General features: G+C 63.5%; 56 protein-coding genes and 1 tRNA gene (2 of these 57 running past the window's edge). 27 read left to right on the forward strand and 30 right to left on the reverse strand.

The window, feature by feature from the left end:
* Positions 1 to 1,604 carry the beginning of a glutamate synthase large subunit gene (gltB, locus tag I2H38_RS15375; protein ID WP_229426735.1) on the reverse strand. The gene continues 3,106 nt to the left of window position 1, outside the view, so the window shows 1,604 of its 4,710 coding nt (coding positions 1–1,604); its start codon is at positions 1,602 to 1,604; the stop codon falls past the left edge of the window.
* Between the two features lie 499 nt (positions 1,605 to 2,103).
* Between gltB and I2H38_RS15380 the strand changes: the two genes are divergently transcribed.
* On the forward strand, positions 2,104 to 3,180 hold the full coding sequence (locus tag I2H38_RS15380; protein ID WP_196272749.1) for a threonine aldolase family protein: 1,077 nt from the start codon (positions 2,104 to 2,106) through the stop codon (positions 3,178 to 3,180).
* Positions 3,181 to 3,360: 180 nt separating this feature from the next.
* Here I2H38_RS15380 and I2H38_RS15385 read toward each other — a convergent pair whose 3' ends face one another.
* Positions 3,361 to 3,819, reverse strand: a complete 459-nt coding sequence (locus tag I2H38_RS15385; RefSeq protein ID WP_196272750.1) for an Hsp20 family protein — start codon at positions 3,817 to 3,819, stop codon at positions 3,361 to 3,363.
* A gap of 243 nt (positions 3,820 to 4,062) precedes the next feature.
* Between I2H38_RS15385 and I2H38_RS15390 the strand changes: the two genes are divergently transcribed.
* Together I2H38_RS15390 and I2H38_RS15395 are read left to right on the forward strand one after the other, a co-directional pair.
* Positions 4,063 to 5,124, forward strand: a complete 1,062-nt coding sequence (locus tag I2H38_RS15390; RefSeq protein WP_196272751.1) for an aminotransferase class I/II-fold pyridoxal phosphate-dependent enzyme — start codon at positions 4,063 to 4,065, stop codon at positions 5,122 to 5,124.
* Positions 5,125 to 5,242: 118 nt separating this feature from the next.
* The gene (locus I2H38_RS15395; RefSeq protein ID WP_229426741.1) at positions 5,243 to 6,304 is read left to right on the forward strand and encodes an alpha/beta fold hydrolase; all 1,062 of its coding nucleotides are present in this window, start codon (positions 5,243 to 5,245) and stop codon (positions 6,302 to 6,304) included.
* Here I2H38_RS15395 and hisN read toward each other — a convergent pair.
* Positions 6,224 to 7,006, reverse strand: a complete 783-nt coding sequence (gene hisN, locus I2H38_RS15400) for a histidinol-phosphatase (RefSeq protein WP_196272895.1) — start codon at positions 7,004 to 7,006, stop codon at positions 6,224 to 6,226. The genes I2H38_RS15395 and hisN overlap by 81 nt on opposite strands.
* 427 nt (positions 7,007 to 7,433) lie before the next feature.
* Entirely contained in the window at positions 7,434 to 8,324 is an 891-nt protein-coding gene (locus I2H38_RS15405) for an N-formylglutamate amidohydrolase (RefSeq protein WP_196272752.1), read from the reverse strand.
* A gap of 169 nt (positions 8,325 to 8,493) precedes the next feature.
* Between I2H38_RS15405 and cpdR the strand changes: the two genes are divergently transcribed.
* The 4 genes from cpdR to I2H38_RS15425 all read left to right on the forward strand — a co-directional run bounded on the left by cpdR (position 8,494) and on the right by I2H38_RS15425 (position 9,847).
* The gene (gene cpdR / locus I2H38_RS15410) at positions 8,494 to 8,850 is read left to right on the forward strand and encodes a cell cycle two-component system response regulator CpdR (protein WP_196272753.1); all 357 of its coding nucleotides are present in this window, start codon (positions 8,494 to 8,496) and stop codon (positions 8,848 to 8,850) included.
* 89 nt (positions 8,851 to 8,939) lie between these two features.
* A tRNA-Val gene (locus tag I2H38_RS15415) sits at positions 8,940 to 9,014 on the forward strand.
* Positions 9,015 to 9,058: 44 nt separating this feature from the next.
* Positions 9,059 to 9,184 carry a type B 50S ribosomal protein L36 gene (gene ykgO, locus I2H38_RS15420; RefSeq protein WP_196272754.1) on the forward strand — a complete coding sequence of 42 codons (126 nt, stop codon included), beginning with the start codon at positions 9,059 to 9,061 and terminating at the stop codon, positions 9,182 to 9,184.
* A gap of 201 nt (positions 9,185 to 9,385) precedes the next feature.
* Entirely contained in the window at positions 9,386 to 9,847 is a 462-nt protein-coding gene (locus tag I2H38_RS15425) for a tetratricopeptide repeat protein (RefSeq protein ID WP_229426736.1), read from the forward strand.
* Between the two features lie 67 nt (positions 9,848 to 9,914).
* Here I2H38_RS15425 and pyk read toward each other — a convergent pair whose 3' ends face one another.
* The 3 genes from pyk to I2H38_RS15440 form a co-directional block, all read right to left on the reverse strand.
* Positions 9,915 to 11,351 carry a pyruvate kinase gene (gene pyk, locus I2H38_RS15430; protein ID WP_196272756.1) on the reverse strand — a complete coding sequence of 479 codons (1,437 nt, stop codon included), beginning with the start codon at positions 11,349 to 11,351 and terminating at the stop codon, positions 9,915 to 9,917.
* A gap of 3 nt (positions 11,352 to 11,354) precedes the next feature.
* Positions 11,355 to 11,816, reverse strand: a complete 462-nt coding sequence (locus I2H38_RS15435) for a DUF1036 domain-containing protein (RefSeq protein ID WP_196272757.1) — start codon at positions 11,814 to 11,816, stop codon at positions 11,355 to 11,357.
* A gap of 169 nt (positions 11,817 to 11,985) precedes the next feature.
* Positions 11,986 to 12,825, reverse strand: coding sequence for a DMT family transporter (locus I2H38_RS15440; protein ID WP_324617412.1), 840 nt, complete (start codon positions 12,823 to 12,825; stop codon positions 11,986 to 11,988).
* Between I2H38_RS15440 and I2H38_RS15445 the strand changes: the two genes are divergently transcribed.
* From I2H38_RS15445 to I2H38_RS15465, 5 genes are all read left to right on the forward strand, one after another.
* On the forward strand, positions 12,824 to 13,009 hold the full coding sequence (locus I2H38_RS15445; protein ID WP_196272906.1) for a hypothetical protein: 186 nt from the start codon (positions 12,824 to 12,826) through the stop codon (positions 13,007 to 13,009). The two genes, I2H38_RS15440 and I2H38_RS15445, sit on opposite strands and share 2 nt — an antisense overlap.
* Positions 13,010 to 13,105: 96 nt before the next feature.
* Positions 13,106 to 13,939, forward strand: coding sequence for an N-formylglutamate amidohydrolase (locus tag I2H38_RS15450; protein WP_196272759.1), 834 nt, complete (start codon positions 13,106 to 13,108; stop codon positions 13,937 to 13,939).
* A 10-nt stretch (positions 13,940 to 13,949) separates the two neighbouring features.
* On the forward strand, positions 13,950 to 14,255 hold the full coding sequence (locus tag I2H38_RS15455) for a DUF1244 domain-containing protein (RefSeq protein ID WP_196272760.1): 306 nt from the start codon (positions 13,950 to 13,952) through the stop codon (positions 14,253 to 14,255).
* A 59-nt stretch (positions 14,256 to 14,314) separates the two neighbouring features.
* Positions 14,315 to 14,575, forward strand: coding sequence for a DUF2312 domain-containing protein (locus tag I2H38_RS15460; protein ID WP_196272761.1), 261 nt, complete (start codon positions 14,315 to 14,317; stop codon positions 14,573 to 14,575).
* 199 nt (positions 14,576 to 14,774) lie between these two features.
* Positions 14,775 to 15,209: a DUF1810 domain-containing protein gene (locus tag I2H38_RS15465; protein WP_196272896.1), complete on the forward strand. Its 435-nt coding sequence runs from the start codon at positions 14,775 to 14,777 to the stop codon at positions 15,207 to 15,209.
* Between the two features lie 78 nt (positions 15,210 to 15,287).
* On the opposite strand, the gene I2H38_RS15470 is transcribed toward I2H38_RS15465, so the two are convergent.
* On the reverse strand, positions 15,288 to 16,952 hold the full coding sequence (locus I2H38_RS15470; protein WP_324617413.1) for a DUF882 domain-containing protein: 1,665 nt from the start codon (positions 16,950 to 16,952) through the stop codon (positions 15,288 to 15,290).
* 135 nt (positions 16,953 to 17,087) lie between these two features.
* Positions 17,088 to 18,854, reverse strand: a complete 1,767-nt coding sequence (locus I2H38_RS15475) for a L,D-transpeptidase family protein (protein ID WP_196272762.1) — start codon at positions 18,852 to 18,854, stop codon at positions 17,088 to 17,090.
* A 457-nt stretch (positions 18,855 to 19,311) separates the two neighbouring features.
* On the opposite strand from I2H38_RS15475, the gene I2H38_RS15480 reads away from it, so the two are divergent.
* From I2H38_RS15480 to I2H38_RS15520, 9 genes are all read left to right on the forward strand, one after another.
* Complete coding sequence (locus I2H38_RS15480) at positions 19,312 to 21,171, forward strand: M3 family oligoendopeptidase (RefSeq protein WP_196272763.1); 1,860 nt, start codon at positions 19,312 to 19,314, stop codon at positions 21,169 to 21,171.
* A gap of 11 nt (positions 21,172 to 21,182) precedes the next feature.
* Positions 21,183 to 22,535: an ABC1 kinase family protein gene (locus I2H38_RS15485; RefSeq protein WP_196272764.1), complete on the forward strand. Its 1,353-nt coding sequence runs from the start codon at positions 21,183 to 21,185 to the stop codon at positions 22,533 to 22,535.
* Positions 22,536 to 22,598: 63 nt separating this feature from the next.
* Positions 22,599 to 23,816 carry a glycosyltransferase gene (locus tag I2H38_RS15490; protein WP_196272765.1) on the forward strand — a complete coding sequence of 406 codons (1,218 nt, stop codon included), beginning with the start codon at positions 22,599 to 22,601 and terminating at the stop codon, positions 23,814 to 23,816.
* Positions 23,817 to 23,931: 115 nt separating this feature from the next.
* Positions 23,932 to 24,225 carry an aa3-type cytochrome c oxidase subunit IV gene (locus I2H38_RS15495; protein WP_196272766.1) on the forward strand — a complete coding sequence of 98 codons (294 nt, stop codon included), beginning with the start codon at positions 23,932 to 23,934 and terminating at the stop codon, positions 24,223 to 24,225.
* Between the two features lie 178 nt (positions 24,226 to 24,403).
* Entirely contained in the window at positions 24,404 to 25,540 is a 1,137-nt protein-coding gene (locus tag I2H38_RS15500; protein WP_196272767.1) for a Re/Si-specific NAD(P)(+) transhydrogenase subunit alpha, read from the forward strand.
* 14 nt (positions 25,541 to 25,554) lie between these two features.
* On the forward strand, positions 25,555 to 26,004 hold the full coding sequence (locus I2H38_RS15505) for a proton-translocating transhydrogenase family protein (RefSeq protein WP_196272768.1): 450 nt from the start codon (positions 25,555 to 25,557) through the stop codon (positions 26,002 to 26,004).
* A gap of 4 nt (positions 26,005 to 26,008) precedes the next feature.
* Complete coding sequence (locus I2H38_RS15510; RefSeq protein ID WP_196272769.1) at positions 26,009 to 27,409, forward strand: NAD(P)(+) transhydrogenase (Re/Si-specific) subunit beta; 1,401 nt, start codon at positions 26,009 to 26,011, stop codon at positions 27,407 to 27,409.
* Between the two features lie 72 nt (positions 27,410 to 27,481).
* On the forward strand, positions 27,482 to 27,958 hold the full coding sequence (locus I2H38_RS15515; protein ID WP_196272770.1) for a GNAT family N-acetyltransferase: 477 nt from the start codon (positions 27,482 to 27,484) through the stop codon (positions 27,956 to 27,958).
* 120 nt (positions 27,959 to 28,078) lie between these two features.
* Positions 28,079 to 28,636: a hypothetical protein gene (locus I2H38_RS15520; RefSeq protein WP_196272771.1), complete on the forward strand. Its 558-nt coding sequence runs from the start codon at positions 28,079 to 28,081 to the stop codon at positions 28,634 to 28,636.
* Positions 28,637 to 28,703: 67 nt separating this feature from the next.
* Here the strand turns inward: I2H38_RS15520 and I2H38_RS15525 are convergent, their stop codons facing one another.
* The 5 genes from I2H38_RS15525 to I2H38_RS15545 all read right to left on the reverse strand — a co-directional run bounded on the left by I2H38_RS15525 (position 28,704) and on the right by I2H38_RS15545 (position 32,057).
* The gene (locus tag I2H38_RS15525; RefSeq protein WP_196272772.1) at positions 28,704 to 29,534 is read right to left on the reverse strand and encodes a tetratricopeptide repeat protein; all 831 of its coding nucleotides are present in this window, start codon (positions 29,532 to 29,534) and stop codon (positions 28,704 to 28,706) included.
* A 184-nt stretch (positions 29,535 to 29,718) separates the two neighbouring features.
* Entirely contained in the window at positions 29,719 to 29,952 is a 234-nt protein-coding gene (gene rpsU, locus I2H38_RS15530) for a 30S ribosomal protein S21 (protein ID WP_036355008.1), read from the reverse strand.
* Between the two features lie 168 nt (positions 29,953 to 30,120).
* Positions 30,121 to 31,200 carry a 5-(carboxyamino)imidazole ribonucleotide synthase gene (locus I2H38_RS15535; protein WP_196272773.1) on the reverse strand — a complete coding sequence of 360 codons (1,080 nt, stop codon included), beginning with the start codon at positions 31,198 to 31,200 and terminating at the stop codon, positions 30,121 to 30,123.
* 5 nt (positions 31,201 to 31,205) lie between these two features.
* Positions 31,206 to 31,697, reverse strand: coding sequence for a 5-(carboxyamino)imidazole ribonucleotide mutase (gene purE, locus I2H38_RS15540; RefSeq protein WP_196272774.1), 492 nt, complete (start codon positions 31,695 to 31,697; stop codon positions 31,206 to 31,208).
* Between the two features lie 159 nt (positions 31,698 to 31,856).
* Complete coding sequence (locus I2H38_RS15545) at positions 31,857 to 32,057, reverse strand: YdcH family protein (RefSeq protein ID WP_196272775.1); 201 nt, start codon at positions 32,055 to 32,057, stop codon at positions 31,857 to 31,859.
* Positions 32,058 to 32,245: 188 nt separating this feature from the next.
* Here I2H38_RS15545 and I2H38_RS15550 point away from each other — a divergent pair, with 188 nt between their 5' ends.
* A complete protein-coding gene (locus I2H38_RS15550; protein WP_196272776.1) occupies positions 32,246 to 32,428 on the forward strand; it encodes a YdcH family protein in 183 nt (60 codons plus the stop codon).
* A 92-nt stretch (positions 32,429 to 32,520) separates the two neighbouring features.
* Here the strand turns inward: I2H38_RS15550 and I2H38_RS15555 are convergent, their stop codons facing one another.
* Positions 32,521 to 33,279: a sulfite exporter TauE/SafE family protein gene (locus tag I2H38_RS15555; protein ID WP_196272777.1), complete on the reverse strand. Its 759-nt coding sequence runs from the start codon at positions 33,277 to 33,279 to the stop codon at positions 32,521 to 32,523.
* A 100-nt stretch (positions 33,280 to 33,379) separates the two neighbouring features.
* On the opposite strand from I2H38_RS15555, the gene I2H38_RS15560 reads away from it, so the two are divergent.
* Both I2H38_RS15560 and I2H38_RS15565 read left to right on the forward strand, forming a co-directional pair.
* Positions 33,380 to 35,293: a propionyl-CoA synthetase gene (locus tag I2H38_RS15560; protein ID WP_196272778.1), complete on the forward strand. Its 1,914-nt coding sequence runs from the start codon at positions 33,380 to 33,382 to the stop codon at positions 35,291 to 35,293.
* A 357-nt stretch (positions 35,294 to 35,650) separates the two neighbouring features.
* Positions 35,651 to 36,436, forward strand: a complete 786-nt coding sequence (locus I2H38_RS15565; protein WP_196272779.1) for a bestrophin-like domain — start codon at positions 35,651 to 35,653, stop codon at positions 36,434 to 36,436.
* Positions 36,437 to 36,814: 378 nt separating this feature from the next.
* Here I2H38_RS15565 and I2H38_RS15570 read toward each other — a convergent pair whose 3' ends face one another.
* From I2H38_RS15570 to I2H38_RS15590, 5 genes are all read right to left on the reverse strand, one after another.
* On the reverse strand, positions 36,815 to 37,537 hold the full coding sequence (locus I2H38_RS15570) for a DUF1013 domain-containing protein (protein ID WP_196272780.1): 723 nt from the start codon (positions 37,535 to 37,537) through the stop codon (positions 36,815 to 36,817).
* A gap of 210 nt (positions 37,538 to 37,747) precedes the next feature.
* On the reverse strand, positions 37,748 to 38,248 hold the full coding sequence (locus tag I2H38_RS15575) for a hypothetical protein (protein WP_196272781.1): 501 nt from the start codon (positions 38,246 to 38,248) through the stop codon (positions 37,748 to 37,750).
* 92 nt (positions 38,249 to 38,340) lie between these two features.
* Positions 38,341 to 39,597, reverse strand: coding sequence for a tetratricopeptide repeat protein (locus tag I2H38_RS15580; RefSeq protein WP_196272782.1), 1,257 nt, complete (start codon positions 39,595 to 39,597; stop codon positions 38,341 to 38,343).
* Between the two features lie 11 nt (positions 39,598 to 39,608).
* Positions 39,609 to 40,730, reverse strand: coding sequence for an AAA family ATPase (locus tag I2H38_RS15585; protein WP_196272783.1), 1,122 nt, complete (start codon positions 40,728 to 40,730; stop codon positions 39,609 to 39,611).
* Between the two features lie 143 nt (positions 40,731 to 40,873).
* Entirely contained in the window at positions 40,874 to 41,851 is a 978-nt protein-coding gene (locus tag I2H38_RS15590; protein WP_229426745.1) for an NAD(P)H-quinone oxidoreductase, read from the reverse strand.
* A gap of 227 nt (positions 41,852 to 42,078) precedes the next feature.
* On the opposite strand from I2H38_RS15590, the gene I2H38_RS15595 reads away from it, so the two are divergent.
* Positions 42,079 to 42,285, forward strand: coding sequence for a DUF1192 domain-containing protein (locus tag I2H38_RS15595; RefSeq protein ID WP_196272785.1), 207 nt, complete (start codon positions 42,079 to 42,081; stop codon positions 42,283 to 42,285).
* A 310-nt stretch (positions 42,286 to 42,595) separates the two neighbouring features.
* Positions 42,596 to 43,126, forward strand: a complete 531-nt coding sequence (rcdA, locus tag I2H38_RS15600) for a protease adaptor protein RcdA (RefSeq protein ID WP_196272786.1) — start codon at positions 42,596 to 42,598, stop codon at positions 43,124 to 43,126.
* 106 nt (positions 43,127 to 43,232) lie between these two features.
* Here rcdA and rpmE read toward each other — a convergent pair whose 3' ends face one another.
* On the reverse strand, positions 43,233 to 43,466 hold the full coding sequence (gene rpmE / locus I2H38_RS15605; protein WP_196272787.1) for a 50S ribosomal protein L31: 234 nt from the start codon (positions 43,464 to 43,466) through the stop codon (positions 43,233 to 43,235).
* A gap of 266 nt (positions 43,467 to 43,732) precedes the next feature.
* On the opposite strand from rpmE, the gene I2H38_RS15610 reads away from it, so the two are divergent.
* On the forward strand, positions 43,733 to 45,532 hold the full coding sequence (locus I2H38_RS15610) for an ABC transporter transmembrane domain-containing protein (protein WP_196272788.1): 1,800 nt from the start codon (positions 43,733 to 43,735) through the stop codon (positions 45,530 to 45,532).
* 10 nt (positions 45,533 to 45,542) lie between these two features.
* On the opposite strand, the gene I2H38_RS15615 is transcribed toward I2H38_RS15610, so the two are convergent.
* The 9 genes from I2H38_RS15615 to tkt all read right to left on the reverse strand — a co-directional run.
* Complete coding sequence (locus tag I2H38_RS15615; protein ID WP_196272789.1) at positions 45,543 to 46,571, reverse strand: peptidoglycan -binding protein; 1,029 nt, start codon at positions 46,569 to 46,571, stop codon at positions 45,543 to 45,545.
* Positions 46,571 to 47,533: a flagellar motor protein MotA gene (locus I2H38_RS15620; protein ID WP_196272790.1), complete on the reverse strand. Its 963-nt coding sequence runs from the start codon at positions 47,531 to 47,533 to the stop codon at positions 46,571 to 46,573. Before I2H38_RS15620 ends, I2H38_RS15615 begins: the two co-directional genes overlap by 1 nt.
* A gap of 104 nt (positions 47,534 to 47,637) precedes the next feature.
* Complete coding sequence (locus tag I2H38_RS15625; protein ID WP_196272791.1) at positions 47,638 to 48,432, reverse strand: inositol monophosphatase family protein; 795 nt, start codon at positions 48,430 to 48,432, stop codon at positions 47,638 to 47,640.
* 222 nt (positions 48,433 to 48,654) lie between these two features.
* On the reverse strand, positions 48,655 to 49,551 hold the full coding sequence (locus I2H38_RS15630) for a tetratricopeptide repeat protein (protein ID WP_196272792.1): 897 nt from the start codon (positions 49,549 to 49,551) through the stop codon (positions 48,655 to 48,657).
* On the reverse strand, positions 49,551 to 50,201 hold the full coding sequence (locus I2H38_RS15635; protein WP_196272793.1) for a thiamine phosphate synthase: 651 nt from the start codon (positions 50,199 to 50,201) through the stop codon (positions 49,551 to 49,553). Before I2H38_RS15635 ends, I2H38_RS15630 begins: the two co-directional genes overlap by 1 nt.
* Positions 50,202 to 50,463: 262 nt before the next feature.
* Positions 50,464 to 51,552 (reverse strand): class II fructose-bisphosphate aldolase, encoded by a 1,089-nt coding sequence (fba, locus tag I2H38_RS15640; RefSeq protein WP_196272794.1) that lies wholly within the window; start codon positions 51,550 to 51,552, stop codon positions 50,464 to 50,466.
* Positions 51,553 to 51,600: 48 nt separating this feature from the next.
* The gene (locus I2H38_RS15645) at positions 51,601 to 52,791 is read right to left on the reverse strand and encodes a phosphoglycerate kinase (protein WP_196272795.1); all 1,191 of its coding nucleotides are present in this window, start codon (positions 52,789 to 52,791) and stop codon (positions 51,601 to 51,603) included.
* A gap of 13 nt (positions 52,792 to 52,804) precedes the next feature.
* On the reverse strand, positions 52,805 to 53,812 hold the full coding sequence (gap, locus tag I2H38_RS15650; RefSeq protein ID WP_196272796.1) for a type I glyceraldehyde-3-phosphate dehydrogenase: 1,008 nt from the start codon (positions 53,810 to 53,812) through the stop codon (positions 52,805 to 52,807).
* A 29-nt stretch (positions 53,813 to 53,841) separates the two neighbouring features.
* Positions 53,842 to 54,697: the final stretch of a transketolase gene (gene tkt, locus I2H38_RS15655; RefSeq protein ID WP_196272797.1), read on the reverse strand. It continues 1,145 nt past the right edge of the window; only the last 856 of its 2,001 coding nucleotides appear in the window; its start codon lies beyond the right edge, outside the window — the gene reads right to left on this strand; its stop codon occupies positions 53,842 to 53,844.

Below are 54,697 nucleotides of genomic sequence, written 5' to 3' on the forward strand. Positions count from 1 at the left end.
AGCGCGGAGATCGGCGTGTCCGATCCCATGGAGCCGACCGCTTCCTGCCCCGTCACAGCCATGGGCTGCATGAGCAGCTTCAGGTCTTCCTGGGTGTAGCCGAATGCTTGCTGACGATCGAGCAGCGACACATCGGTGCGGGATTCGCGCGCCTGTACCGGCTTCAGATCTTCGAGCACGATCTGGGTGCGCTTCAGCCAATCCTTATAGGGATGGGCGTCGAAAAGCTGCTGCTTGATCTCGTCATCGGAGACAATGCGGCCCTGCTCCAGATCGATAAGGAGCATCTTGCCCGGCTGAAGACGCCACTTCTCGACGATCTTCTCTTCCGGAATCGGCAGCACGCCCATCTCGGACGCGAGCACCACGAGCCCGTCATCGGTGACGAGAAAGCGCGCGGGCCTGAGGCCGTTGCGGTCGAGCGTCGCGCCGATCTGCTTGCCGTCGGTGAAGCACACGGCGGCGGGGCCGTCCCACGGCTCCATGAGGGCGGCGTGATACTCGTAAAAGGCGCGCCGATCCTCGTCCATGAGCGGGTTGCCGGCCCACGCTTCGGGGATCAGCATCATCATGGCGTGCGAAAGCGAATAGCCGCCGCGCACCAGGAATTCGAGGGCGTTGTCGAAACAGGCGGTGTCGGACTGGCCTTCGTAGGAAATCGGCCAGAGCTTCGAGATGTCGTTGCCGAAGAGGTCGGAATCGACAGAGGCCTGGCGCGCCGCCATCCAGTTCACATTGCCGCGCAGCGTGTTGATCTCGCCGTTATGCGCGACCATGCGGTAGGGGTGAACGAGCTGCCAGGTCGGGAAAGTGTTGGTGGCGAAGCGCTGGTGCACGAGCGCGATGGCGCTCTCGAAACGCGAGTCCTGCAGATCCTTGTAGTAACCGCCGAGCTGGCTCACCAGCACCAGGCCCTTGTAGACGATTGTGCGCGAGGACAGGCAGACCGGGTAGTAACCCTTCGTACGCGGGTCCTTCATGTCGTAGACGGCGTTCGAGATGACTTTGCGGGCGAGGAACAGGCGACGCTCGAACGTCTCCTGGTCGTCCATGCCCTTGCCCTTGCCGATGAAGATCTGCCGGTGCAGGGGCTCAGACGCCTTTACGCTGTCGCCGAGATCGCTGGAATCCACCGGCACGTCGCGCCAGCCTAGGAATTGCAGGCCCTCATCCGAGATGGCCTTCGTCACCAGCTCCTCGACGAGCTTGAAGCCCTCCGGATCGCGCGGCATGAAGAGATGGCCGACGCCGTATGCGCCTGCCTCCGGCAGCCAGATGCCGAGCTTCGCGCATTCGGCGGAAAAGAACTTGTGCGGGATCTGAACCAAAATGCCGCAGCCGTCGCCGGCTTTCGGGTCCGCGCCGACCGCGCCGCGATGATCGAGGTTCAGAAGGATCGCGAGGCCCTGCTCGACGATGGCGTGCGACTTGCGGTTTTTCATGTCGGCGATGAAGCCGACGCCGCAGGAATCCTTCTCATGGGCCGGGTTGTAGAGGCCTTGAGGAGCGGGCAGGCCGGGATCGCGTGTGACCCGCGTCTCCGTTTTGGCGGCCGTGCGGGGCGAGACTACGATTTCCAGGCTCTTCTTCGACACGTCGCTCATTCCAGATCCTCATCCAATCGAACGTCATAAATGTTCTTCGAGGCGGCTTTTTTGAGGGCCGCCGGATGATCAGATCCTCCGGATGCCCGCCGTTTCTTGCGTTCTTGGAGGCTCGGGTCCTGGAGAGAAGCCCGCACCTCGCGGGCATTCTGGGCTGGAGTTCAGCCGAGAGTCGCCCGTCCCGCCCACGTTTTGCAGGCGGCTTTGTTGGTATCTCGTTTCGTTCGCGTCATGCGAAGCATCAAGAAAACCTCAGGGCCAAAGGGCGCAAACGCCCAGATGGGACAGTATCGCTGTCCTAATGCCTGGCAAATTGCCAGAGTTTGGCCGGAGGCACAAGAGGGTTGAAAAATATTTTAGACAAAAATTTCAAGATGAGCCGCCTGGGTGTAATAAAGCCATGATTTTGGGCGGCAAGAACGAAAGTCTGCGCCGATGGGTCAATGTTCTTGACATGTGCGGGCCAGTCGGGAGGCTGCGCGGCTTGAGGAGATGATTCATGAATTTCTTAAGCGACAACATCGTCGGCGCCAGCGCTCCCGTTCTGCAGGCCCTGATGCAGGCCAATGACGGCGCGATGCCCGCCTATGGCGGCGATGACATCACCAAGCGCATCAAGGCCCGCTTCGCCGAGATCTTCGAGCACGAAGTGTCGGTGTACTTGGTCACGACGGGCACGGCGGCGAATGCGCTGGCTCTCTCCTCCATCGTGCCGCCCTGGGGCCTCTGCGTGTGCCACAAGGAAGCGCATGTCATCGACGACGAATGCGGCGCGCCGGAATTCTTCATGCATGGGGCGAAGCTCGCCGGGTTGCCGGGTGTCGGCAGCAAGCTGACGGCAGCCTCCGTCTCCGCCTACCTTGAGGGCTTGCCGAAGGCCGTCAAGCAGATGCCGCCGAAGGCGTTGTCCATCTCGCAGGTCACGGAAAGCGGCATGGTCTACGGGCTCGACGAGATCGCGGCCCTGAGCGCGGTCTGCAAGGCGCATGGCCTGTCTTTTCACATGGACGGCGCGCGTTTCGTCAACGCCCTCGTGACCTTGGGCTGCACGCCCGCCGAGATGACCTGGAAGCAGGGAATCGACATCCTCTCTTTCGGCGCGACGAAGAATGGCTGCCTCATGGCGGAGGCGATCGTGGTGTTCAAGCCGGCTTTGGCGGAGGGGCTCGATTATCGCTGCAAGCGGGCAGGACAGGTCACTTCCAAGGGTCGCCTCATCGCGGCGCAGCTCGAGGGCTATTTCGCGAACGATCACTGGTATGACAATGCCCGCCACGCCAACCGGTTGGCGACGCTTCTCTCGGACGGCTTGTCGCAGTTGCCCGGCGTGCGACTCGCTTGGCCGACCGAGGCCAACGAGGTGTTCCCGATCCTGTCCAAGAGCCTCGACCAGGCCCTGAGGGAGGGCGGGGTACAATATCATCCTTGGACGGATGTGAGCCTGCCTGCCCATGAGAGCGTGGGGGCCGACGAGGCTCTGGTGCGGCTTGTGGTCTCCTTCGCAACCAGGGAAGACGACGTCCGCCGGGTGCTGGAAATCGCGCGCTCTGCTGCGTCCCGGCAGGCGGCCGAGTAAAACTTCTCGTGATCGAGGCTGCCCTATCCACGCCGCATTCTCCCCCGATCACTTTGCCCGAGACCGGTGACCGAAGGGGCATCCTCCAAAGCCCCAGCGGGACCTAAAAGGACCAGGTTTCCAAAAATAAAAGCGCCCCGGGGTAAACCGGGGCGCTCTTTTTTTGCGGTAGAGGGTGCGTTACGCGGCCTTCTTGGCCTCGATAGACGGGGCACCGCTCGTCGCAATCGGAATGAGCTTCGGCTTCTTGGCCTCGGGGATCTCGCGCACGAGGTCTACATGGAGCAGGCCATTTCCAAGGGCCGCGCCGACCACCTGGACGCCGTCGGCTAACTGGAAGCGCCGCTCGAAGGTCCGCGCCGCGATACCCTGATAGAGAACCTCGGCCTTGCGGTCCTCGGAAGGCTGCCTTTCGCCGCGCACCGAAAGGGTGTTTTCCTTCACTTCGATCGCGAGGTCGCTCTCAGTGAAACCGGCGACAGCGACCGAGATGCGGTAGGCATTCTCGCCGGTGCGCTCGATGTTGTAAGGCGGGTAGCTTGGGGCCGCGTCGACGCCGACGAACTGGTCGAGCATCGAGAAAAGACGGTCAAAACCGACCGTATTGCGGTAAAGGGGAGCAAGATCAAACTGTCGCATGGCATATCCTCCTGTGAGCAACATGCGGGCGATCCACCATAAGAGGCTGGATCAGGGTTCGTGCCGCCGTCTGGCCGGCACTCATTTAATTTGGGAATGGGTGTTTTCGCTTTCAAGCGGTGAAAACTCCTCTCGCGCGGTTGCGAGCGGAAGCGGGCTGGCATGTCCTGGCGGCCCCTTTAAGGTAAGGTCGTTTTAATAACTCGACCCCCTGTTTGAGCGTGGGGAATCCTGGAGACTACGATGTCATCTGTCGCGATCCATCTCGGCACCTGTTACCCCCGCGTGGAGAAGCAGGAGGAGATGGTCCGACGACACCTTCGCGCGGCAATCGACGCGGTGGATCGCGACTTCGCCGCGCCTCGTCCGCCTCAGGGCGATCCCGCCGATCTCGAGGCACTTCGATCTTTGCTGGTTCTTGAGGGCACCCCGGCCGAGGTGGCATTGACGGCCAGTGGGCAGAGTGCCCTCTCCGCGGCGCTTCTCGCATTGTGCCCATCGCCCGGCATCCACGTCGCCGTAGAGGAATGGAGCTTTCCACACGCGCTGAAATTGCTGCGCCAGATTGGCGCGACCGTCACGATCCTGCCGATGGACGACCAAGGCCTGCTGCCCGAGGCGCTCGAGGCAGCCGGCCGGGCCGGCGCGCGCGTGCTCTATACGACGCCGACCGTTCACAATCCAACCGGCGTCACGATGCCGATGGCGCGTAGGAAAGAGATCGCTTCTCTGGCGGAACGTTTCGGCATGTTCATCGTGGAGGACGAGGCTTACGCCTTCCTGGAGGCAAGCGGGATTCCTCCGCTCCAAGCGCTCGTGCCGGAGCGTACCATTCGCATGGTCAGCCTTTCCAAGGTGATTTCGCTCTCGCTCCGCCTGGGAGCAGTGGTGTGTCCGCCGTCGCTGTTCGGCACGGTGATAGAGCGCGTCCGTATGATGGGCGGCATGGCGAACCCCGTCATGACGGCGGGCGCGGCGAGCCTTGCCCGGGCCGGAGAGGTCGAAAGCCTCATTGCCGCCAAGCGCCAGGAGGGGAGCAGGCGCCAAGCCCTCGCGCACACCATCTTCCGGGACGGGTACCGGGCTCATCCATCAAGCTGGTATGGCATGGTCGACATCAGATCTGAGGGAAGTGCCTTCGCCGAGCGCGCACGGCGGGCCGGCGTGATCCTGTCGGCGGGAGGCGAGTATCGTGCCGATGAAGCCGATGTGCCGGCTGTGCGAGTCTCTCTTGGGGGAGAAGCGTCCTGGCAGCGCCTCAGCCAGGGGCTCGAGATCGTCGAGCGCATGCGCGAGACGGGTTAGCCCCAAGCGCTTTCCAGGAGCCTCGGCGCTTGAATTCCAAGTCTCACAAGACAATTATTCCGTGGCTTCGTTCGAACTGCCCTATAAAAGGGGTGTTCTTCCCTTGTTCGGGACCTCTCTGGCCGTGCAGTTTTTCGAGACACCCGACAACCCCGTACCGCCACAGCCGACGCTTGTGCATGTCGCGACGCGGGACGGTTTGAACCTGCGCGCCGCCACGTGGATGCCGGAAGGCTCGGAGCCCAAAGGCACCGTCTGCATTCTGCAGGGCAGGGCGGAGTTCATCGAAAAATACTTCGAGGTGATTGGGGAGCTGCGCCAGCGGGGCTTCGCCGTTGTCGCGTTCGACTGGCGCGGGCAGGGGCTCTCGGGCCGCCAGGTGAAGAACCCGCGCAAGGGGCATGTCCGGCGCTTTGCCGACTTCCGCTTCGATCTGGAGGCGGTCAACGACCAGATTCTGAGGCCTCATATGCCTCAGCCCCATTTCGCTCTGGCGCATTCCATGGGCGGTGCGATTGCCTTGAACGCAACCTGCGAGGGGTGGTTTCCCTTCCAAAGGCTCGTGGCCGTCGCGCCGATGATCAGCTTGTCGATCATCAAATATCCCCGGGCGGCGCGTTGGGTGACCTGGGCTCTCAAATACCTCGGCTTTGGCAAATCCTTCGTTCCGGGCGGTGGAGAGACCTCCATCGCCACGATGCCTTTCAGGGGGAACCGCCTGACGAGCGACCCTGTGCGCTACGCGCGCAACGCCAATGCCGCCACCGCCATAAGGGATGGGGCCATCGGTGCCCCGACGGTGTCGTGGCTGGATTCCGCCTTCCGTCTCATGAAGCGCTTCACCGATCCGCGCTATGGGCTGAAGATTCGGCTGCCGACCCTGGTCATCGCGGCGGGCGCGGACCCGGTCTGCTCAACGCCCGCCATCGAGCGGTTTTCCGCGCGCCTGAAGGCAGGCCACGCCATCGTCCTCCCGGGGGCGCGGCATGAGATCCTGATGGAGCGGGATGAGATCCGCGAGCTGTTCTGGGCCGCCTTCGACGCCTTTATTCCAGGCAGCTCCGACACGGTTTCCGTTGCGGCGGTGATCGCCACGGGGTCAGCGGCTGAGCAACTCGACCGCAGCCGCATGGACACGGCGGTCGCCGGCGGCCACGACGCGGCCTCCGTTGGCGGCTGAGCCGCCGTCCCAAGACGTGACGATGCCGCCCGCGCCCTCGATGATCGGGATCAGGGCGACGATGTCGTAGGGCTTGAGGCCGGATTCGACGACGAGATCGATGTGGCCCGCGGCGAGCATGCAATAAGCGTAGCAATCGCAGCCATAGCGAGCGAGGCGGGCGACGCTTTCGACCCGGTCATACGCGCGCAGCTCTTCGCCGGCGAATAGTTTCGGGCTGGTGGTGGAAATAACGGCATCCTTCAGGGATGCGCAGCGCCGCGTCATGAGCTTGCGCTCGCCGCCGGGGCCGCGATAGGTCGCGCTGCCGCCATCGCCGAAGAAACGCTCGCCGGTGAAGGGCTGATGCATCATGCCGAAGACCGGTCGGCCGCGATGGTTCAGGCCGATCAGCGTGCCCCAGGTCGGAAGCCCGGAGATGAAGGCGCGGGTGCCGTCGATGGGGTCGAGCACCCACACATATTCCGCGTCCTCCCGCTCCGCGCCGAATTCCTCGCCGATGATGCCGTGTGTCGGGAACGTGCGCGTGATGAGCTGGCGCATGGTCGCCTCGCTCGCCCGGTCGGCTTCCGTAACGGGATCGAAGGCTCCGCCGCGGGATTTATCTTCCGAGGCGATGGAGGTGCGGAAGAAGGGTAGGATCGCCTGGCCTGACAACGTGGCAAGCTCGTTGACGAAGTGCTTGAAGTCGATGAGCCCCATAGCGCCCGTGATCCTTGTAACTGCCTCGCTGTCGATGCCGCCGCTTTTATCAACCACGCCTTGTACCGCAAGCGATTCCATCACGAGAAACGCGAATCTTCGTCGTTTCGGATGTCGGCGGCATAACGCGGCTGATGTGTCGGAGAGATATTTTCGCGGGCAGGCTGCTGCCGAAGGTCATTTATGCTGAGCCTTGTACCTCTGAATGGAGGCTATCGCCCCACATCCGACCACCCATGCATCAAAGGCATGGATGAACGCAGATTTACTGTTGCAAATGGTGCGGCGCGGTGTAGATTGTGCAGTGCGATAAGGCGATGGCGTCGCCGTATCGTAGCCCTTCTTGGGCGTTTCCTCCCTAAACTTCGGGCCGCTGGCAACAGCGGCCTTTTTTCTTTTCAGGATGCGGTTCCGAAGGGGGAGGGGCTTATTCCGCCGCGATCTGCTGGGGCGTGGCGTCGCCTGCGAGGTCTTCGATGACCTGGGAGAAAGCCTGGGCGAGATCGTCCGCCAGCGTCGCGAAGGCCGGCTTCTTCTCCATATTGCGCTCATCCATGTAGATCGCGCGGTTGATCTCGATCTGCAGCGCGTGCCGCCCAAGCGCCGGTTCCCCGTAATGCTCGGTGATGAACCCGCCCGCATAGGGCTTGTTGCGGATCACCGTATAGCCGCGCCCGCGCATGGCGGCTTCGACGAGATCGATGAGGAACGGGGCGCAGCTCATGCCGTAGCGGTCGCCCAAGACGATATCCGCCTTCGCGCCGTCCTCGCGGCTGACGCTGCTGGAGGGCATGGAGTGGCAATCGATGAGGATGGCGTGGCCGAAGGCCTGGGCGGTGCGGCGGATGAGCTGGCGCAACATCCGGTGGTAGGGCTTATAGAGCCACTCGATCCGGTGCAGCGCCTCCTCGACGGGAATGCGCGCGGCGTAGATCTCCTGTCCATCGGACACGATGCGGGGAATCGTGCCCAAGCCTCCTGCGACCCGCATGGAGCGGGTGTTGGCGAAGGGCGGCAGCCTGCCGTCGAACATGCGGGAATCGAGTTCGTAGGGCTCCCGGTTCAGGTCGAGATAGGCCCTGGGAAACCGTGCGGCCATGAGCGGCGCGCCCAATTCGACGGCGCAAGCGAACAGTTCATCCACGAAGGCGTCTTCCGAGCGTCGCAGGGCCATGGCGTCAAGACGCGATTCGGAGAGGAAAGAGGCCGGATAGACCGCACCGGCGTGAGGCACGTTGAAGACGAACGGAACGGTCTGGCCGAGAGGCTCCGACACGATAAACGGAGGCTGGAATTCGTCGGCGATGATGGGCCGCATCAGGATGACGATGATCTCAGAAAGAACACAGGGTTTGAATAGTGTAAGGCAGCCTTTCCGTCTGTCTACGGCAATATCGTTCGGGGTCTGCGTCGTTCTTTCACGGCTTATTTACCGCGAAGCCTCATGAAGGTCGGATACACTCGCCACAACTCGGGGCTGGCAGCCGATGAAGATCCTTCTTGCCGAAGACGATAACGATATGCGGCGCTTTCTTGTGAAGGCGCTGCAGAACGCAGGTTACGATGTGGCCTCGTTCGATAATGGCCTCTCTGCCTATAACAGGCTTCGCGAGGAGCCCTTCGAGCTTCTCCTGACCGACATCGTGATGCCGGAAATGGACGGAATCGAGCTGGCCCGCCGGGCGACAGAGCTCGATCCTGATCTCAAGGTCATGTTCATCACAGGATTCGCGGCGGTCGCACTGAATCCGGATTCTCAGGCACCGAAGGACGCGAAGGTGCTTTCGAAGCCGTTCCACCTGCGCGATCTCGTCAATGAGGTCGATAAAATGATGGCGGCCTAAAAAAGGTTGGGGCTCCCGCTTGCGTCTCCGGCCGCTTGTGGGTATATCGCCCTCCACGCGAAGCGGGGCCTAAACAGTCACCGCTTCCCGGGCGCGTAGCTCAGCGGGAGAGCACTACGTTGACATCGTAGGGGTCACAGGTTCAATCCCTGTCGCGCCCACCATTTGCTTTTTTTCCGGCCTCCCCGAGGGCCGTAGGAGACCGGATATGAAGATCCGTAACTCGTTGAAGTCGATCCGCGGCCGTCACCGTGACAACCAGCTGGTTCGTCGCAAGGGCCGCATCTACGTCATCAACAAGACGCAGAAGCGCTATAAGGCTCGTCAGGGCTAAGCTTCACTGCGGCGCAAGCCGCACGTATTTATGAATTGACGACGCATGCCGGGATCCTAAAATCCCGGCATGCGCTTTTTTGCGTGCCTGTTGACCGCTTCGTTGAGCCTTGTCGCGTATCCGATTCATGCGCAGGACGCCGCACGTCCCAGGACTCCTCCCACTACGCGAACGCTGCCACGGCCCTCCACGACCGACGACTTGTTCGACCGCCTCGCGAAAGCGCGGAGCGAAGACGAGGCGAAGGGAATCGCGTCGCTGATCGAGCGGCGCTGGGCGCGCTCCGGCTCCGATACGGCGGATCTCCTGTACAGCCGTGCCGCCGAGGCGTTCGAGGAAAAGGACTATCCGCTCTCGGTCGAGCTTCTCGACCGTATCCTGACGCTCCAGCCCGGTTGGGCCGAAGCGTGGTATCGGCGCGCCATCGTGTTCTACCAGCTCGACGATCCGGTTGGCGCCATGGCCGATCTGCATCAGGCATTGACGTTGGAGCCGCGTCATTTCGGCGCGTGGACGGGCCTCGGCCATATCTATCTGGCGTCAGACGACAAGCCGCACGCGCTTGAGGCCTATCGCCGGGCGCTCAAGCTCAATCCGCAGGAATCCACCATCCAGGTGATCGTGTCGCATCTCGACCATGAGGTCGACGGGCTGGATCTCTGACGCGCCAAAGCCCCTGTTGATTCTGAAAAAAGGCCCTGGCGGAATGTTCCGCCAGGGCCTTCGATATTTAAGCCTGTGCGGCGTGTTCCTGGCTGATGAAGGCGATGCGCACCATGTTGGTCGCGCCTGGCGTGCCGAAGGGCACCCCCGCGACGATGATGATTCGGTCGCTGATCTGCGAGAAGCCTTCGCGAACGGCGAACTTGCAGGCGCGGAACGCCATGTCGTCGACGTCGCTCGCGTCCTTCGTGCGGATCGGATGCACGCCCCAGACCAACGCCAGGCGACGGGCCGTGTTGTGGTTGGGGGTCAGCGCAACCACCGTCGAATTCGGCCGCTCGCGCGCAATGCGGAAGGCGGTCGAGCCAGAGGACGTCCAGGCGGTGATCGTCTTCACATGCAACGTGTCGGCGATCTGATGCGCGCCTGCGGCGATGGCGTCCGAACCCGTCGCCTCCGGCGCCGATCCTTGTGTCTTGATGATGGACCAGTAGCTCTGGTCCTGCTCGATCTCTTCCGCGATCCGGTTCATGGTCGCGACCGCTTCCACCGGATACTGGCCAGAGGCGCTTTCCGCCGAGAGCATCACCGCGTCCGCGCCATCGTAGACGGCGGTCGCAACGTCCGAGACTTCGGCGCGGGTCGGGACCGGCGAGGTGATCATCGATTCGAGCATCTGCGTCGCGACGACGACCGGCTTGCCGAGTTTGCGCGCTGTACGGACGATGAGCTTCTGGATGCCGGGGACTTTTTCGAGCGGCATCTCGACGCCCAAATCGCCACGGGCGACCATGACCGCGTCGGAAATTTCGACGATCTCGTCGAGGCGCGCGATGGCCTGCGGCTTCTCGAGCTTCGACATGACGAGCGCGCGGCCGCGCGCCACCTTTTTCACTTCGGCCACGTCTTCCGGGCGCTGCACGAAAGAGAGCGCGATCCAGTCCACGCCGGCATCGAGCGCGGCTTCAAGGTCGGAACGATCCTTCTCCGTCATGGCGGCGACGGGGATCACCGTGTCCGGCAGGCTCACGCCCTTGCGGTTGGAGATCTTGCCGGCCACCTCGACCTCTGTGACGGCGGCGCCGCTCTTCACGCTCTTCACGCGCAGACGCAGCTTGCCGTCGTCTATCAGGACCGTATGGCCCGGCTCCAGGGACGAGAGGATTTCCGGGTGGGGAAGATAAACGCGCTTCTCGTTGCCGGGGGTCTGGTCCGCATCGAGGGTGAAGGACTGGCCCTTCACCAGCATGGCGCTATCGCCCTCGAACGTGCCGACGCGCAGCTTCGGGCCCTGGAGATCGGCCAGAATGGCGATGGGTCGCTTGAACTTGGCCTCGACGGCGCGGATCATCTCGACGCGCTCGGGCAGGCGCTCGCGGGCGAGGTGGCTCATGTTCAGGCGGAACACGTCCGCTCCGGCCTGAAACAGCTTCGCGATCATCTCGGGATTCTCGGAGGCCGGACCCAAGGTTGCGAGAATTTTGGTACGCCGGACGCGTCTCATTTTTTAAGGCCCCCCTGGCCGGTTTGTTTCGGTGAGCTGGATCGTCCAGCTCTTTTGTTGACCTGTGTCGACTTCAAAGAAGCCGTTGCGATCGAAGCCCCGGGCGAGGCAATCTTCCGTGCCGCGGATCGTGAATTCGCGCTCGCGGGTGCACATGAAGGAACGTCCGCTCCATTCGCCGCCGCGATCGTAGTCGATAGCGTAGACATAGTAGAACCGGCCACCGAGCTGCCCCTTCAGAAGGGTTTCGCAGCCGCGCGAACTGAGGTTCCACCAGCCTTCCGTCACCCAACCCTGCGCGTCGCGATAGCCCAGCGCGATTCCGACGCGGCTCGACGTCATGTTGCACAGACGCAAGTCGGCCCGCGCCGGCGACGCGGCCAGGAAAAGGCCTGCCGAAAGGGCAGCCGCCAGCCCGAGGCTGAGCCGCCCGTTAAGAGCTGAGAGGAAAGATGCGGCCTTCATGGATATCGGTTCGGTCGGTTTGGAATGAACGAAATCGCACAATGCTTCGAGAAGTATGTCGAATCGTTGTCGGCCAGAAGCGATGCCGCATCAAGACCCAGCCGCATGAATATTGTAAATTTAGCCTGCTAATAACTTTTTTGGCGGTGGATACGGGCCTCTGACGTCCTCATTTCGAGGCCGGGGCCTGAGGCTTCGGTCGGGCGGCCCAGATGCCGAACAGGATCAACGCGCCGCCGAGGCTCTGGATCAGGGTCAGCGCCTCGCCCAGGATCACCCAGCCGAACAGGGCGGCGGCGATCGCCTCGAGGAAGATCACCAGGGACGAGAAGACCGGCGGCAGCCGCCCCAGCGCCACCGCGAGAAGGCCGATACCGCCGGCCTGGCTGATGAAGGCCAGCGACGTGAGGGCCGCGATGCTTTGCCAAGTGTGCGGCATCACGCGGCTGTCGAACAGAAGCGCGATCACGAGGAGGCAGGCGGATGTGACGATGCCAGCTTCGAAAGTCACCCGCGCCGCGCCAGCCGTCTTGCGCGCTTTTCCGATGGTCAGAAAATAGAGGCCGAAGAAGAACGCCGTGAAGATTCCATAGAGATCGCCGCGGAGGCGGCTCGGGTCTACCTGCAGGCTCTGCCCGATCAGGGCCGCGCCGCCGGCGAGGCAGAGGGCAAGCCCGACAAGGGTGCCGCGCGACACCCGCTGCTTCAGGAACAGCCAGACGATCAGGATGACAAAGAGTGGAGCGGTCGTTGCGAAGAAGGTGGCGTTGGCGACGGTGGTGTTGAGAATCGACAGGTGCCAGAAGAACAGATCGCCCGTGAAGGCGAGGCCGGCCAGGACGGTCGCCTTGGTGAACGAGACCTTCGGCGCGTCAGCCGGGGCCTTGGCCTCTTCGATCCGCATCCAGAGATAGAGCACGGGCAGCGCCAGCGCGACGCGCCAGAAGGCGCTCGCGAAGGGGCCTACTTCTGGTGAAGCGAAACGCACGAAGATCGGGGAAGCGCCCATGGCGACGGCCCCCGCGCAGAGCGCGGCGAAAGCAGAGGCGAAGCCCGCGCCGAAGCGCGCCGTTTTTGATGGAGAGGACATGAATTCAGTTGAAAGTTTTAGAGCATATGACGCAAAAGTGGATGCCGATTCTGCGAATAAAAAAGCGGCAAAACAAAACATTAGGCGCTTTCCGATCCCGTGAGATCGGATGACGATCGAGCGCAGAAGGTCGCGTTGTCATGCTTCCTACGGCAGTTTAAGGCTTCGCTTCAACCCTCAAACGGCCCTCTCGTCCCCCATGTCTTCCTCCGCCGCGATCAAACTCGCCGATCCTGCCCTTGAGCCTTGGCCCGTCGAAACCATCGCCGGGGCAGTCGAATCGGGGCTCCTGATTCTGTGCGATCACGCTTCCAATGCCGTGCCGCCGGATCTCGGCGATCTCGGCCTGCCGCCGAGCGAGTTCGAGCGCCACATCGCCTACGATATCGGCGCCGCGGCCGTGACCCGCTCGCTTGCCCGCCGTTTGGGAGCGCCGGCGATCCTCACCCGGTTTTCGCGCCTGATCATCGATCCCAATCGCGGGCGGGACGACCCAACTCTCGTCATGCGCTTGTCCGACGGGGCGGTTGTGCCGGGCAATGCCGATGTGGATGAGGTGGACATCCAGGCCCGCATCGCGCGCTTCTACGATCCGTTCGATGCCGCCATCACGGCCGGGATCGAGCGCGCCATGGCGTCGGGGCATCCGCCGATCATTGTGACGGTCCATAGCTTCACGCCGGTCTGGCGCGGCTGGTCGCGCCCCTGGCATGTGGGAATTCTGTGGGATGCGGATGAGCGCTGCGCCGTCCCGCTGCTCGACGGCTTGCGGGCGGAAACGGGGCTCGTCGTCGGCGATAACGAGCCCTATGATGGGGCTCTTGCGGGCGATACGGTTCACCGGCACGCCACTGCGCGTGGTCTCGCCAATGCCTTGATCGAGATCCGGCAGGATCTGATCGCGGCGGACGAGGGCGCGCAAGAATGGGCTGAACGGTTCGCCCGGTTGCTTGCGCCCATCGCCGCGCAGGAGGCGTTGCGGGCCCCCAAACTCCACGCCTCCCGCACGCAAGAGCGTCTGCGCCGTCATTGAGGACAACGCCATGAACGAGATCGACGCCGCGACCCGTACCGAATTGGAGGCTGCCGCGTTCCGCAGGCTGCTGGAGCATCTGCGCGAGCGGACGGATGTTCAGAACATTGATCTCATGAATCTCGCGGGCTTCTGCCGCAACTGCCTGTCCAACTGGCTCAAGGAAGCCGCCGACGCGCGCGGCCTGGCGCTCTCGAAGGATGACAGCCGGACCTATGTCTATGGCATGCCTTACGAGGAGTGGAAGGAGCGCTACCAGGGCGAGGCCAGCCCCTCGCAACTGAAGGGCTTTGAGGAATCGAAGCCGAGGCATTAAAGAGCCTCAAGCAAAGAATGTAACACTGATCTCAATGCTACCAATCAAGGGCGAATTTCATGGATGACGCAGCTTTTCAAACCGAATCCGTCGCGGCCGACCAGCTGAAGGCCTTCATCGAGCGTATCGAACGCCTCGAAGAGGAAAAGGCCGGCATCGCGGGCGATATCAAGGACGTCTATTCGGAAGCCAAGGGCAACGGCTTCGACACCAAGGTGATACGCAAGATCATCTCCATGCGTAAGCGCGACTACGCCGAGCGCCAGGAGGAAGAGGCGATTCTCGAACTGTATATGCAGGCGCTTGGGATGGCCGGCTGAGATTTCTTGTCTGCAGAGAAACAAAAGGCGGGGTCGATCCCCGCCTTTCGCTTTTCGGGCCCCACCGGGGCGGCTGATCCCGCCGCGGTTTAACGCGCGCACGAACCGACATCTGCGCATGTCCCCTTGACGGTGCAACGACAAGGCAAGCGCGTGCGTTCTGATACCGATCGCAGCGATGTGGCGGGTAAGGGCAACGATGGCGGCGCAAGAGTTTGATCTTGAGAGATTTATTCGAGCGCAGGCTCCCGTGTACGACCGGGTCATCGCCGAATTGGAGGACGGAAAGAAGCGGACGCATTGGATTTGGTTCATCTTTCCGCAAATCGAAGGCTTGGGCCATTCACCGATGGCCCAGAAATACGCCATCGGCTCTCTCGATGAGGCCCGGGCCTATCTCAACCATCCGATCCTCGGTCCAAGGCTCATCGCATGCACCGATCTGGTGCTGCGGTGCGAGGGCATCCCGCTCCATGCGATCTTCGGATCGCCCGACGACATGAAGTTCCATTCCTCGATGACCCTGTTTGCCCTGGCGTCGGACGCCGGCACGGTCTTTCATTCCGCGTTGGATCGTTACTTCGAGGGTCGGATGGATTCCAAGACGCTGGCGATCCTGGGATTGCGCTCTTGATAGGAGAGGCACGCGTTGGCCGCCTTCGACGAATGAACGACGGAGAAAAAAGGCAGGGTCCGAGCCCTGTCTTTTCCTTTATCGCACGACCTGCAGCGGCTTGACCGCCGGGCCGGTGAACCGATTGGTTGCGAGATCGCCCATGGGTTTGGAGGAGAAGCCCATGTTGAGGCTCGGACCCGTTGTCGTCATGAGCGCGCTCGCGGAGCTTTTCTGAGCTGGAGCGGCTGACGGCGGATGGGCAGGCTCGGCCTTCGCCTTCAGGTCCTTGGACGGATCGCGGAGGGTCGAGCCCGTGATCGGAATATCGACCGGCGCGACGGATGCCAGGGTGATCGGGCGCACGCCCGGACGGGGCGGGGGTAGCGGCGCCGAAGAGGCGCTCGCCATCACACTGGCCGAGCCGCGTAGCTCTCCAAGGCCCGGGATCGGGTTGGTCTCGGCGAGCGAACCCGGCCGGACTGGCGGGATCGGGGCGTAGGCAAGGACGGTGGTGTCGACGACATCATCCAGGCCGGGACGGCGCGGCGGCATCGGCGCGAAGGCCACGCCCTTTGCAATCGCCAGATCGGACCCGTTGGAACCCTGTCCCGTCGGTCCTTGCTGCCAGGAAAGGGACGGCCCGTTAGGCGTCTCGACCGTGCTCGGCGGGCCGGCGATCCTGGTTGGCGGAAGCGGCGGTGGATTCAGGTCCTCACGCAAGGCAGGCGCGATCGAGGCTGGCGCCACGGCCACAGCTTGCGGCGCGGGTTCCGGTTTCTGCTGGGCGACGGCGACCGGGCGCGTGACGGCCGGCTGCGTGTTTGGCTGCAAGGCGGCATAGACCGAGGAGTTGGAATCGCTCGCGTAGTAGCCGTTCTGAGGCGAACTGCTCCGCGACGCGAGAATATTTCGGCCTGGTCGGGACGCAGCGCGGATTTCCTCCGCGTCCTCGTCCTCGTCGCTGCCGCCGAAAAGGGTCGCCCACAGGCTCTTGCGGCGGGTGGGCGAGGCAACCGCGTCCTCGCCATCGGCCACGGCGGTGTAGCCGCCGACCGTGCCACCTTTCGCCAGCACCTCGGCGCGCGCTTCCTCATAGCCGGCGAGCGGCGTGCCGTCGGAGGGAACGTGCACGGTCTTCCCGTCCGGGAAGATGCGGGTGAGCTGATCGCGCGTCATGCGCGGCCAGGCGCGCACGCTGCCGACATCGAGGTGCACGAAAGGCGTATAGGCGTTGGGGTAATAGCCGACGCCGCCGTTCTGCAAGCGCATGCCAATGGCGCGCAAGCGCTCGGTGGAGGCGTCGGGCAGATAGAAATCCATGGCCTTGCCGAGCATGTGCTGGCTGTTCTTCGCGACCGCGCTGGAGCGCCGCCGCAGCATCGAGTTGGTCTGCGGCGAGCGATAGGCCGAATTCACGTGGACCGGCGCGCTTGAGCCGACCTCGCGATACACCTCCCACACGGTATCGAAAAGGCGCGGGTCCATGCGGGTCGGCTCTTCCCGACGCCAGTCGCGCAGGAACCAGTTGAGCTGCTGCAACCCTGCGGAATCATACTGCCCGTTCCGTCGGAACGTGACCGTGATGCTTTCCTTGGTGTTGTTGTGATAGAGCGTCAGCGTTCGCGTATCGCCGTTGGCGATCGCATCCTGCGTGCCTCGCGTGCCGCCCACCATAACCACGATCAGGGCCGCAAGGCCGATTCCGGCACGGCGCACGATGTTCGACGCGACCGTCGAGCGGTCCGAACGCAATACTCTCACTGTGATACTCGTCTTTTGACATGCCGCGAGGGTGGGAGCGGCATCCCTTATAGTGAAGGGATCTTTGTCGAAGACGGTTACTTCCAGGTTAAGTGCGCGCGAAAAAATCCGGCCGCCTTTTCGGGCCGGGAAAGCTTACAACGAAAAGCCCAAGGCAGCGCGCACCTTGCGGTCGATGCCATAAAGATCGTCGAAGGTCTTCATTACGCCGTGCTCGTCGACCGCGAGGGTGAAATAGGTCAGGTGCACAGGGAGCGGCGTGCGAAGGTTGACGTAACGTTCGCCCTTGCCGATGAGGCCGCGCAATTTCTGCTCGGACCACGTGCTCTCCTGACCGAGGATCTCCTCCGCCAGCTGGAAAGGCTGCTCGACGCGCACGCAGCCATGGCTGAAGGCGCGCTTGCCCGCCGCGAAGAGGGACCGGTTCGGCGTGTCATGCAGATAGACCGCGTGCTGGTTCGGGAACATGAACTTGACGAAGCCGAGCGCGTTGCGCTCGCCCGGCGGCTGCTGCACGGAAATGCGGTCGCCGTTGCGGATGACCTTGTAGCCCCTGCGCGCTGCGTAGGTCGGGTCGTTCGCCAGAGCCGGCAGGAACTCTTTTTTCAGGATCGACGGGGGCACCGTCCAGGACGGGTTCACAACCAGATATTTCATGTCGCCGGAAAAGATCGGCGTCTGCGATTGCTGCTTGCCGACGATGACGCGCGTCTGATGAATCACGCTGCCCGCATTGACAAAGCGCAGGCGAAACTCGGGCACGTTGACCACGATGTGGCGCGCGCCGAGATCGCCAGGCAGCCAGCGCCAGCGCTCCATATTGGCAATCAGCTCGCCTTCCATCTGCGCAACTGATGGCCCGGAAAGCGCCGCCGCCGTCTGCGGCGTCAAAACACCATTCGTCGGCAGGCCCTTTTCTTTCTGGAACGCGGCCACGGCGGACGCGAGCCGTTCGTCATAAACGTTCTTTGCGTCAGCCTCTTTCGTCAGGTTGAAACGCGCCCGGATCAAAGGCACGCGCGGGTCCTCCATCCCCACGCGCAAGGTCGCGCCCTTGGGGAGACGCACGGTCGGCTGGGAGGGATGATTCGCGCGCAGCTCGGCGAGATGCTTCTTCAACGCCTGATAGCCGGGATGGGGTGGATTATAGGCGGCAAGCACCGCGCCCGGATCCTTGGCCTTCGCGACTTGGCCGAGCACTTCGGCGACAGCGGGCAGATCGAGCTTGGGCGTAAGCAGCGGCGAGAGGCGAGACGGGTCGATCCGTCCGCCGCGCGCATCGCGGGCATAGCGGATGACGGAAACGCTCAGTTTCAAATCGGCCTCGGCCCATTTGGCCGGCGCGGCATCTTTCTGCAATCCGAGATCGGGGAGGGGATAGTCGACTGGATCGAGGCCGTCTTCATCGGCAGCCTTGAGGCGCGCAGCGACCGCTTGGGCGGTGGGAGACCAGTTGCCGTCCTGAGCCCATGCCAGCGGATACTTGGCTTGCGCGTAGAACGCCGCCAGCGCATCCCGATCGGCGCGGCTCAAGCGCAGATCGCGCATGAATGCGTCGTCCGCGAAACGCCCTTCGACAGCGATGCGAAACCAGTCCGTGGGCGTGACGGTAGCGGCCGCGATGTCCGGCACCGGAACGTCGAGGGCCTCGGCCGGCTTCAGGTCCGAGGCCGTGATCGTGACAGGCGCAGGCGCTTCGGGAAGCGGCATCGCGATGTCCCGCGTGGTCTCCCCGATGACGACATCATGAAACGAAGGTTCGGCTGCCGATTGCGCAAGAACGGGCTGGAGGGCGTCCGTCAGGTCAGGAGTATTCTGGTCCTCCGCGAAGGCGGACAGGGAGAGCAGTGAGACGGACCCGATCAGACCCAACCAGAGCGTCGTCTTGCGCAGGCTACGCATGACCTTGTTCCTCATCACGATTCAGAGGCGGAAGGGGTATCGATCCTTCCACGTTCGTGAAAGCCTTCGGTGCGGCGGCACACCCGCTAAGATCAACGCGCGAACGCGTCATGCGGCTGCAACGTCCAAACCAAGTTCTTTCATTTTGCGGCAGAGAGCGAGCGCGGGGCGGATGATTTGCGCTCCAGGCTTCGCCAGTTCCTGCCTTGGGGCAGCGGCAAAGCTCGCGCCGCCTCCCTTGGCGAAGCGCGGGGATATCGTTCGCGAAAGGGTGGGGGAAAGGCATGAACGAGCTTGGCGGAAAGGATTTTGGAACCCCATGCTGGGCGCGAAGCGTAAACCGACGCTTAATGCGCGCCGCGTTTCCGAGGCTTATCCTCAAATAAGATTGGGTTGATCCGGCGCGCCAGGCAGCCAATATGTTCATCGACCCTGCCCTCGAACTTTGTTTTCGGATATGCCAAGCTCATTCGACTTTCAGAACGATCTCCTTTTGAACCACGGTGCCTCGGGTGGCACGGCGCAGACCGAATTCGGTGCGCTGCCCGAATGGAATTTGACGCATCTCTATCCGGGCATGGACAGCGAGGCGTTCAAGAGCGATCTCGCGAAGGCGGAAGCCGAGTGCAAGGCGCTTGCCGAGGCTTATCGCGGCAAGCTCGATGCCCTGGTGCGCGGCGACAGGCCGGCTGATACGCTTGGCAAGGCGGTCAAGCGTTACGAGGCCGTGGAGGATCTGCTCGGACGCCTCATGTCCTATGCGGGTCTGATCTATGCCGGCGATACGACCGATCCGGTGCGGGCGAAGTTCTATGGCGACACGCAGGAGCGCCTCACCGCCGCGTCGAGCGAGCTTCTATTCTTCGGGCTCGAACTCAACCGCATCGACGACGCGGTGATGGACAAGGCCATGAGCGAAGAGCCCCTCGCGCATTACCGCCCGTGGATCGAGGATCTGCGCAAGGACAAGCCGTATCAGCTTGAAGACAACATCGAGAAGCTCTTCCACGAGAAATCCGTGACCGGGCGTTCCGCCTGGAACCGTCTTTTCGACGAAACGATTGCCACCCTGCGCTTTACAATTCGCGGCGAGGAACTCGCCATCGAGCCGATTCTCAACAAGCTGCAGGACCCGGATGAGAGCGTGCGCAAGGACGCATCCGATGCGCTGGCCAAAACCTTCAAGGAGAACCTGCGCACTTTCACACTGATCACCAACACGCTCGCCAAGGACAAGGAAATTTCCGACCGTTGGCGCGGCTTCGAGGACGTGGCGGATTCACGCCACTTGGCGAACCGGGTCGAGCGGGAAGTGGTGGAGGCGCTGGTTTCCGCCGTGCAGGAGGCCTATCCGCGCCTGTCGCATCGCTATTATGCGCTGAAGGCCAAGTGGTTCGGCAAGGACAAGCTCGATCATTGGGATCGCAATGCGCCCCTGCCGAAAGTCGAGCAGCGCACGATTGCCTGGGACGAGGCGAAGGAGACGGTGTTGTCCGCCTACTCCGCCTTCTCGCCGCGCATGGCCGACATCGCACGCCGTTTCTTCGACGAGAGCTGGATTGACGCGCCGACCCGCCCCGGCAAGGCTCCCGGAGCGTTCGCGCATCCGACGGTTCCTTCCGCGCATCCTTACGTTCTGTTGAACTATCAAGGAAAACCGCGGGACGTGATGACGCTGGCCCATGAACTCGGCCACGGCGTGCACCAGGTTCTCGCCGCGCCCAACGGCGCGCTTATGGCCCCGACTCCCCTGACCCTGGCCGAAACCGCGAGTGTTTTTGGCGAGATGCTCACCTTCCGGCGGTTGCTCGATCAAACCACCGACAAGGTTCAGCGAAAGGCGATGCTGGCCGCCAAGGTTGAGGACATGCTCAACACCGTGGTGCGCCAGATCGCGTTCTACTCGTTCGAGCGCAAGGTCCATCTGGAGCGCCGCAACGGCGAACTGACGGCGGACAAGGTTTGCGAACTCTGGATGTCCGTGCAGGACGAAAGCCTCGGGCCCTCGGTGCGCCTCGGACCCGGCTACGAATCCTTCTGGACTTACATCCCGCACTTCATCCACTCGCCGTTCTACGTCTATGCCTATGCCTTCGGCGATTGTTTGGTGAATTCGCTCTACGGCATCTATGAGCGCTCGAGCGAGGGCTTCGTGGATCGTTATTTCGCGCTCCTCTCGGCAGGCGGTACGAAGCATTATTCCGAGCTTCTCGCCCCCTTCGGGCTGAATGCCCGCGATCCGTCCTTCTGGCAGATCGGATTGTCGATGATCGAGCGGCTGATCGGCGAGCTCGAGGACATGGAAAAGGACGCCTGAGGCTTAAGCTGATGTCCGACAACGAAGCGAACCGCTTCTCCGCCCGTGCCGCGCGCTATGCCCGTGTCGGCGCCAATATGGGCGGCGTTGCGGCTCGCATCGCAGGCGCGCGGCTCTTCGGCCTGGAGGGCAACACCTCCAATGCGGCGGCCCTCGCCCAAGCCCTGGGCGGGTTGAAAGGGCCGATCATGAAAGTGGCGCAGCTGCTCGCCACGATTCCGGATCTGATCCCGCCGGAATATGCCGCGGAGCTGCAGAAATTGCAGAGTGACGCGCCGCCCATGGGGGCGGCTTTCGTCAAGCGGCGGATGCAGGCGGAACTTGGGCTCAACTGGCAAGGCCGCTTCGGCTCCTTCGACCTGCACCCGGCCGCCGCCGCCTCTCTTGGTCAGGTCCATAGGGCCACCACGAAGGATGGCGCGCGCCTTGCCTGCAAATTGCAGTATCCGGATATGCAATCCGCCGTGGAGGCGGATCTCGCGCAGCTTGAATGGGTGTTTGCCGTCCACCGCCGCATGGACCCCGCCATCGACACGCGGGAGATCGCGAAAGAAATTGGCGAGCGGGTGCGGGAGGAACTGGACTACGAACGCGAGGCGAAACATGTCGCGCTCTATGCGCTCGCCCTATCCGGCATCGAGGAAGTCCGGGTGCCGGACGTTTACCCGGACCTTTCGACCAAGCGGCTCCTGTCGCTGGGCTGGCTGGACGGCGACAAGATCCTGCAATTCGCCCATGCTGAGACTGAAATCCGCAATCGGCTCGCCATCGCCATGTTCAAGGCGTGGTGGCACCCCTTCAGCCATGCGGCCGTGATCCATGGCGATCCCCACCTCGGCAATTACACGGTGTTCTCCGAGGGTGGCGAGGCGAAGGGGATCAATCTGCTCGATTATGGTTGCATCCGCATCTTCCATCCGAAATTCGTCGGCGGCGTCGTCGATCTCTATCGGGGGCTGCAGCATGACGATCGGGCCCGCATCGTGCACGCCTACGAGACCTGGGGCTTCAAGAACCTGTCGAAGGAACTGATCGACATCCTCAATATCTGGGCGCGGTTCATCTACGGGCCGCTCCTCGACGACCGCGTCCGCACGGTGGCCGATGGCGTGAAACCCAGCGAATATGGCCGCCGCCAGGCCTTTCAGGTTCACAAGGCGCTCAAAGAAAAGGGTCCGGTCACGGTGCCCCGCGAATTCGTTTTCATGGACCGCGCGGCGGTGGGCCTGGGCGCGGTGTTCCTGCATCTGAGGGCGGAGTTGAACTATCACCGGCTGTTCGAGGCTGAGATCGAGAGCTTCTCGCTCGAGCGCCTCGGCCTGCGGCAAGGCGAGGTTTTGAAGGCCTCCGGCTTACGGATCTAACGTTATGAGGTTGCGTCTTCGGCGATCTGGCCGTAGAGCCTTACCGCACGTCAGGGGGCAACAATGAAAATCGTTTTTGTTCATCAGAATTTTCCAGGCCAGTTCGGGCGTCTGGCGCTCGCCCTCGCGAAGGAAGGCCACGAGGTCGTCGGCATCGGCATGCTGAAGACCTGCCCGCTTCCCGGCGTGACCTATTACTCATATGACCCGGTCGCCGGACCGGAGGACCCGCAGTTCGAGAACCGCTTTTCGCCCGTCATTCCGCGGTTGCGGCGCGCTTATGGCGCCGCCCATTGCGCGCGGGAGCTGGCCGAGGCCGGATTTCACCCCGACATCGTGATGGTGAACACCGGGTGGGGCGAAAACCTGTTCCTGAAGGACGTCTGGCCCGGCGCCCGGCATGTGGCCTATTTCGAATATTATTATGCCGCCAAGGGCCAGGACCTGGATTTCGATCCCGAATTCCCGGTCACGAACGTCGAGACGGTCTGGCGTCTGCGAGTCAAGAATTCCATGCAGCTCGGCGCCCTGGACGCGGCGGATCTTGCCGTTGCGCCAACCCAGTATCAGCGCGATACGTTCCCGGCCTATCTGCGCGACAAGGTGGCGATCATCCATGACGGCATCGACGCCCAGAGCCTGAAACCTCATCCCGGCCTGACCGTCCAACTGGGCAAGGAGGGGCCGCGGCTCGACCAGAATATGCCGATCGTCACCTACGTGGCCCGCAACATCGAGCCGATGCGCGGTTCGCATGTGGTGCTCCGAAGTCTGCCGGACCTCCTGGACATCGATCCGAATGTGCGCGTCGTCGTCATTGGTGGCACCGGAACGAGCTATTCCGCCCACGCGCCGGGTGGGAAGACGTGGTTCGACGTGTTCCGCGAGCAGATCAAGCGCCCGGTGGATTGGTCGCGTGTCCATTTCGTCGGGAGGCTGCCTTACGACCAATTCGTCAAGGTGCTGCAGATTTCCTCCGCGCACCTCTATCTGACCTATCCCTTTGTTTTGTCGTGGTCGCTGGTGGAATCCATGGCGCTCGGGTGCCGGATCGTGGCCTCCGACACCGACCCGGTCCGCGAGGTCATCAAGGACGGCGTGAATGGCCGCCTGTTTCCGTTCTTCGATGAGAAGGCCTTGGTGGAGCAGGTGCGCAAAACCCTGACGGACAGGGCAAAAGCCGCCGAAATGGCTGCTGAGGCGCGAAAGGTAGCGCTTGAGAAATATGACTTCCAGACCGTCTGCCTGCCCCAATGGCGGGAGTTCTTGGGAATAAAGTGAGCGGACGGGCGTGCCCCATAAAGTTTTGCCGGAGTCCATCCGAAAGATTGCGGCTCCTCACCGCATGGGGTAAACGCAACAATCAAGAACTAGATGCTGAAACAGGGCATTGATCATGGCCAATACAAATAATGCTTCCAACGGGGGCTACCATCCGGACATGGATGAGGCCGCGCACGAGGCGACCTATCATGGGTTCGTCCGCTTCGCCGAAATCGGTACCGTTGTCGTTCTCTGCTGGGTGCTGGCGCTTGCCGTCGGCGGTGTCAGGCATGCCTGGCTGACCGCGATCCTGGGGGTTCTGCTGTCGGGAGTGGCTGGCGCGGTCGGCGCCATGTCGGCTTCGATCGGCGTGCGCGCTCCGGCGGTCGTCGCCATCCTGCTGCTGATCGCCCTGGCTTTCTACTAAGACCTGGCCGGGGCGTCTCGGCCCTGCCCAGCAAGAGATACTTTGGCGCGATCCGAAAAAAAGGGGCACCTGTTTTTCGAAAAGATCGCGCCAAGGTCAGATGATAGGGCGGGCGCGATGATCCCGGTCGGCGCATCCCGCTCTGGAGATTTTCCAATTCTCTAACGCGGGGTCATGCATGCGCATCGCCGTCCTCTCCGAAACAGACAAGGCGGAGACACGCGTCGCCGCCAGCCCTGAGACGGTCAAGAAGTACAAGTCGCTTGGGGCTGACGTTGTGGTTCAGTCCGGTGCCGGCGTGAGCGCGGGCATTTCCGACGCCGAGTTCGAGGCGGCGGGGGCGGCGATCGCCAAGAACGCGAAGGATGCGCTCAAGGACGCCGATGTGGTGCTGAAAGTGCGCCGTCCGGCGGAAGGCGAGCTGAAGGGTGTGAAGCCCGGCGCTTTGGTGATCGCGATCATGGACCCGTATGGCCACGAGGCGGCGCTGAAAGCGCTGGCCGAGGCCGGGGTGTCGGCTTTTTCCATGGAATTGATGCCGCGCATCACGCGCGCGCAGGTCATGGACGTTCTCTCCTCGCAGGCTAACCTCGCGGGCTACCGCGCGGTGATCGACGCGGTGGCGGAATATGGCCGGGCGATGCCGATGATGATGACGGCGGCGGGCACGGTGCCGGCGGCGCGCGTGTTCGTCATGGGTGCGGGCGTGGCGGGGCTTCAGGCCATCGCCACGGCGCGGCGGCTCGGCGCCGTGGTGACCGCGACCGACGTGCGCCCGGCGGCCAAGGAGCAGGTCGAGAGCCTGGGCGCCAAATTCATCGCCGTCGAGGACGACGAGTTCAAGCAGGCCGAGACCGCGGGCGGCTACGCCAAGGAAATGTCGGCGGACTACAAGGCCAAGCAGGCGGCGTTGGTGGCCTCCCACATCGCCAAGCAGGACATCGTCATCACCACCGCGCTCATTCCCGGCCGTCCCGCGCCCAGACTGGTGTCGCGCGAGATGGTGGAGAGCATGCGGCCGGGTTCGGTGGTCGTGGATCTTGCGGTCGAGCGCGGCGGCAATGTCGAGGTGGCGCAGGCAGGACAGGTCATCGAGCACAACGGCGTGAAGATTGTCGGGCATCTCAACGTGCCGGGCCGCCTCGCCGCGACGGCGTCGAGCCTTTACGCGAAGAACCTCTACGCCTTCGTCGAGACGCTGGTCGACAAGGCCAGAAAGACCCTTGCCGTGAAGTGGGACGACGAACTCGTGAAGGCGACCTGCCTGACCCGCGACGGCGCTATCGTTCACGCGGCTTTCCAGCCGACGGCTTAAAGAGGGGGATTATCATGGCGACACTCACGCCCGAACAGGCCGTCGAGCAGACCCGCGCGGCGGCCAGGGCCGCCCAGCAGGCCGCCGATACGGCGCAGGCGCTTGCGGACCAGGTGGCGACCGTCGTGTCGACGGCCGTCTCCACCGCCACCCACGGCGCGGTCGATCCGACCGTGTTCCGGCTCGCGATCTTCGTGCTCGCGATCTTCGTCGGCTATTACGTGGTCTGGTCGGTAACCCCGGCTCTGCACACGCCGCTGATGTCGGTGACCAACGCGATCTCCTCGGTGATCGTGGTCGGCGCATTGCTGGCGGTCGGCGTCAATGTGGCCCCGGCGCTCGGCGACGGGCCGCTCTGGGCGCGCGGGTTCGGCTTCGTCGGGTTGATCCTGGCCTCCATCAACATCTTCGGCGGCTTCCTGGTGACCCAGCGCATGCTCGCCATGTATCGCAAGAAGGACTGAGGCGATGTCGGCTAATCTTGCCTCGATCCTCTATCTCGTCTCCGGCGTCCTGTTCATCCTGGCTTTGCGCGGCCTGTCGCACCCGACCACGTCGCGCAAGGGCAATCTCTACGGCATGATCGGCATGGGGATTGCGATCCTCACGACCCTCGCCGTGTCGCCGCCGAACGGCTTCGGCGGCTGGTTCCTGGCCTTCTGGGGCCTGGTGATCGGCGGCACCATCGGCGCGGTGGTCGCGCGGCGCGTACCGATGACGGCGATGCCGCAGCTGGTGGCGGCGTTCCACTCGCTCGTCGGTCTCGCGGCGGTGCTGGTGGCGGCGGGTGCGCTCTATGCGCCGCAGGCCTTCGGCATCGGCGGCGTTGGCGCCATTCATGGCGGCTCGCTGTTCGAGATGGCGCTGGGGGCGGCGATCGGCGCGATCACGTTTACCGGCTCGATCATCGCCTTCCTGAAGCTCGACGGGCGCATGTCCGGCAAGCCGATCATGCTGCCGCAGCGCCACGTCCTCAACATCGCGCTGGGCGTGCTGCTGCTGGTGCTGGCCGTCGCCTTCATCCGCACCGAGAGCCACGCCCTGTTCTGGCTCATCGTGCTGACCTCCTTCGTGCTCGGCGTGACGCTGATCATCCCGATCGGCGGCGCGGACATGCCGGTGGTGGTGTCGATGCTCAACTCCTATTCCGGGTGGGCTGCGGCGGGCATCGGCTTCACGCTCGGCAACCTCGCCTTGATCATCACCGGGGCGCTGGTCGGCTCGTCGGGCGCGATCCTGTCCTACATCATGTGCAAGGGCATGAACCGCTCGTTCATCTCGGTCATCCTCGGCGGCTTCGGCGGCGGGACGGCCGCGGCGGCCGGCGGCGTCGCCGAGACGAGGCCGGTCAAGCAGGGTTCGGCGGACGACGCGGCCTTCATCATGAAGAACGCCTCCAAGGTCATCATCGTGCCGGGCTACGGCATGGCGGTGGCGCAGGCCCAGCACGCCCTGCGCGAGATGGCGGACAAGCTGAAAGCTGAGGGCGTCGAGGTCAAGTACGCGATCCATCCGGTGGCGGGCCGCATGCCGGGCCACATGAACGTGCTCCTTGCCGAGGCCAACGTGCCGTACGACGAGGTGTTCGAGCTCGAGGACATCAACGGCGAGTTCGCGCAGGCCGACGTCGCCTTCGTCATCGGCGCCAACGACGTCACCAACCCGGCCGCCAAGACCGACCCGGCCTCGCCGATCTTCGGCATGCCGATCCTCGACGTCGAGAAGGCCAAGACCGTGCTGTTCATCAAGCGCGGCATGGGCTCCGGCTATGCCGGCGTCGAGAACGAGCTGTTCTTCAAGGACAACACCATGATGCTCTTCGGCGACGCCAAGAAAATGGTCGATGAAATCGTGAAGAACCTCGATTGAGGATGTTGCGGAGCAGCGTTTTTACAGGAAGGCCGGTGTCAAAGCCGGCCTTTTTTATGAGGAGACGAGACGATGGCCATCACATTGCGGACCGCCCGGCCTTCCGATCGGGTCGCGGTCGTCGAACTGATCCATCAACTCAACATCTTCGAGGCCGACCTCACCGGCGACCGGCGGCGGGATTATGGTGGTGCCGAGGGCTATTACGATGAGCTGATGCAGCGCCTCGCCAACCGGCAGGGGCGAATCGTTTTGGCGGAAGAAGACGGCATCGTCGTCGGCGCCATGGGTTTCTCGCGTGACCAGGACGCAGCCTATGTCACCGACGACGTGCGCTGCCACGGCACGGTGACGGACCTGGTCGTACATGAGCAATGGCGTAGCCGGGGCATCGGCCAGATGCTGCTTCAGGAGGCCGAGCGCCTGACCCGCGAGGCGGGCCTGAAGCGCCTCCATATCGGGGTCCTCACCGCCAATGAACGCGCGGAGCGCACGTATCAAGCGTTCGGCTTCGAGCCGTACGTTACCCTGATGGTCAAGGAGTTATGAAACCAAAACGTGTGTTAGGCTCTGAGAAGGGCCGATACTCTAGAAAAATTATTATAACTAATGCGGGACTTGAGCGAGCGTGAAGAGAGGGTTCGTTCGTGAGCTGGGGTGAGTATTAAATTGAGCGAAACAGACCCTGAGTTTCTCGCATTAAAGGAGCACGCAGCCCGCTTTTATGCACTCATCGGCTATTGTGTGACACATTATCAGTCGCTTGAGGATACGCTTCCTGATCTCTTCGCTGTTGCGTTAGGAGCCGAGCAGAAAAAGGCTTTGGCCGTCTTCTCTGCTGTACGAGGGTTAGAAGATAAGTTTGCTATAATCTCGGCAGCACTCCTCGATGCGACTAAGGAGCAAAAGCATGAGTGGGCGAGCCTTCGCGTTCGTATAAAACTTGCATCGGACGCGCGGAATCAAATTGCTCACGCCAATCCAGTTCAAATTCCTGTCATTAAAATAACTCGGCGCAACGAAGTTCCTAGCCCGGTTGGAATCATTGGAACGGGAGGGCCGGGACGAATGGAACTTCGCAAACAGACGCGCAATGGCGAAAGAATTTGGACGTTGGATCTATTACGCGAAGAGCGTGCCCGTATTGTCGAGCTATCCAACCAGCTCTGCGCTTTTGTAGTAAGGCTCAAGAAAGAGAAAGCGTCTACATCTTATCGAGGTAGTTAGTGAGCCCAACATAGGAAAGAAAATGCCGCTGCATTGAGTTCGCTTTACTGGGCCCCGTCACCTCGCCTTAGAGGCGCGAATTGCCCTGGCGGGCCACGGTGTTGCCGTTGTCGATGGCAAGCGCGCGCTGGAAGCTCTCGATAGCCGCCTGCTTCTGGCCGAGACGCTCATAGGCGACTCCGCGCCAGGCCCAGGAATCGGCGTCCCGGGCGTTGACGTTGAGGGCCGCGTTGAAATCCTCGATCGCCTTGTCGAACTGGTTCGTAGCGATCAGGCTCTGGCCGCGGGCGGCGTAAGGCGCCGCGACGAAGGGATTGCGGTCGATGGTAGCGTCGAAATCGAGAATCGCCTGCTGGTGCATGCCCTGGCGCTGATAGAGCAGGCCGCGGGCGTGGAGCGCCTCGGCCGATTCGGGCAGCAGGCGGGTTGCGATTGAGAGGTCGTTGAGCGCTTCCTGGTACTGTCCCTGCGCGCGCAGAAGGTTGCCGCGACCGATATAGGCGGGGCCGTAATTGGGATCGGCCTGGATCGAGCGGCTGAAGTCCGAGAGCGCCTGATCGTTCCGGCTGGTCTGCCGGAAGGCGAGCGCCCGGTTGGTGTAGGCCGGGGCGTAGTTCGGATCGAGCTGCACGGCCTTGTTGAAATCGGCGATGGCGTCGCTGTAGCGGCCAACCCGGGCATAGGCCGCGCCGCGGGTGTTGTAGGCGCTCGGGTCGCCTGGATTGCGCGAAATGACGTCCGACAGGGAGGAGATGTTCACGCCAGCCGTGCCTTGCGTGTCTTCTTCCACCACCGCGATTCGCTGGAGGGACCCGCCCGTGGTTTCACAGCCTGCGAGGCCGAGGGTGACAAGAATGAGGCTCAAGGGCGCAAAACGGCGAATCGATGCGGCGAACACCTTACGTCTCCAACTTCAGGGGAAAGGCTTCTCTAAACGAGAAAACCTTAACAGCCGTGAAACAGGACGGCCAAGAAAGCAACCATGAAACAAAACACCCCTGAAATGCAATTAGCGCCCGGCTTGTTCAGACGGACGCTAATTCACAATCGAAGGGCCAAGCTAAAAGCTTGTTTTTAAAAGCTTAGCGGGTCGTCGGGCGGGGCTTCGAAGGCAGGAGGCCTTCGCGCTGCATACGCTTGCGGATGAGCTTGCGGGCGCGGCGAACGGCCTCAGCCTTCTCACGAGCCTTCTTCTCAGAAGGCTTCTCGTAGTGACCGCGAAGCTTCATTTCGCGGAAGATGCCTTCACGCTGCATCTTCTTCTTAAGCGCGCGAAGCGCCTGGTCGACGTTGTTATCCCGGACAAGAACCTGCACGCGAATTCCTCAGTGTTGCGCCGTTTCGATTGTATCAAAAACAAAGGAGGCGCGTCATGCGCACCTCTATCTGGCGGGCGTAGCTATCAGAAGAAGCCCGGGGAGTCTAGGCTTCCATCCAACAAAAGCGCCATTCAGCCGAGGTTAACGCCCCTATCCCGCAAAGGTTCAGCGGGATTCATCAAAGATTCGGGTGACATGGCCCATCTTGCGGCCGGCCCGTGCCTCGGCCTTGCCATAGAGGTGCAGATGCGCGCCCGGCTCCGCGAGAATGCGCTCCCAGGCCTCCACATCGTGGCCGATCAGGTTCTGCATCTCGACCCGCCCCAGGCGGGAGGTCGCCCCCAAGGGCCAGCCGCAGACCGCCCTGACATGCTGCTCGAACTGGGACGTCACGGCGCCGCCGAGCGTCCAATGGCCCGAATTGTGCACCCGGGGCGCGATTTCGTTGACAACGAGGCGCTCGCCTTGCGCGTCGTTCACCAGGAACATTTCGACCGCCAGGACACCCACATAATCCAGGGCGTCGGCGATGGCGCGGGCAATGGCGACGGCCTGCGCCTCCGTTCCCGCCGAGACGCCCGCCGGAACGCGGGTGGTGTCGAGAATGTGGTTGCGGTGCTCGTTGGCGCACAGATCGTAGGCCGCAAAGCCACCCGAGGCGGTGCGGGCGGCGATGACCGAGACTTCGCGCTCGAAGGGCACGAAGCCTTCGAGAATCGACGGCGCGCGGCCGAGGGCGTCCCAGGCGGTGACGGGGTCGGTCTCGGGCCGGATCATGGTCTGGCCCTTGCCGTCATAGCCGAAGCGCCGGGTCTTGAGCACGGCGGGGCGGCCGATTCTCGCCACGGCCTCGAGCAACTCGTCCTCGTTGGCAAAAACGGCGAAGGGGGCGACCGGGATGTCGAGGCCCGCAATGAAGCTCTTTTCGAGAAAGCGGTCCTGGGACACCGCGAGCGCCTGCGCGTTGGGGGCGAGCAGCGCGTGGGCGCTCAATGTGGCGGCGGTTTCGCTCGGCACGTTCTCGAATTCGTACGTGACCACGTCGACCGCCTTGGCGAAGCCGACGAGAGCCGCCTCGTCCTCGTAGGACGCGATGGTGTATTCGGCGGCGACGTCGAAGGCGGGGCTGTTTTCCTCCGGCGCGTAGATATGGGTGCGCAGTCCCAGCTCCGCCGCCGCCATGGCGATCATCCGGCCAAGCTGACCGCCGCCGAGAATGCCGAGAGTGCTGCCGGGACGGATCATCGGATTTAGCCTTCGTCTGAGGGACGTTCTGCAACGCTCGCAGTTTGACGGTCCCGCCACGCGTCGAGGCGCTGCGCGAGAGCGGAATCGTGGAGCGCCAGAACGGCGGCGGCAAGGAGCGCCGCGTTCACCGCGCCGGCCCGCCCGATGGCGAGCGTGCCGACGGGAATGCCGGCGGGCATCTGCACGATGGAGAGGAGACTGTCCTCGCCCGAGAGTGATTTCGATTCCACCGGCACGCCGAAAACCGGCAGGGGGGTCATCGCCGCCGTCATGCCGGGGAGGTGAGCCGCTCCGCCCGCGCCCGCGATGATCACCTGGAACCCTGCCGCCTTCGCGCCCTTGGCGAAGCTCACGAGCCGGTCTGGCGTGCGATGGGCCGAGACGATGCGAGCGTCATAGGCGATGCCGAGAATGTCGAGGGCCTCGGCGGCATGGCGCATGGTCGCCCAATCGGACTGACTGCCCATGATGATGGCAACGGGGGCTTCCGCCATGGTGTGGCTCCAGCTCTGGCCTAGGTCTAGAATTTCAGAGCGTGACCGGACGCAAAACCGGATTGCTGATCATGCTCTAGGGGCGGCATAACGAAGCCCGCAAGCCCAAGCAAGGCCGTAGACGTTCGCCCGGCGGACTTTCTAGAGCATGATCAAGCTCTAGGCGATGATGTCGGGCGTCAGCTGGTCTTCCAGCCGGATGATCTGATCTTTAAGCGTGAGCTTGCGTTTTTTCAGCCGCTGCACTTGCAGCTGGTCGCCTGCGATCATGCGCTCCAACGCTTCGATCGCCATGTCGAGGTCGCGGTGCTCCTGCTTCAGGCGAGCGAGATCCTGTTCCAATTCCGCGGTGTTGACCATCGACACAACCTAAAATGCCCTGGCCGCGTGCAACGGCCGGTGAGACGCTGAAAGTATGCTCTTGGCGTCGGATGAGAGCAAGATGCCGTTGGGGATGTGATCTCGCGTTGCACAACGCTTTGCCTTCGACTCGCCACACTCTCTATGTCACATTCGCGCAGTCGGAAGATCGAACAGGAGGGACCGACATGCCGCTGCAGAATCATCTGACGGAGCTTGAACGGAAGCATCGCGCGCTCGAACGCGAAATCCAGGATGCTCTCAACCATCCGTCATCGGATGACACCAGGCTGGCGGAGCTGAAGCGGCGCAAGCTGCAGCTCAAAGATGAAATCACCAGGCTGAAGAGTACGCACGCGACGGTGCACTGAAGCCGGATGTCAGGTCTCCATGCCAACTCCCCAGCAAAGCCGTCGTTTCCTTCCGAAGCGGCGGCTTTTTGCTGAAAGGGTGGCTCGTCGCTCTACAGGAGCGTCATCGCGCCATCGATGACGAGCTTGGCGCCGACGACGACCAGCAGAATATAGACCAGGGTGTAGAACTTCTCGCCCGACACGCGCCGCACGAGATGCACGCCCGCCCAGGTGGACGCGATGGCGATGGGAAACAGCGCTGCCGCGGTGGCGAGGTTGCCCGCCGAGAACTGGCCGAGCGCGATGTAAGGGGGCACCTTGATCCAGTTGTTCACTGCGAAGAAGACCGCGCCGGTGCCGACGAACACGTCGCGCGGCAGTTTCTGGGGCATGACATAGATCTGAAAGGGCGGTCCGCCCGCATGCGCGATCATGCTCGTAAAGCCCGCCACCCAGCCCCAGAAAAGGCCACGCGGCAGATCGGCCCGTGCGGCTTGCGGCGGCGTGGCGCGGCGCTCCAGCACCATCCGGCGCACAGCGAAGGCGACGGCGATCAAACCCACTGCGAGGGTCACTGTGGCATCCGAGACCTGGGCGGCGACAAGATAGCCGGTAACGATGCCGAGAACCGCGCTCGGCAGGAGGATCAGAACGTTGCGGCGGTCCCACGTACGACGATACGCCCACACCGTCACGGCGTCCTGCACGATCAGGATCGGCAGCGTGATCGCGGCGGCCTGAACCGGCGACAGGACGAGCGCCATCAAGGGCAGGGACAGAAGGCCGAGCCCCGAAAAGCCGCCCTTGGCCAATCCCAGGAGGACGACCGCCGGGATGGCGGCGGCATAGAAGAGGGGATCGGTGATCATCGCGGGAACTCGCCGAAAGTCGCCGCTGACCACGGCTTTTCCGCCTGCTACCACAACAGGGCATCCAAGTCTCATGCGGTGAGGACAACGGGGTAACGCCATGACATCAACCCACAGCCGCTATCATGAGGTCTATGCGCGCTGGAAATCCGATCCGGAGGGTTTCTGGGCGGACGCTGCACGTGAGATCGACTGGGTCAAGCCTGCCGACAAGGTGTTCGATCCGAAGGCGGGGCCACATGGCCAATGGTTCATCGGCGCGCTCTGCAACACCTGCTACAACGCCGTCGACCGGCATGTGCCGACCCGAGGCGCGCAGGCGGCGATCATCTACGACAGCCCGGTGACCGGCACCAAGCGGACGATCTCCTACGCCGAGTTGCAGGACGAGGTCGCAACCCTTGCCGCCGTGCTTCAGGATATGGGCGTTCAAAGGGGCGACCGCGTCGTTCTCTACATGCCGATGATTCCCGAGGCGACCTTCGGCATGCTCGCCTGCGCCCGCATCGGCGCGATCCACTCGGTGGTCTTTGGCGGTTTCGCGCCGAAGGAACTGGCGACGCGCATCGACGATGCGCGGCCCAAGGCCATCCTCTCCGCCTCCTGCGGCATCGAGGGCAGCCGCGTCGTTGCCTACAAGCCCCTGCTCGACGAGGCGATTTCGTTGTCCCGGGCGAAGCCCGATTCCTGCCTGATCTTCCAACGACCGCAACTCGAAAGCTCCCTCGTTGAAGGCCGCGATCGCGACTGGAAGGAGGAGGTCGCCAAGGCCAGGGCGGCGGCCCGGAAGGCTGGTTGCGTGCCGGTGGCCGCGACCGATCCGCTCTATGTGCTCTACACCTCCGGCACCACCGGCAGGCCGAAGGGCGTGGTGCGCGACAACGGCGGCCACATGGTCGCGCTCAAATGGACCATGGGGAACTTCTTCGGCGTTGATCCCGGCGAAGTCTTCTGGGCCGCCTCCGATGTGGGCTGGGTTGTCGGCCATTCCTACATCGTCTATGGACCCCTGCTGCATGGCTGCACGGCCATTCTCTACGAGGGCAAGCCCGTCGGCACGCCGGATGCCGGCGCCTATTGGCGGGTCATCGCCGAGCATGGGGTGGTCACCCTCTTCACCGCGCCGACGGCGTTTCGCGCCATCAAGAAGGAAGACCCCAACGCCAATCTCTTGAAGGGGTACGACCTGTCCTGTTTCCGGGCGTTGTTTCTCGCCGGCGAGCGGGCCGACCCGGATACGGTGCAATGGGCTGAGCGAATCCTGAAAGTCCCCGTCATCGATCATTGGTGGCAGACCGAGACCGGTTGGCCGGTGGCCGGCAATGCGCTGGGGCTCGGCGCGCTGCCGGTGAAATACGGATCGCCCACCGTCGCCATGCCGGGCTATGTGCTGGAGGTGCTGGACGAGGGCGGCAAGCCGGTCGCGCCCAACACGATGGGCTCCATCGTCATCCGCCTGCCGCTGCCGCCCGGCTGTCTGCCGACTCTGTGGCATGCGGACGAGCGCTTCAAGGAAGCCTATCTCGATCCCTATCCCGGCTACTACAACACGTCGGATGCGGGCTATCTCGACGAGGACGGCTATATCTGGGTCATGGGCCGCACCGACGACATCATCAATGTCGCCGGTCACCGCCTCTCCACCGGTGGCATGGAGGAGGTTCTGGCGTCCCACCCGGCGGTCGCGGAATGCGCCGTCATCGGCGTCAAGGACGCGCTCAAGGGCGAGGTGCCGTGCGGCTTCGTGGTGCTGAAGTCGGGCGTCACGCAGTCATCCGAAGAGGTCGAGAGCGAACTCGTGGCCCTGGTGCGTGAGAAGATTGGGCCCGTCGCGGCTTTCAAGCTCGCCATTACCGTGGGGCGTCTGCCCAAGACCCGGTCGGGAAAAATCCTGCGCGGCACCATGAAGAAGATCGCCGACGGCGATGTTTGGTCCATGCCCGCCACCATCGACGATCCGGTGATTCTGGAGGAGATCGGGGAAGTGCTGAAGGGCAGGGGGCTGGCGGGGTAGAATTCCGCAAGGGATCACACCTGCATTCCGGGACGACCCAGCGGGCCGGGCCCGGAGCCCAGAGCCGCTGAGTGTTGCGGCCATGGCGCACCGATAGCCGTTGCTTTTTATCCTCAACCGTCAGTGGTTATGGGTTCCGGGTTCCGCTTTAGCGGCCCCGGAATGACGGTGGGGGGGCCCACTGTCATCCCCGGCGGCCGCCGGGATGGGGAGGGGAAAGCGCGGTGCGGCCCGACTTGGGTGGAAACAGAGGTCGGTCTCGGCGTTGGTGCAGCAGAGCCGTCAATTGGCCCCGCGGCGAGGTCATTGCGACCTGGGGCGGTTGCTCCTTGGGGCTGGATTGGAGTGGAGCGTCACATGGCATTCCTGACCATTCAGCCTCTATGGGTGTCGGGCACCGTACTCATTGCGGCAACGCTTCTGGCAATGGCTGCCACCGTCCTCGTTCGCCGGCGCGTCGCCTCCGAGCGCGTCAGGATCAACAACGAAGTGGCCGGCTTCACGTTCGCGACCATCGGCGTGCTCTACGCGGTGCTGCTGGCCTTCGCCGTGATTATCGTCTGGGAAAAGTTCAGCACGGCGGACACCGTGGCGGTCCAGGAGGCCGGCGCTGTCGCGACGCTTTACCGGTTGGCAAACGGGATCGGGGGGGATCCCGGCGCTGCCCTCGACGAAAGCTTGACCCGCTATGGTAAAACGGCCATCGCGGAGGACTGGCCCGCGATGGAGCGCGGCCGATCGAGTGAAACGGTGACGCGCGCGCTGAACGTCACCTACGCGGCGCTTCTGACGTTCACCCCCACCGACGGTCGCGGGACGGCCCTTCTGACCGAGGCTCTCCGCCAGCTCGACCGGTTGACCGAGAGCCGCCGCACGAGGCTCGTCCTGGCCTCCGGCGCGGTCCCTGGGGTGCTCTGGTTCGTGCTCCTCGGCGGCGCCGTTCTGACGATCGGCTTCACGCTCTTCTTCGGCACCGAGAGCACGCGCGCCCATGCCATGATGACGGGGAGCCTGGCCTTCCTGATCTTTTCGGCGCTGCTCGTCATCGTCGTGATCGACCGTCCCTTTACAGGACCCGTGAAGGTGCAGCCGGACGCGCTCGCAATCGTGCTGCAGGACGTCGGAAACAAGACCGTGCCGTAACGGCAGATGCGGCGTCGGGGTCGTGCGGTCCCTGCGGCGCGCCGCAGGGGCGGGAAGGGGATCCATGGAACCATCGCGGCTCGTCGTGGATTCCCTTGCCCTACGCTTCGCTCCGGCCGGGGATGACACCACCAACGTCATTCCGGGGCGAGCGATAGCGAGAACCCGGAACCCATAAACGGCGAGCTTTGCGAACAAGATGCGCTGATCGCCGCTGCTTCTTATCCCGAACCGTCAACGTTTATGGGTTCCGGGTTCCGCCACGCGGCCCCGGAATGACGGAGGGTGGCGCCACTGCCATTCCTGGCATGCGAGGAGGGCGAAGCCCGGGTCAACAAAAAAGGCCCGGATCGTTCCGGGCCTTTTCGTTTAAAAACCTTACTCGTCGTCCTCGTCGTCCGACCGCTTGAGCTGCTTCAGCTTGGCGAAGACGGAATGGACGTCGATCTCTTCTTCCTTCACCGGCTTCGGGCGGCTCATATCCGCGAAAGGCTCGTCGCGCACGGGCTGAGCGGTCGAGACTTCGGCCGGCAACAGGGTGCCCCCGGTATCCTGCGGCTCCACATGCGGGCGGTCCTTGGCGGCGCGCTGCACTTCGAAATCGAGGTCGATCTGCGAGCAGAGGCCGAGCGTGACCGGGTCCATGGGCGAGAGGCTCGCCGAGTTCCAATGGGTGCGGTCGCGGACCTGCTGGATCGTCGTCTTGGTCGTGCCGACGAGACGCATGATCTGCGCGTCCTTCAGCTCGGGATGGTTGCGCACGAGCCAGAGGATCGCGTTCGGGCGGTCGTGACGGCGCGAGACCGGCGTGTAGCGCGGGCCCTTCTTGGTGCGCTTCTGCTCCGGCAGCTTCACGCGCGACTCGGCGACCTTGAGACGATAATCCGGGTTGGCTTGCGCCTTTTCGATCTCGTCGCGGGTCAACTGGCCGGTGGTGATCGGGTCGAGGCCCTTGATGCCGGCAGCCACCTCGCCGTCGGCGATGCCCTTCACCTCGAGCGGGTGAAGCTTGCAGAAATCGGCGATTTGCTCGAACGACAGCGACGTATTCTCGACGAGCCAAACGGCCGTCGCCTTGGGCATCAGCGGTCCTTGGGACATGCGAACCTCCTTCAAGCCGGGCGCCGGGTGTTTCGGCGCCGCACGGCAAAACTCTCTCGCGCTCCGACCCGGTCGGGACCGGAGCATCTCGTCTCACGATGTGAGGGAAACGAGATGATTATAAGGAGCGCGACCTCATGTTGCAAATTTTAAAGGCGAGGCACGCTCTTTTCGACGCCCGGTGAGACGGGGCGGGTCAGGATAAAATCCTCAAAACAGAGGCAGGAGTCGGGTTTCACCTTCCTTCATGGGAGGCAGGGGCAGGGGCCCGGTCGCAAGCTCCAGAGCGACCGTGATTCCGCCGCCGCCGTCATGGACGCCGGTCACCGCCAGCATCCCGCCCTTCGGATAGGGCATGATGATCGATTGCGGAGCGTTGGTCAGGGTAATGGTCGTCGAAAGGCCGGCGCTGGCGATCGAGACGACGTCGCCATCCTGCCGAACATTGTCCCAGACGACGATACGGCCGAGGTTCTGCCGGCCCGCCAGAGCATCGATCACCCATTTCCGGGCCTGGATCTCAGGGGCCGGGATCAGGCGCACGGCGGCCGACTGGGCCGCGGAAGTCGAAAGATCGACCGGCAACAGACGTATCGTCAGACCCGACATCTGTGCTTCGAGGCGGGCTGCATCCTGAACCGAGACTTCGGCCGGCATCGGAGCAGGGGAGTTCCAGAAGATGCCGGTCGCGCCAGCGATCAAGCCGGACATCACGAGGAGTGGGAGCCCCCATCCGGCTCTTGTCCCGCGAGAGGACGTCTCCGGAGCCTCCAAGGGGGCCGGCAAGGGTTGGGGCATTTCGGTCATCGGCGGGCAGACGATGTGTTGGGGAGGGCGGCCGCAAGAAGTCGCTTGGCGCGATCCTTCTCATCAACACTCATTGCGGCTTCGACCGCGCTCAACTTCTGGCGCGCGGACGCGACGCCGTAATGGCTCGCCAAGCCGTAATAGATATAAGCCTGGGCGAGATCCCGGGGCAGGCCCTTCCCTTGTTCATAGAGTTGCCCCAGTAATTCCTGGGCAGGGCCATCGTTTTTCAGAGCCGCCTGCTTGAGCAGGGGCACGGCGCGAACAGGATCCGGCGCCATGCCATCGTCGCCAAAAGCGAATGACTTACCCAGGATACGGAGGGATTCGATGTCGCCTCCATCGGCTGATCGCTGCAGCCAGGACAGCGCGTCCTGAACGTTCTTCGGCTCGCCGCTTCCTTCACGCAGGACGTAGTAAAGGTTTTTCATGGCGGTGGTCTCGCCAAGCTCAGCCGCGCGGCGATAATATTGGGCGCCCTTGGCATCGTCTCGTTGAAGGCCGCCACGAGCCTGCCTGTAGAAGATGCCGATATAGGTCAGCGATCGTGGGTGGTCGGTCGCGGCGAGTTTCTCGAAAATCTCCCGCGCCTTGTCGTCATTGCGAAAGCCGAGATCGCCGCGGGAGTAGAGGCTCGCCAGTTCGTACCCGGCCCGGTCGCTCCCCGCCTCGTAGGATTGCTGATACAGTGCGAACGCGCGAGCCCGGTCCAAAGCAACACCTTGCCCGGCATTATAGAGGCTGGCGAGAAAGGCCATTGCCTGCGGATGCGCCAGGGTCGCGGCCTTTTCGTACTCGGCTGCCGCACCGGCCATATCACTCTTGCGAACCAGGGCGACACCGCGAAGGAACGGCACGTTCGGATCTTGCTGGTCGAGGTTGGCCAATTGTGACAATGCGGAATCGAATTGCCGGGCGACGATGGCGTCGACCGCCGCCGCGATGCCGGATCGGTTGCTTTCCGGCGAGAGATGGGGAAACGCCTTCAGGCTCGCATCGGGGTCGTCAACGGGATGGCGTTTGCGCTGAGGCGTGGGGGCTGTCGGCGTAACACTCGATCGAGCACTCGCGACAGACGCCGTATTCGTCGACGACGTCTGCGACTGGAGAAAGCTCGGCCACTTCGTCGGTGAAGGCGGATTCAGAAACAGCAGCGTGAGCCCGCCGAAGACCGCGAAATCCAGGAAGCCCCGGAACGAGCTGTCGCTCCGGTACAGCCTGAAAAGAAGGGCGTGGAAACCTTCGTGGCTCATGGGAGGGGCCATCAGTTGGCTGCGAGCGGTTCGACCGGATCCGTCCGCGCGGTAAGATCGTGGCTGATCTTGATCTTGCCGTTCTCCTTCGCGAGGCGAACCGATTGAGCGCCTGCGCTGCGAGCGTCCAGCAACCCGTCGGTCAGCTGCTGTTCAATGGCCCGCGCGATGTCGCGCACGCCGCCATCGATCCGATCTCCGAGGGATTCAACCGCGTCCATGAGGACCATCACGTCGATGCCGCCCTCGACGATCTTCAGGCCGTATTGCCCGGCAAGACGTTCGATTTCCAGCGCGACGACGCGTGCCAGATCGAGCCCGCGAAGCGGGGTGAACACGAAGACATCGTCGATGCGAGACAGGACTTCGGGGGCAAATTGCGCGTCCTGCATCGCGGACTTGACCTGCTGCGTGAGTTCCGCCCGGTCGCCCTTGTGGTTCTGGACGATCTCGCTGATCCGGCGTCCTGCCGCGTTCGTCGTGAGCACAAAGATCGCTTGCGCCGTTGAAACCCGCGAACTGTCACTCGCTTCCGTGACGAAGCCGTCGTTCCATGCCGCCAGAAAGCGCTTGTGGACTTCCGGATGCGCCTTTTCGAACTCGTCGAGCAGTACGATGGCGCTCGGGCTGTCGCGGAGGGCGGCGGTCAGCGCGCCATAGCTTTGGGACCCGACATAACCTTTGGGCGAGCCAAAGAGTCCGGAGGCCGAGAAAGCCTGGCCATACTGGCTCATGTCGAAGAAATGCAGGTGGTTATTGTCTTCGAACAGCTCCTCGGCGAGCACTTTGGCCAAATGCGTCTTGCCGGTGCCCGGGGCTCCGGCGAAGGCGAAGACCGCGATGGGACGGTTTCGCCCCTGGGCCGCAAAGCGGCGACGCAACTGGGTGGCGATCTGGTCGACGGTCTCATCCTGCCCGACCACGCGCGCCTTCACGCGGCGCGCCAGATCTTCGGCGTCGATTGTTGTCAGCTTCTTCGCACGGGCTTCGAAAGCCCGCTCGAGCGCTGCCTTGTCAGTCAAACGACTGAGGACGTCCATGAGGAACCTCGGAAGATAGTTTCCGCGATAGAGAAGGCGTCCGGCCGCAAGCGCGCCGGCTCCCACGACGAGGGAGACGGCCAAGGTCGGCACCGCTTGATGCAATGTGACGACGAAAAGAATCGTCCCTAACCGCAGGAACCACGGAGACCACACCTTCAGAATGCCTTCGCGACAGAAGCCCCGGCGCGGGACTGGGATCCGAGATATACTTCAATATATCATTTCAAGAAACGTCAAACGCGAAGCACGATCTTGCCGATGTGCTCGCCGCCATCCATGCGGGCATGGGCTTTGGCGACGTCCTCGAGGGCGAAAGTCGAGTCGATCACCGGCTTGCAGCGCCCTTGCGCCAGAAGCGGCCAGACTTTTTCCTCCAGCGCGCGGGCGATGGCCGCCTTCTCCGTGACCGAGCGGGCGCGCAGCGTCGAGCCGGTATGGGTCAGGCGCTTGAGCATGAGCCGGCGGAAATCGAGCTCGACCTTGCTGCCTTTCAGAAAGGCGATCTGGACGATCCGGCCATCCTGCGCGGCGGCCTCGTAATTGCGCGGGATGTAATCGCCGCCGACCATGTCGAGGATGACATCGGCCCCGTGGCCGCCCGTCGCCTCCTTCACGGCCGCGACGAAATCGGTGTCGCGATAGTTGATGGCATGGTCCGCGCCGAGCTTGGCGCAGGCGTCGCATTTCTCGCGGTTGCCGGCGGTGGCGATGACCGTCGATCCGAAGGCCTTGGCTAATTGAATTGCCGTCGTGCCGATGCCGGAGGTGCCCCCGTGGACCAGAAAAGTCTCCCCCGGCAGCAGACGGCCACGCTCGAACACGTTGGTCCAGACCGTGAAATAGGTCTCAGGAATCGCGCCTGCTTCTTCCATGGAGAGGCTCGGCGGGACCGGAAGGGCGTTCGTCTCATGAACCACCGCGTATTCGGCGTAGCCACCGCCCGCCACAAGGGCCATGACCGACGCGCCGGGCTGGAAGCGGGATGCATTGGGGCCTGCGGCGACGACTTCACCCGCGATTTCGAGGCCGAGAATGTCAGGCGCGCCGGGCGGCGGCGGATACCCGCCCTGGCGTTGCAGCACATCAGGGCGATTCACGCCGGCTGCTTTGACCCGGACCAGGATTTCGCCGGGCTTCGGCTGCGGGACGGGGCGTTCGACGATTGTCAGCACGTCCGGGCCGCCGGCGCCGTCAGCGACGACCGCGCGCATCGTGTTCGGAATCGACCCCATCACTCTTCTCCCTTGGCCTTGAGCGCATTTTCAGTTCAATCGCATCAGAAAAGCGCTCAAGAAACGCTTATTTTGCCGCGTTTTCTGACGCAGAACCGATCCCGGCTTCCGCGGAAAAGGCTCCGCTTTGCCGATATAGGGCTATGTTGGCAAAGAATACATCCCGCTCTAACCTCACTCGAAACCGTTTGAAGGAGGAGTATGCCATGGCCCTCGACCCCTTTGCCGATGAGCCGCGCCCGGTCTCGAAAGGGCACGAGATCGGCCAGGAGCTCTCGCTGTTGTCCATCGATGAGATTGACGAGCGGATCGCCTTGCTGGAGCAGGAAATCGCACGCCTGAAAGAGACAAGAGCGGGCAAGGAAAGCTCTCGCGCCGCCGCGAGCGCATTCTTCAAGACGAGCCAAGCCTGAGCCAGATAGCCTCAGCCAGATATTCGCAATGATGTTTCGTGTCTTAACCACTTATTAAGGTTTTTGCAGGATAACTGGGGCATCCAGTTCTCTCTGGATGTCGAGTGGCTCCTATCCACTCTGTTTGACGCCTCCCTGTTAGACTTCGAGCCGCCCTCGGCGGCTCAATTTTTGACGGCTCCCAGCTGCCGCTTAACCTTAAAAAAGAGTTAGCGAAGCATCCGCCGCGGACGCGCTCTATAATGCTCTCCTGACATCGTGACGTCCTTGCCGGGTAACCGGGAGGTCAAAGCCTATTGGGAGACGGTCGGTGAGCGAACCCGACGTGATCAAACTTGACGCCGGTCCAGTCCGGTTCGGGCAAAGTTTCGTGAATTCCGAGGCTTTCAAGGCCCTGTTCCAGGAGGGCATGGAGCTGGTCGAGGAAACCGCGGCGTATCTCGACGGGCCGGGCCGCGAGGATTCCCGAAGCATGCTGCGCCAGACCAGCGTCGCCTTTGCCAGCGAGAGCATGCGACTGACGACCCGCCTGATGCAGATTGCCTCATGGCTTCTTCTGCAGCGGGCCGTGGCGGATGGGGAATTGACGGCGGATCAGGCCCAGGTCGAGAAGAACCGGGTTCGCCTGACATCCCAGGAGACGACGACCACCGTCGCGGAATTCGAGGCGCTGCCCACCCGCCTCAGGGAACTGGTCGGGTTCGCCGCCCGGCTTCATGCCCGGATCATGCATCTCGAGCGGCTGATCACGGAGGCCGAGACAGCGCCGCAGGTGGCCGCCCCCAACCCGGTCGCGACCCAGCTTGGCATGTTGGAAAAGGCCTTCGGCGTCAAAGACTGAGGCGAGAGGTTGAGTTCTCCCGCTTTCCCGCATCAACAAAAAAGCCCCGCCGAAGCGGGGCTTTTTGAATTTCGGATCCCGGAAGACCCGACGCAGCTGCGCCGGATTACTTCTTGAACGCCATGTTGCCGAACTTCGAATTGAAGCGCGACAAACGGCCGCCGCGGTCGAGCAGCTGCTGCTGGCCGCCGGTCCAGGCCGGGTGGGTGTTCGGGTCGATGTCGAGGTTGAGCTTGTCGCCCTCTTTGCCATAGGTCGACCGGGTCTCGAACTCGGTGCCGTTGGTCATGACGACCTTGATGAAGTGGTAGTCCGGGTGAGCGGTCTCTTTGCGCGCCATCGCCATAGTCCTTTTCGCGGCTAGCCAAATCCGGCAAGCCCGCAGCCTGTGATCGAGCCAAATCTTGATGATTGCGCGCCTATACCTCACTTGGAACCTTGAAACAAGCCGGTGCAAAGGTGCTATGTCCCTCCGCGCCTGAATTCCGTTAGAGCGTTTTCCGATCTCGTTTGATCGGAAACGTTTCTGAAGTTCATTGCTCTGCCGCATTTTCCGCCGCAAAACCGGTAACCGCATTTCCGGAAAATGCCCTGACGAAAGTTGCCATGGCTGATCTCCTCGACGGACAGAACCGCCCTAAAGCCGCGTTGAGCGCCCTGAAGCCGCTCATTCCCTACGGTTTGGTCTATAAGGGCCGCATCGCCGCAGCGCTGGCCGCCCTCATCGTCGCCTCGGGGGCCACGCTCGTGGTGCCGATCGCCGTGCGCCGGGTGATCGATTTCGGCTTCACCGAGCAGGGCAGGGCCTCGCTCAATGCCTATTTCGCCATGCTCCTCATCGTGGTGGGCGTTTTGGCGCTGGCCAGCGCGCTTCGCTACTACCTCGTGATCACGCTCGGCGAGCGGGTGGTCGCGGATTTGCGCTCGGCCGTATTCCGGCACCTGACCTCTCTCGATCCGGCCTTTTTCGACCAGACCAGGAGCGGCGAGATCGTCTCGCGGCTGACGGCCGACACGACCCAGGTCAAGGCGGCCTTCGGGGTCAGCGTCTCGATCGCGCTGCGCAATGTCTTCCTGTTTCTCGGGGCGGTCGTTCTGATGATCGTCACGAGCCCGAAGCTTTCGGCGCTCGTGCTTCTCGCCATTCCGGTCATCGTCGTGCCCCTCGTGGTGTCGGGACGCGCCGTGCGAAGGCGCTCGCGGGCGGCGCAGGACCGGCTGGCCGATGCCTCGGCTTATGCTGCCGAGGCGGTCGGCGCGGTCAGGACCATGCAGGCCTTCGGCATGGAAAGACTGACCGCCGCGCGCTTCACTGAGGCCGCCGAGGAGGCGTTCGATGCCGCGCGTCTCTCCACGACCATGCGGGCGCTCCTGACGGGAGTCGGCATTTTCCTGGTCTCAGCCAGCGTCGTCGGGGTGTTGTGGTATGGCGCGCAGGACGTGTTGTCGGGCGCGATGACGGGCGGCCGGCTGTCGCAATTCGTACTCTACGCCGTCTTTGCCGCAAGCGCGCTGGGACAGCTCTCGGAGGTCTATGGCGAATTGGCGCAAGCCGCCGGCGCGGCGGAGCGCCTGGGCGAGATTTTGGCCACCAAGCCGGCCATCGAGGCGCCGCGCGATCCGAAGCCCCTGCCCAAGCCGCCGCTCGGGACCGTGGCGTTCGAGGACGTGCGCTTCGCCTACCCCACGCGGACCGAGCAGCCCTCGCTTCACGGCCTGAGCTTCGCCATCGCCTCGGGCGAGCGGGTGGCGCTCGTCGGTCCGTCCGGCGCGGGCAAGAGCACGGTGCTGCAACTGCTGCTCAGGTTCTACGACCCGCAGAGCGGCCACATCCTGGTTGATGGGGTTCCTGTCTCCGAGGCCGACCCCTTTGGCCTGCGGGCCCGCATGGCGCTGGTGCCGCAGGAGCCGACGATCTTCGCCACGAGCGTGCTCGACAATATTCGCTATGGGCGACCGGAGGCCACGGAGGAGGAGGTCCGCCACGCGGCTGTTCTCGCATCCGCCGATGGCTTCATTCAGGCCATGCCGCAGGGCTACGGCACGATGATCGGCGAGCGCGGCGTGACGCTCTCCGGCGGTCAGCGCCAGCGCCTCGCCATCGCACGGGCGATCCTGAAGGATGCGCCGATCCTGCTTCTCGACGAGGCCACCTCGGCCCTTGATGCGGAAAGCGAGCGGAAAGTGCAGGGCGCGCTCGACCGCCTGATGGACGGGCGCACCACCCTTGTCATCGCGCATCGCCTCGCGACGATCCGCTCGGCCGACCGGATTCTGGTGATGGATCGCGGCGAGATCGTCGAGCAAGGGACCCACGACACGCTTCTCGCCCAAGGCGGCCTCTATGCCCGTCTGGCACGACTTCAGTTCACCGACGAGGATGGGCGGGCGCAAGCGGCCGAATGACCGCGTCCTCTCACCGCTCCGTCAGTTTCAGCTCGATGCGCCGGTTGCGCGCATAGGCCTCTTCCGTCGTACCGAGATCGAGCGGCTGGAACTCCCCGAAGCCTGCCGCCGCCAGATGGCGGGGCTGCACGCCGCGGGCGGCCAGCGCCTGCACCATGGCGATGGCGCGGGCCGAGGACAGGGCCCAGTTCGACGGGAATTGCGGCGTGGCGATGGGGCGCGAATCGGTGTGACCGTCGACCCGGATGACCCACGGAATGTCCGGCGGGATCTGCTTCTCCAATTCGACGAGGGCGCTCGCGATCCGGTCGATTTCGCCCGACGCCTCCGGACGCAGCACGGCCTGTCCTGCAGGGAAGAGCACTTCCGACTGGAACACGAAGCGGTCCCCGACGATGCGGACATCCTGGCGATTGCCGAGAATCTGCCGCAGGCGGCCGAAGAAGTCGGAGCGGTAGCGAGCCAGTTCCTGCACGCGCTGCGCGAGGGCGATGTTGAGGCGGCTGCCCAGGTCGGCGATGCGGGCCTGGCTATCCTTGTCGCGCGCTTCGGAGGCAGCGAGCGCCTCCTCGAGGGCCGCGAGCTGGCGGCGCATGGCGGCGATCTGCTGGTTCAGGATTTCGACCTGGCTCAGGGCTCGGCCGGTCGTCTGCTTCTCGGATTCGAGGGCTGTCTTCAGTTCCGCCGCGCGGGCTTCCACCGCGCCACCGCTTTCCAGAAGGCCCTGCAGGCGGGAGCGCTCGGCCTCGGTGGATTGCAGGGTCGTCTGCAACGCCTGGAGGTTCTCCTCGACGGTGCGGCGGTTCGATTTTTCGAGGGACAGGAGATCCGTCAATTCGGCAATCTGGCGGTTGAGCCGGTCAAGGACCGTGTCGCGGCTCGACAGCTCGCGGGACAGGAAGAACTGCCCGACCATGAAGACCGAGATCAGAAAGACGATGGCGAGCAAAAGCGTCGACAACGCATCGACGAAACCCGGCCAGTAATTGAGCTGGCCCTGCCGTCCGCGCCGCCGCCCGCCCGCGCCTGACATCGGCATCAGGGCAGCCTTTCACGAGTCAGGCGGTCGAGCACCTGCTTGAGGTCCTTCTCGCGCGCGGCCTGCGCCTCGACCCAGTCGCGGATCATCTGCTGCTCGGCGCGCATGTGTTGAACGAGTCCTTGAACGCCCTCGGCGAGATTGGCCATGGCCTGGGTCGAGGCCCGCCCGCCCGCGCCTTCATTGACGGCCGAGGTCAGTCGGCCGAGGGCGAGCGCCAAGTCGTTGGGCGACCCGGAATAACCGGACATGTCGGAGCCGGTATCCATGGTGGAGGTGGCGAGCCAATCCTCAAGCTCAGTGTAGAAGCGGTTTTGCGCCTGGCCGGCCTGAAGATCGAGGAAGCCGAGAACGAGGGATCCCGCGAGGCCGAACAGGGAGGCGGAGAAGGAAAGGCCCATGCCCTGCAGCGGTTTGGCGAGCGAGTTTTTCAGCTCGTCGAAGAGAACGGCGGTGTCCTGGCCCGTCTTCAGCGACGAGATGATGCCTCCGACCGACCCGACGGTTTCGATCAGACCCCAGAAGGTGCCGAGCAGGCCGAGAAACACAAGCAGTCCGGCCAGATAGCGCACGATCTCCCGGCTCTCGTCGAGGCGCGCGCCGATGGAATCGAGCAGCGAGCGGGTCGCGGCGACGGAGAGCAGCGAGCGGTTGGTGCGGTTGTTGATGAAGGCGGCCATGGGCGCCAGCAGGGTCGGCGAGGCCGGTGTGATGAGGCCCTCTTCGGTCTGCCGGATGGTGTTGACCCAGCGCACTTCCGGAAACAGGCGCACGACCTGCCGAATCGCCAGCATGATGCCGATGAACATCACCCCGAGGATCAGGGCGTTGAGACCCGGATTGGCAAGAAAGGCCGACCAGATCTGCTTATACAGGATAAAGGCGACAAACCCCGCCAGAACCAGGAAGACCGCCATGCGGATCAGATAGATCCGCGGCGGGGTAAGCGGTTGATCGTCCATACTTTACCCTGCTCGTTCTCGCTGCGAGACCGTTCTAATGTGACCGCGCCGGATCGCCGGATCAAGCGCGGCCGCCGATCTCGCAGCCTGCACGAACAGAAATATCAGCCTTTGGCCTTCTTCAAGAGCTTGAGTAGCTCGCGGTGCATGATTTCATTACCGCAGGCCACGCTTCCCTTGTTGAGAGGGTCGCTGCCGCCATCGGCATCGGAAATGTAGCCGCCGGCCTCGCGGATCATCAGGATGCCCGCCGCGACGTCCCAGGAATGGAGGCCGCGCTCCCAATAGGCGTCCATGCGCCCGCAGGCGACGTAGGCCAGATCGAGCGCCGCGGCACCCAGGCGGCGCATGCCGCCGACATTGCCCATCACCGAGGCCGCTTCGCGCAGGAAAAGGCCGTGATCGCCCTTGCCGATATGCGGCAGGCCGCAGGCCACGACCGCGTCGACGAGCTCGTTGCGGGCCGCGACGCGGATGCGGCGGTTGTTGAGGTAGGCGCCCTTGCCCTTTTCCGCGATGAACAATTCGTCCTTCGCCGGATCGTAGATCACGCCGGCAACGACCTGTCCGTCGCGTTCCAGGCCGACCGAAATGGCGAATTGCGGCAGGCCGTGCAGAAAGTTGGTGGTGCCGTCGAGAGGATCGATATGCCAGCGATGGCTCTGATCGGTTCCCACGACGATGCCGCTTTCCTCCATCACGAAGCCGTATCCGGGACGGGCCTTTTCCAACGCCTCGCGCAGGATCTTCTCGGCCTTGCGGTCGGCGGCGGAGACGAAATCGCCGGGCCCCTTACGGGAGACCTGGAGGTTCTCGACCTCACCGAAATCGCGCTTGAGGGAGCGCGAGGCCTTCATCACGGCATCGGTCATGACGGTCATGAGGGGCGAGCGGATCATCGTCGGGAGGTCCTGGAAACATGCATCTGAAGGGATTGTGGTCGGATGGACCACGGCGGGGGATGAACGTCAAGCGGTCGATGTCATCCCGGCCGGTCGTAGCGAGGGGAAGGGGATCCACGACCGGGCGCTGCGCCATGGTTTCCCTTCCCCGCCGGCGGCTTTCGCCGCCTCCAGCCGGAAATGACAAAAGGTCGGGTTGGAATCGGACCGCTACACGCCCTAACGAGCCCCGAGACGCTCTGCCGCGAGGCGCTCCGCACGCTTGCGATCATCCGGGGTCAGGTCTTTCAACGCGTTGTCGAGCCACGCATCGCTCAAGCCCTGCGCGGCAGCGAGGATATGCCAGGCGGCCGCATCGATCTTGTTCTGCGGTACGCCGCGCCCGGCGGCCAGCAGACGCGCCAGCCGGTTCTGCGCGATGGCGTTGCCCTGGGCGGCGGCCCGGCGGAAGAAGCGGGCGGCCTGGGATTCGCTTGCCGTCACGCCTTCGCCGTTGAACAGAAGGATCGCGTATTCGACCTCGCCAACCGAGCTGCCGTTCTTCGCCGCGCGCTCGAACAAATGGGCCGCCTCGGCGGCGTCCCGCTCGACGCCCCGGCCCTTGAGGTAGAGGACGCCAAGCGCATGCTGTGCGTCCGGGATCTCCGCATCGGCGGCGACGCGCAAGAGTTCGATGGCCCGTTTCAGGTCGGCTTCCGTGGTGCTGGAGAGGAGCAGCAGGGCCAGATTGTAGCAGGCGACAGGATTGCCCTTGGCGGCAGCCTGTTCCAGCCAAGTTTTCCCTTGGGCGGTGTTCCTCTCCATGCCGCGCCCGTCGAGCGCCATGAGGCCGAGGGAGGCCAGCGCGTTTGCATCGCCACGCGCCGCCGCCAGACGGTACCAGTCGGCGGCCTTCTTCGGATCGAGCGTGACTCCGAGGCCCTGGTTGTAGAGTTCGCCCAGAAGCGTCATCGCGGGGGCGTCGCCCTTGTCCTTTTCCAGTCGCGAGGTAGCTTCCCGGAAGGCGGTTTGATAGAGACCGCGCTGATATGCGCCATAGGCCAGATCGGGCCCAGCCGAAGCGGCCGAGGCGGTCGCTGCCAGACAAAGAGCGCCGAGAAGCCAGGAAAGCCGCATCAACGCAACGCCTCTTGCTTGTCGAGGATGGCGAGGGCTGCCTCGACACCCTTGGCGGGGCCGCCGGCATGGGTCCAAACCGCATCCCCGAGGGCAATGAACTCTGCGTTCGTTGCAGCGAGCGCTGGGATCGCGTCAAGGCTCGGCGCATAGACGACGCAAGGTGTCTCGAAGATTTCCGCCCACCAGGCCGCCCGCTCGATCACAATGTCCAGCGTCGGCAGGGAGCCGTCGGCGCGCGGCTCGCCGAACAACAGGTAATCGACGCCCGCTTCGCCAAGGGTCATGGCGTCGTCCTTTGAGCGAATGCCTCCCGCCCCGATGGCGCGTTCGGTCTTTACCCGCTCGCGCAGGTCGCGGGCGCGCTCGGGCTGGCCGACGATGTGGAGGCCGTCGGCTCCGCCACGCGCGGCGATGGTGGCAAGATCGGCCTCGCCCTCAACCGCTACGATCAAGGCCGTGCCATGGTCCTGTACAACAGGGGCGAGGGTCTTGACCTGATTGATGAGCGTGCGCTCGTCGGCCAGGGCCAGACGCAGCAGCACGGCCGCCACATGACCGCCCGCGCAGGCCTCGGTAAGGCGAGGGGCGAAGGAGGTGTCGTTCAGGAGGGGCGTGATCAGATAGAGGCGGGCAGCAGCTTCGGACATGGTCCACGGGGGGTAAGAAGTTTCGGACTAGAGCTTAATCGTGTCTCTTTGAAACATGATCAAGCTCCAGATTGGTTGTTGCCGCGTGATCTTGCAGCCTTCCGCCGTCATTCCGGACTCGCCTTCGGCGCCCCGGAATGACCTTGGGAATGCATTGTAACCCAATTCTCAAGCAGTCTCTCAATGTCTCGCATAACGAAAACGGGGCCATCTTGCGAGGCCCCGTTTCTTATCGATGATTAAGGCGAAAGCCTGATGGCGGTTATTCCGCTGCCTTGCGGGCCGAACCGAACTTGGGATCGAGCTCGCCGGAGGCATAGCGCTTGGCCATCTCGGCAGGGGTGAGCACCCGCTTGATCTTCGAGGCCTGGCCCGCGGTGTTGAATTCCTGGAGACGCAGCTTGCAGAGCTTCGCCATGGCTTCCATGGCGGGCTTCAGGTACTTGCGCGGATCGAATTCGCCCGGATTCTCGGACAGAACCTTGCGGATCTGGCCGGTCATCGCCATGCGGTTGTCGGTGTCGATGTTGATCTTGCGCACGCCGTTCTTGATGCCGCGCTGGATCTCTTCCACCGGCACGCCCCAGGTCTGGGGCATCTTGCCGCCATACTGGTTGATGATGTCCTGCAGGTCCTGCGGCACCGAGGACGAGCCGTGCATTACGAGGTGGGTGTTCGGCAGCTTGGCGTGGATTTCCTCGATGATGTTCATCGCGAGGATCGCGCCGTCGGGCTTGCGGGTGAACTTGTAGGCGCCGTGCGAAGTGCCCATGGCAATAGCGAGCGCGTCCACCTTCGTCTCGGCGACGAACTTCACGGCCTCGTCGGGATTGGTCAAAAGCTGGTCGTGGCTGAGCTTGCCTTCAGCGCCGTGACCATCCTCGGCCTCGCCCATGCCGCTCTCGAGCGAGCCGAGCACGCCGAGTTCGCCTTCCACCGAGATGCCGCCGAGGTGGGCCATCTCGGTGACTTTCTTGGTGACGCCGACATTATAGTCCCAATCGCCCGGCGTTTTGCCGTCCGCTTTCAGTGAACCGTCCATCATGACGGAGGTGAAGCCGGCCTGAATCGCCGTCATGCAGGTGGCGGGCTCGTTGCCATGATCGAGATGCACGCAGACCGGGATATGTGGATAGATCTCGGTGACGGCGTCCATCATGTGCTTGAGCATGACGTCGTTGGCGTAAGAGCGCGCGCCGCGGCTAGCCTGGATGATGACCGGCGCATCGACGGCGTTGGCCGCCTCCATGATGGCGAGCGCCTGCTCCATGTTGTTGATGTTGAAGGCCGGAACGCCGTAGCCTTGCTCGGCGGCGTGATCGAGAAGCTGTCTGAGGGTGATGCGTGCCATGATTTACTCCCTGATCGTTCTTTAAGCCCGCCGAAGCTGAACCGGATCTTAAACCCGCAGCGCCTCGACGCCGGGCAGGACCTTGCCTTCGAGCCATTCGAGGAACGCGCCGCCTGCGGTTGAGACGTAAGAGAAGTCGTCCGCCACGCCCGCGTGGTTCAATGCCGCCACCGTGTCGCCGCCGCCAGCCACCGAGACGAGCTTGCCGGCCTTGGTGCGCTCCGCCGCATGGCGTGCCGCCGCGACCGTGCCCTGATCGAAAGGTGCGATCTCGAATGCGCCGAGCGGGCCGTTCCAGACCAGTGTCTTGGCGTCGTTGATCGCCGAATTGATGCGTTCGACCGATTGCGAGCCGACATCGAGGATCATCTGGTCCTCGGGGATCGCGTCGATGCCATAGGTGTGGTTCGCCGCTCCCGCCTTGAACTCGTAGGCGCAGACGCCGTCCACCGGCAGGATGATGGCGCAGTTGGATTCGCGCGCCTTGTCGATGATGCGAAGCGCGGTCGCTGCGAGATCCTTCTCCGCCAGCGACTTGCCGACATTGAGGCCCATGGCGTGGACGAAGGTGTTGGCCATGCCGCCGCCGATGACGAGCGCATCGACCTTGGCGACAAGGTTTTCGAGCAGATCGATCTTGGACGATACCTTCGCGCCGCCGACGATGGCGACGACCGGGCGGGTCGGAGCCTCGAGCCCCTTGGTCAGGGCATCGAGTTCCGCCTGCATGGTGCGGCCTGCATAGGCGGGAAGCACATGGGCGACGCCTTCGGTCGAAGCGTGCGCGCGGTGCGCCGCCGAGAAGGCATCGTTGACATAGATGTCGCCGAGCTTTGCGAGCTCAGCGACGAAAGCCTTGTCGTTCTTTTCCTCGCCCGCGTGAAAGCGGGTGTTTTCGAGAAGCAGGATGTCTTCGTTCCGCAGCGCGGCGACGGCCTTTTGCGCCGCTTCGCCGATACAATCATCGGCGAAGGCGACGTGTCTGGCGAGGTGTTTGGCGAGCGCCTCCGCGACCGGCTTCAGGCTATCCTTCGGATCGCGGCCCTTCGGGCGTCCGAAATGGGCGAGAAGGATCACCTTCCCCCCCTTGTCGGCGATCTCCTGGATGGTGGGGAGGACGCGCTCGATGCGCGTCGCATCCGTCACCCGGCCGTTCTCCATGGGGACGTTGAGGTCCACCCGGACGAGAACGCGCTTGCCCTTGACGTCAGCCTGGTCGAGCGTGCGGAAGGCGGTCATCAACGCCTCCCGATCAGATGAGCTTCGCGAGGGCGACGGCGGTGTCCGCCATGCGGTTCGAGAAGCCCCACTCGTTGTCGTACCAGGACAGGACGCGCACGAAATTGCCGTCCATGACCTTGGTCTGGTCGAGGTGGAACGTCGAGGAAGCCGGATCGTGGTTGAAGTCGATCGAGACGTTCGGCTGATCGGTCACAGCGAGAACGCCCTTCAGCTCCTGGGCTGCTGCGCGCTTGATAGCCTCGTTGACCTCGGCGACCGTCGTCGGCTTCTTGGAGATGAACTTGAAGTCGATCACCGACACGTTCGGGGTCGGCACGCGGATCGAGGTGCCGTCGAGCTTGCCGTTGAGTTCCGGCAGCACGAGACCGACGGCCTTCGCAGCACCGGTCGAGGTCGGGATCATCGACAAGGCCGCCGCGCGGGCACGGTAGAGGTCCTTGTGCATCTGATCGAGGGACGGCTGATCGTTGGTGTAGGAGTGCACCGTCGTCATGAAGCCCTTCTCGATGCCGAACGCGTCGTTCAGCACCTTCGCCACGGGGGCGAGGCAGTTCGTGGTGCAGGAGGCGTTCGAGATGACGATGTGGTCCTTCGTCAGCTTGTCGTGGTTGACGCCGTAAACGACCGTCAGGTCAGCGCCGTCGGCCGGGGCCGAGACGATGACGCGCTTCGCGCCGGCGGTCAGGTGCGCCGCAGCCTTTTCACGGGTGGCGAAGATGCCGGTGCACTCGAGCGCGATGTCGACGCCGAGTTCCTTGTGCGGCAGGGCAGCCGGGTCCTTGACCGCCGTGACCTTGATCTTCTGGCCGTTGATGACGATGAAGTCGCCCTCGACCTTCACTTCGGCCGGGAAGCGGCCGTGGACCGAGTCGAAGCGCAAAAGGTGGGCATTCGTCTCCACGGGGCCGAGATCGTTGATGGCGACGACCTGGATGTCCTTGCGTCCGCTCTCCACGATGGCGCGCAGGATGTTGCGCCCGATCCGACCAAACCCGTTGATGGCGACCTTCACAGTCATTGTCGTTGCTCCCTTAGAAACGAAGGCGATTAGAGATTGTGGGTTCTCAGGATCTTCTCGGCGACAGCCTCGGCGGTGATGCCGAAGTGCTTGTAGAGATCCTTATAGGGCGCGCTCGCGCCGAAGCTGCTCATGCCGACGAAAATGCCGTCGGAGCCGATGATGCCATCCCATCCGAAGCGAACTGCGGCCTCAACCGCGACCTTGATCTTGGCGTCGCCAACGATCTTGGCGCGGACCTTCTCCGGCTGGGCCAGGAAGAGTTCGAGCGAGGGCACGGAGACAACGCGGGCCGGGAAGCCCTGTTCGGCCAGGATCTTCTGGGCGGCAAGCGCGATCTCGACCTCGCTGCCGGAGGCGAAGATGGTGGCCTGGGCCTTGCCCTCGGCGGGCGACAATTCGTAAGCGCCGGTCGCCGAGAAATTGCCGGTCGCCTCTTTGCGGACCTGCGGCAGGTTCTGACGGGTCAGAGCCAGAACGGTCGGGCCATCCGTGCGCTCCAGCGCCAGCTGCCAGCACTCAGCCGTCTCGACCGCGTCGGCCGGGCGGAACACGCGCATGTTCGGCATGCAGCGCAAGGATGCCAACTGCTCCACCGGCTGGTGGGTCGGTCCGTCCTCGCCAAGGCCGATCGAGTCGTGCGTCATGACGTAGACTGCCGGAACACCGGCCAACGCTGCGATGCGCATGGCGGGTCGTGCGTAATCGGCAAAGACCAGGAAGGTCGCGCCTGCGGGCACGATGCCGCCATGGAGCGCGAGGCCGTTCATGGCCGCCGCCATGCCGTGCTCGCGGATGCCGTAATGGATGTAGCGCCCGGCGTACTGGCCCGGCGAAATCGCGGTCAGGTTCTTGGTCTTGGTGTTGTTCGAAGGCGTCAGGTCG

It is taken from the genome of Microvirga alba, assembly GCF_015694465.1.
In the GTDB taxonomy this organism is placed as follows: Bacteria; Pseudomonadota; Alphaproteobacteria; order Rhizobiales; family Beijerinckiaceae; genus Microvirga; species Microvirga alba.

Excerpts from the sequence above, each read along its gene's own strand:
- I2H38_RS15380 (WP_196272749.1), top strand. The coding sequence starts at position 2,104 with ATGAATTTCTTAAGCGACAACATCGTCGGCGCCAGCGCTCCCGTTCTG.
- I2H38_RS15385 (WP_196272750.1), bottom strand. The coding sequence starts at position 3,819 with ATGCGACAGTTTGATCTTGCTCCCCTTTACCGCAATACGGTCGGTTTT.
- I2H38_RS15390 (WP_196272751.1), top strand. The coding sequence starts at position 4,063 with ATGTCATCTGTCGCGATCCATCTCGGCACCTGTTACCCCCGCGTGGAG.
- hisN (WP_196272895.1), bottom strand. The coding sequence starts at position 7,006 with ATGGGGCTCATCGACTTCAAGCACTTCGTCAACGAGCTTGCCACGTTG.
- I2H38_RS15405 (WP_196272752.1), bottom strand. The coding sequence starts at position 8,324 with ATGCGGCCCATCATCGCCGACGAATTCCAGCCTCCGTTTATCGTGTCG.
- cpdR (WP_196272753.1), top strand. The coding sequence starts at position 8,494 with ATGAAGATCCTTCTTGCCGAAGACGATAACGATATGCGGCGCTTTCTT.
- ykgO (WP_196272754.1), top strand. The coding sequence starts at position 9,059 with ATGAAGATCCGTAACTCGTTGAAGTCGATCCGCGGCCGTCACCGTGAC.
- pyk (WP_196272756.1), bottom strand. The coding sequence starts at position 11,351 with ATGAGACGCGTCCGGCGTACCAAAATTCTCGCAACCTTGGGTCCGGCC.
- I2H38_RS15435 (WP_196272757.1), bottom strand. The coding sequence starts at position 11,816 with ATGAAGGCCGCATCTTTCCTCTCAGCTCTTAACGGGCGGCTCAGCCTC.
- I2H38_RS15445 (WP_196272906.1), top strand. The coding sequence starts at position 12,824 with ATGGCGACGGCCCCCGCGCAGAGCGCGGCGAAAGCAGAGGCGAAGCCC.
- I2H38_RS15440 (WP_324617412.1), bottom strand. The coding sequence starts at position 12,825 with ATGGGCGCTTCCCCGATCTTCGTGCGTTTCGCTTCACCAGAAGTAGGC.
- I2H38_RS15450 (WP_196272759.1), top strand. The coding sequence starts at position 13,106 with ATGTCTTCCTCCGCCGCGATCAAACTCGCCGATCCTGCCCTTGAGCCT.
- I2H38_RS15455 (WP_196272760.1), top strand. The coding sequence starts at position 13,950 with ATGAACGAGATCGACGCCGCGACCCGTACCGAATTGGAGGCTGCCGCG.
- I2H38_RS15460 (WP_196272761.1), top strand. The coding sequence starts at position 14,315 with ATGGATGACGCAGCTTTTCAAACCGAATCCGTCGCGGCCGACCAGCTG.
- I2H38_RS15465 (WP_196272896.1), top strand. The coding sequence starts at position 14,775 with ATGGCGGCGCAAGAGTTTGATCTTGAGAGATTTATTCGAGCGCAGGCT.
- I2H38_RS15475 (WP_196272762.1), bottom strand. The coding sequence starts at position 18,854 with ATGCGTAGCCTGCGCAAGACGACGCTCTGGTTGGGTCTGATCGGGTCC.
- I2H38_RS15480 (WP_196272763.1), top strand. The coding sequence starts at position 19,312 with ATGCCAAGCTCATTCGACTTTCAGAACGATCTCCTTTTGAACCACGGT.
- I2H38_RS15485 (WP_196272764.1), top strand. The coding sequence starts at position 21,183 with ATGTCCGACAACGAAGCGAACCGCTTCTCCGCCCGTGCCGCGCGCTAT.
- I2H38_RS15490 (WP_196272765.1), top strand. The coding sequence starts at position 22,599 with ATGAAAATCGTTTTTGTTCATCAGAATTTTCCAGGCCAGTTCGGGCGT.
- I2H38_RS15495 (WP_196272766.1), top strand. The coding sequence starts at position 23,932 with ATGGCCAATACAAATAATGCTTCCAACGGGGGCTACCATCCGGACATG.
- I2H38_RS15500 (WP_196272767.1), top strand. The coding sequence starts at position 24,404 with ATGCGCATCGCCGTCCTCTCCGAAACAGACAAGGCGGAGACACGCGTC.
- I2H38_RS15505 (WP_196272768.1), top strand. The coding sequence starts at position 25,555 with ATGGCGACACTCACGCCCGAACAGGCCGTCGAGCAGACCCGCGCGGCG.
- I2H38_RS15510 (WP_196272769.1), top strand. The coding sequence starts at position 26,009 with ATGTCGGCTAATCTTGCCTCGATCCTCTATCTCGTCTCCGGCGTCCTG.
- I2H38_RS15515 (WP_196272770.1), top strand. The coding sequence starts at position 27,482 with ATGGCCATCACATTGCGGACCGCCCGGCCTTCCGATCGGGTCGCGGTC.
- I2H38_RS15535 (WP_196272773.1), bottom strand. The coding sequence starts at position 31,200 with ATGATCCGTCCCGGCAGCACTCTCGGCATTCTCGGCGGCGGTCAGCTT.
- purE (WP_196272774.1), bottom strand. The coding sequence starts at position 31,697 with ATGGCGGAAGCCCCCGTTGCCATCATCATGGGCAGTCAGTCCGATTGG.
- I2H38_RS15545 (WP_196272775.1), bottom strand. The coding sequence starts at position 32,057 with ATGGTCAACACCGCGGAATTGGAACAGGATCTCGCTCGCCTGAAGCAG.
- I2H38_RS15550 (WP_196272776.1), top strand. The coding sequence starts at position 32,246 with ATGCCGCTGCAGAATCATCTGACGGAGCTTGAACGGAAGCATCGCGCG.
- I2H38_RS15555 (WP_196272777.1), bottom strand. The coding sequence starts at position 33,279 with ATGATCACCGATCCCCTCTTCTATGCCGCCGCCATCCCGGCGGTCGTC.
- I2H38_RS15560 (WP_196272778.1), top strand. The coding sequence starts at position 33,380 with ATGACATCAACCCACAGCCGCTATCATGAGGTCTATGCGCGCTGGAAA.
- I2H38_RS15565 (WP_196272779.1), top strand. The coding sequence starts at position 35,651 with ATGGCATTCCTGACCATTCAGCCTCTATGGGTGTCGGGCACCGTACTC.
- I2H38_RS15570 (WP_196272780.1), bottom strand. The coding sequence starts at position 37,537 with ATGTCCCAAGGACCGCTGATGCCCAAGGCGACGGCCGTTTGGCTCGTC.
- I2H38_RS15575 (WP_196272781.1), bottom strand. The coding sequence starts at position 38,248 with ATGTCCGGCTTGATCGCTGGCGCGACCGGCATCTTCTGGAACTCCCCT.
- I2H38_RS15580 (WP_196272782.1), bottom strand. The coding sequence starts at position 39,597 with ATGAGCCACGAAGGTTTCCACGCCCTTCTTTTCAGGCTGTACCGGAGC.
- I2H38_RS15590 (WP_229426745.1), bottom strand. The coding sequence starts at position 41,851 with ATGCGCGCGGTCGTCGCTGACGGCGCCGGCGGCCCGGACGTGCTGACA.
- I2H38_RS15595 (WP_196272785.1), top strand. The coding sequence starts at position 42,079 with ATGGCCCTCGACCCCTTTGCCGATGAGCCGCGCCCGGTCTCGAAAGGG.
- rpmE (WP_196272787.1), bottom strand. The coding sequence starts at position 43,466 with ATGGCGCGCAAAGAGACCGCTCACCCGGACTACCACTTCATCAAGGTC.
- I2H38_RS15610 (WP_196272788.1), top strand. The coding sequence starts at position 43,733 with ATGGCTGATCTCCTCGACGGACAGAACCGCCCTAAAGCCGCGTTGAGC.
- I2H38_RS15615 (WP_196272789.1), bottom strand. The coding sequence starts at position 46,571 with ATGCCGATGTCAGGCGCGGGCGGGCGGCGGCGCGGACGGCAGGGCCAG.
- I2H38_RS15620 (WP_196272790.1), bottom strand. The coding sequence starts at position 47,533 with ATGGACGATCAACCGCTTACCCCGCCGCGGATCTATCTGATCCGCATG.
- I2H38_RS15625 (WP_196272791.1), bottom strand. The coding sequence starts at position 48,432 with ATGATCCGCTCGCCCCTCATGACCGTCATGACCGATGCCGTGATGAAG.
- I2H38_RS15630 (WP_196272792.1), bottom strand. The coding sequence starts at position 49,551 with ATGCGGCTTTCCTGGCTTCTCGGCGCTCTTTGTCTGGCAGCGACCGCC.
- I2H38_RS15635 (WP_196272793.1), bottom strand. The coding sequence starts at position 50,201 with ATGTCCGAAGCTGCTGCCCGCCTCTATCTGATCACGCCCCTCCTGAAC.
- fba (WP_196272794.1), bottom strand. The coding sequence starts at position 51,552 with ATGGCACGCATCACCCTCAGACAGCTTCTCGATCACGCCGCCGAGCAA.
- I2H38_RS15645 (WP_196272795.1), bottom strand. The coding sequence starts at position 52,791 with ATGACCGCCTTCCGCACGCTCGACCAGGCTGACGTCAAGGGCAAGCGC.
- gap (WP_196272796.1), bottom strand. The coding sequence starts at position 53,812 with ATGACTGTGAAGGTCGCCATCAACGGGTTTGGTCGGATCGGGCGCAAC.